A 57,412-nucleotide genomic window follows, 5' to 3' on the forward strand; every position below is an offset into this window, starting at 1 on the left:
TGCAGTTGCGTCGTACCAAAAGGGGAGCGTTGTGAATCGCGTCGGACTGAGCGTGGCGGCACTGGCCGCGATGGGGGTGGCGGTTGCCGGTTGCGGCAGCTCGAGCTCGGGCGGCACTCCGCCGGCGAGCTCGCCATCCGCCGCAGCGAGCGCCTCGCCCTCCGCAGTAGCGGGCGGGATTCCTGGCTGCACACCGAGCACGCTGAAGACCGTCTCGTCGGGAAACATCACGATCGGCGTCGACGAACCGGTCTACCCGCCGTGGTTCAACCACAACAAGACGCCGATCGACGGCAACGGCTTCGAAAGCGCGGTGGACCTCGCGATCGCGAAGAAGCTCGGCTACACGCCCGCCCAGATCAAGATCAAGCGGATCACGTTCACCCAGGCGATCGGCCCGGCCGCACGGGACTTCGACTACGACCTTGACGAGTTCTCGATCACCGCGGCACGCGAGAAGGCGGTCGACTTCTCCGCGCCGTACTACAACGTGGCCGAGGCGATCGTCGCGATGAAGGGCAGCAAGGCCGCGTCGGTGACGACGTTCGCCGGGCTGAAGAGCCTGAAGCTCGGAGCGCAGACCGGTACGACGGACCAGCAGACCATCAGCGACGTCATCAAGCCGTCCTCGCACGCGTTCTACGGCAGCAACTCGCTCGCAATCCAGGCGTTGAAGAACGGGCAGATCGACGGTCTCGTCGTCGACCTGCCGACCGCGTTCTACATCACCTCCGCCCAGGTCAAGGGCAGCGTGATCGTGGGTCAGCTCGCGCCGGGGGCACATCCCGAGCAGTTCGGCGCCCTGCTCGCGAAGGGCAGCCCGCTGACGTCGTGCGTCAGCAAGGCGGTCGACGCGTTGAAGGCGAGCGGTGAGCTGGCGAAGATCCAGAGCAAGTGGCTGGCGAAAGAAGCCAACGCCCCCGTGCTCCACTAGCTCGACCGATCGTGAGCTCCACCGGCGCGGACGTCCTGCTCTCCGACAAGGAGCAGTGGCGTCGCGAGTACCGGCAACAGCGCAAGCGCCGATCGACCGGTGTCGCGGTGGTCAGCACGCTGGTCTTCGCTGTGGCGGTGTGGCTGGGGGTCAGCCATGCACCGGGCTGGACGTCGGCGCGAGAGACCTTCCTGTCCGGTCATTCGTTCCGGCATGACACCCCGGACATCCTCAAAGGCTTGCTCGTCGACTTGAAGATCCTGGTGATCGCCGAGCCGAGCATCCTCGCGATCGCGCTCATCGTCGCGACGATGAGGACGTCGATCAGCCCCGTCTTGGCACCGTTGCGGATCGCCGCTGCGTTGTTCGTCGACCTGTTTCGGGGTTGTCCGACGATCATCCTGCTCTACCTTTTCGGCGTCGGATTCCCGTCGTTGCGGCTGCACCACGTGACGAACTCGGCGGCGGTCTGGGGATCGCTCGCGATCATCCTGTCCTACAGCGCGTTCGTCACGGAGGTGTTCCGGGCCGGCATCCAGTCGGTGCACCCGAGCCAGCGCGCGGCTGCCCGCTCGCTCGGCCTGACTCAGCGGCAGACGTTGCGGCTGGTCGTCCTGCCGCAGGCGATCCGCAACGTCATTCCCGCGCTGCTCAACGACTTCGTCTCGTTGCAGCGGGACGTCGGCCTGATCTCGATCGTGGGCGCGGTCACCGACGCCATCCAGCAGGCCAACATCGACAACCAGCTGACCTTCAACTTCACGCCGTACGTCATTGCTGCGTTGCTGTTCATCTGCATCGCCGCGCCGACCGGCCGGTTCGCAGACTGGTACAACCTGCGGGCGTATCGCCGCCAGCAGGCGGGCGCAGTGGTGTGACCGCCCCGGTTCTCGAGGTGCGCGGTGTTCACAAGCACTACGGCGAAGCGCGCATCCTCAACGGCATCGACCTGACTGTGTACGACGGGCAGGCGGTCGTCCTCATCGGCGGCTCGGGGTCCGGCAAGTCGACGTTGCTTCGCTGCATCAACCTGCTGGAGGTCGTCACCGACGGGGAGATCCTGCTCGACGGCGAGGAGATCACCGACCCCCGCGTCAACGCCGACCTGGTGCGCCGGCGGATCGGCGTCGTCTTCCAAGCGTTCAACCTGTTCCCGCACATGACCGCGTTGCAGAACGTCACGCTCGCGCCTCGGGTGGTGGGGAAGCGGCCGAAGGCCGAGGCCGAGGAGCGCGGACGCGAGCTGCTCGCGCGGGTCGGCCTTGCGGCGTACGTCGACTCCTACCCGGACCGGATGTCCGGCGGGCAGCAGCAACGAACCGCGATCGCGCGTGCCCTTGCCAGCGAGCCGCGGGTGCTGCTCCTCGACGAGGTGACGAGCGCGCTAGACCCCGAGCTGGTCGGTGAGGTGCTCGACCTGATCGGGGAGCTGAAGAACCAAGGGATGACGATCGTGATGGCGACGCACGAGATGGGCTTCGCGCACCGGGTCGCCAACGAGGTCTGCTTCCTCGACTCCGGCGTGGTCGCGGAGGCCGGCCCGCCCGAGCAGGTGCTCGACGCGCCGACCCATCCGCGGCTTCAGCAGTTCCTCTCCCGGGTGTTGCACCACTGACCGCTGGATAGCCGTCCGCGCACGGGTTATTAGATAGAGCCATGAGCCTTCCTACCCGCACGCTCGGCCGCAGTGGCCTCGAGGTCTCGATGCTCGGTCTGGGCTGCATGGGCATGTCCCAGTCCTACGGCGAGGCGGACCCGGTCGAAGCCCGGGCGACGATCGACCGCGCGCTCGAGCTCGGCATCACGTTCTTCGACACCGCCGATGTGTACGGCGACGGGCACAACGAGTCCTTCGTCGGCGAGGCCCTCGTGGGTCGTCGCGACCGTGTCGTGCTCGCGACGAAGTTCTCGCTCTCGCGAGACGACGGCAACGTGATGCGGGTCAACGGCCACCCCGACTATGTCCGGTCGGCGGTCGACGCGAGCCTGCGCCGGCTCGGCACCGACTACATCGACCTCTACTACCAGCACCGGGTTGATCCCGACGTACCCATCGAGGACACCGTCGGTGCGATGGCCGAGTGCGTCGCGGCCGGCAAGGTGCGCTACCTCGGGTTGTCCGAGGCGAGCTCCCAGACGATTGAGCGGGCGATGGCCGTGCATCCGATCGCCGCCCTGCAGAGCGAGTGGTCGCTGTGGACCCGCGAGCTCGAGGACGACGTTGTCGGGACCTGCCGGCGGCTCGGGATCGGCATCGTGCCGTTCAGCCCGCTCGGGCGAGGGTTCCTCACCGGCTCGATCGCCAGCCCGGACGACTTCGGTCCCGATGACTTCCGACGCAACAACCCGCGCTTCATGGGTGAGAACTTCCAGCGCAACCTCGACCTCGTGGCCGAGGTCCGGGAGCTGGCCATGACCCGGGGGTGCACGCCCGGGCAGCTCGCGCTGGCCTGGGTGCTTGCGCAGGGCGATGACGTCGTGCCGATCCCTGGGACGAAGCGCGTGAAGTACCTCGAGGAGAACGTCGCGGCCACCGAGATCACGCTGACCGCGGAAGAGCTCGCTCGGCTGGACGCGCTCGGCCCGCAGACCTCCGGTGACCGTTACCCGTACCAGCACGCCTACGGCGACAGCCCGGAGCGCTGACCGGCGGAGCAGTTGTCGATCTGGCGGCGGTTCGTGCGTCGGGATGATGATCGTTGTTGTCATCGAGGGTGGGGGAGGGAACATGGCGCCGAGTGTCTGGCCGACGATTCACGAGGAGCGCAGCGCGCTCGCCGATGACCTGGCCGGGCTCAGCCCGGAGCAGTGGCGGCTTCCGACCATGTGCAGAGAATGGGACGTTCACGACGTTCTTGCGCATCTGTTGTCCGCCGCGAAGATGACGCCGCCGAAGTTCGTCGCCCGCTTCGCCGGCGCCGGGTTCAACTTCAACAAGTTCACCGCCGGCCAGGTGGCGTTGGAGGGCGCGCAGGGTCCGGAGGCGACGCTTGCGGAGTTTCGCGCGGTCATCGGCCGGACCAGCGCGCCGCCGGGTCCGAAGGACACCTGGCTCGGCGAGGCGTTCTGTCACGGCGAGGACATCCGCCGGCCGCTCGGCATCAAGCGGGACTACCCGCTCGCCGAGGTAGCCCGCACCCTGACCTTCTACTCGAAGAGCAACGCGATCATCGGCGGTCGAGACCGGGTGGGCGGGGTGACCCTTCGCGCGACCGACACCTCGGTTTCGATCGGTAGCGGGCCGCTGGTCGAGGGTCCGGTCATGTCGTTGCTGCTCGCGGCATCCGGCCGAAAAGCGGCGCTCGACGAGCTCAGCGGGCCAGGCGTGGAGGAGCTGCGCAGCCGTTAGTGCGCGGCGAGCTCGAGCGCTCCGGCCAGCACCGCCGCGCCGCTCATGTCGAGTGCCGGCTCGTCGGTCTGCCATGACCGGACGTCGTCGATGTAGCGGCTGCCCCTGCCGTTGAACGCCTGGTACGGCTCCGGACCGGTCGGGCACTTGCGCATCCCGTCCTGACGGGTGCCCAGCCCGCCGGCGAAGATGCCGGCCGAGTTCGGTCCGTTGACGACCGCGCCGAGCACGAGCGGCGGCTTGCCGTCGAGCGAACCGGCCAGGTTCGCGACCTGATGCTGCATGCAGCGCGGGAAGTTCGTTCCCTCGCCCACCATGAAGCTTGCGCCCCACGCGTTCGCACCGAACAGCCAGTCGCGCTGCTCGGTCGCGAAGCTCTGGTACGCCGTCGAGCCGGTCGCGGCGTCGTACATCTCGACCGTCGAGATCAGCCCGAAGGTGTGCGAGTCGACGTCGAAGTTGTCGTAGTCGCCGCCTGCTCGGAACGGGTCGTGGTCGGCATGCGAGATCCCTTCGTGGATCTGCTTGCGCAGGTTGGCCAGCACTGCCGCCCGGCTGATGTCCAAGGTCCCGTGCGCCCGGTCGCGGTGCATGGCGGTGAGCAGGTCGGCTTCCGCCAGCGCGGCCGTGTCGTACAGGTTGAAGGTGTCGGTGCTGCCGCCGGCGATGTAGTCCTTCACCCAGCGAGCGGACGCCTGGACCCAGGTCTTGGCCGGCCGGTGAAGGTCGAGGTCGGCGAGTGCGATCTCCGCTGCGCCGAGCGCCATGTCGTCGTGCCAGGTGGTCTCGGGGTAGTACTCGCGGGGGTCGGTCGTGATCAGTGGGTGCGGTGGGTGCTTGGTCGCGGCCATGGCGTAGAGGGACGTTGCTGCCTGCAGCTCCGACCGCGCCCGCGCGGTATGCGCCCTCGCGTCGGCCTGCGCCGCCATGGCGAACGCCGCGGACACCCGCCCGACGAGGTTCGGGCTGATCGGATGCCCGGGCTGCGCGGCGCGGAACACCGGGCGGTGAGCGGCGGCGTACCGATCGCGCTTCGACGTGTCGTGGTCGTCGACCTGCGGCCGCCGCCACAGGTCGTGGTCGCCGTAGAACGAGCCGGACTCGTTACCGGTGCCGATCCCGACCTGGAGGTAGAGGGTCTTCGACTTCTCGTCCCACACCTTGCGCAACCAGTGCTCACCGTGCTCGGCCTCGCGCAGCAGCGACGGCGGGGCGGCCGACCCGAGCGCACGCCGGCTCGCATAGAGCAGGACATCGGCGTACGCCGTGGTGTGGGTGAACTTCAGATAGTCGCCGGCGTCGAACCAACCACCTTCGACATTGACGACCGCATGGTCGGCGACCCGCTCGAGATGCCTGCCCTTGATCGTGTCGTCGCTGTTCGGGTGCGGGTAGTCGGGCTCGCGGTAAACCAGGGCATGGGCGTCATTGAGGTGGGACGGCTTGCGGTGCAGCGCCTTGTCGACCTGGTCCTTGCCGTCGCGCTGCGCCTGGAAGAACTTGACGCCGTTGGCGATGATCGGGCCGTAGAGCGCCTTTGCGGACTCGACCTGGAAGTTCTGCGAGGTCGCGCTCACCCGCCCGCTCGCGACGATGTGATAACTGCCCGGCGCCGTCAAGGCCGAGAAGTCGAGCGAGTAGACGTCCGGATACGACGCGCTCCACTTGCCGCGGTTGTGCGAGCTGATCGGTCCCGACAGCACGGTTGACCCATGCGAGTCGACGACCGCGAAGTGGACTCCGGACACCGGCACGCCGGTCATCAGGTACGCATGCTTGACGTCGCCGGGCAGGAAGCCGACCGAGTCGACTCGCAGCTCGGCCTTGGCCGGAGCCGATGACGCCGTCGTCGCGGTCCCGACGACGCCGGCGCAGACCAGGATCGGCGAGACAATGACTGCCGTGGCCCGACCGCGGCGGCGCATCGCGGCTCCTCTACGGTTGGTAGGAAACTTTCCTGTTCGTGACGCTAAGGGCGGTGTGCGTGCCCGTCAAGGTGGTCCTTCACGTGTCGCCGCATCCGGATGACGAGGCGATCGCGCCCGGTATGACGCTTCGCGCGCTCGCGGCGCGCGGGTGGTCGGCCGTCAACCTGCTGCTCAGCGCCGGGCGCCCCGGTGACGAGGAACGGCGACTTGCGGAGGCGGTGGACGCGTCGAGGCGTGGCGGATACCGGCTCGAGCGTGCGGTCGACGCGCTGGCAGGCGGCGAAGCAGTGTGCGCTGAAGCCGTCGCTGACGCGATCCGGCGCGAACGTCCGGCGTTGGTCGTCTCGCCGCAGGCACGTGACGGGCACCCGTCGCACGAGGTGGTCGGGCGAGCCGTGGGCGCCGCGTTGCAGGTGGCCGCGACCCCGGCGGCGTGGTGGACCTGGGGACTCTGGGCATCACTCGAGCGGCCGACGCTCTACGTCCCGCACGGTCCGGACGACCTGCAGCGTGCCCTCGACGCGCTGGCGGCGTACCGAGGTGAGAACGAACGCAACGACTACCGCCGCCTGGTCGAAGGCCTTGCGGCCGCGAACGCCGTACTCGGCAGCGAGCGGGTCTTCGGCTTCGGTTCGGCCGCGGCGAGCACCAAGCCGTACGCCGAGCTGTTCACGGAGGCGATCCATCGCGACGGGAACTGGTACGCCGGCCGGTCACGTGTGCTCGACGTGGACGACCCGCTGAGAGGGCAGCCCGTCGGTGACCCGCTCGAACTGCCTTGATCAACGGGGCATGTTCGTGCTCAGCACTTGGTCGAATGGTCGCTGTGACTCATCGTTTCAGTTCGGCGCGGCCGAGACGGTTCAGCTCATGAACACGGTGATGCGCCCACGCTTCTGTGGACGCGGCTTCGCGTTTCAGCGGGGTATAGCAGAAAGAACCCCTCGACCGTAGGTGCCTTCTCGTCGTTGGCTCATGACGGTCGCGATGGTGGTTGTCAAAGGTTGGCGACGATCTGTGGACGGCCGCGTTCTCGTCCACAGCTGTGGACAAGAAATACCTCAACTTCCTTTGTGTACCAACGGTTTTCAGCCCGGAAACTGTCAGACCCTCAATCTACAGTTCTTCTCATGTACACGCCACGGCCCGCGGTCACTCGCATCGCCGAGGACGTGCACGAGCTGCTCGCCGAAGACCCGCACGCGTTGGCGGACATCGAGCTGACCAACTCGACCGAGATCCTGCTGCAGCTGCGCAACCAGCTCGACGCGGTCCTGGTCCGGCAGCTGCAGGTGATCGACGTGCGGGACGCCACTGTCGACGAGGCCGGCCGGGCGACCCGAGGTTGGCTGGTCGAGGACCTGCTGCTCAGCGGTCGCGACGCCAGCCGGTACCTGACCGTCGCAAGGAGCCTGCCCGAACACCGGGAGATCGACACCGCCTTGGGCGCAGGCCGGCTCACGCTTGAGCACGCCCGGGTGATCACGTATGCGGTCGCCAAGGCGCCGGCCGGGTTGCGGGATGTGATCGAAAAGGAGCTCGTGAAAGCCAGCGAGGTGTGTGACCCGGGCCGGCTCGGGCAGTTCACCGCGAGCTGATCACCCGGCTGACCGATGATGACGCTGAGGCCGCCGCGCAGCGGAAGTTCGACGCCCGCTGGGTCCGGTTCGCCGACACTTTCGACGGGATGGTCGCCGTTGACGGGATGCTCGACCCGACCGGCGCCGCCGCCATCAAAGCCGCCTTGGCGCCGCTGCTCGGCAAGGCCGGGCCGGAGGATGACCGGAGCGCCGGGCAGCGGGCCGCGGATGGGCTGGTCATGCTCGCCGAGCACGCGATGGCCGCCGGTGGGCTGCCCGAGACCGGTGGGGAGAAACCCCAGGTGATCGTCACCATCGGCTACGACCAGCTCAAAGCCGAGCTGGCCGCGCACACCGAGCAGCCCGGGAGCGGGCTCATCGGCGAGCCAACCAGCGGGTTGTCTGGCGGGGCGGGCGACCCGGTCACGATGAACGGGACCCCGCTCACCCCGGCCACCGCCCGGCGGATCGCGTGTGACGCCGGGATCATCCCGGCCGTGCTCGGCGGGGACAGCGAAGTGTTGGACCTGGGTCGCAGCACCAGGACCTGGAGCCCGGCGCAACGCCGCGCGTTACGGATCGAGGACAAGGGCTGCCGCTGGCCGAAATGCCAGGCGCCGTTATCCCGCTGCCGGATCCACCACCAGATTTTCTGGGCGCTGCTCGGACGCACCGACAAGACCAACGGGATCCACCTATGTGAACTCCATCATTGGGTCGTCCACCACACTCGATGGCGGATCCGCAAGGACGAACACAACAAGATCCACATCTGGCGCGAATGAACACGGCCCGCCCGGAACCATTTCGTAGCTGGATCGCGGCGTTGGTCGTGTCAGCGGCCGCCGGCGGTGAGTAGCGCCCAGGCTCGGTCCATTCCCTCAGCGAGGCAGCCGTCGACGACCGCGTCGTCGCCGAGGGCGCTGACGCGTACGTCGGGAACGACCGGGCTCATCGCGCGTAGCTGGGTTGCGACGGCGGCCGCGAAGCCCGGCGCCTGCCCGACGCCGCCGCCGAGAACGATCAGCGCCGGGTCGGCGACGGCGACCACCGCGCAGATCGCACGCGCGACGACGTGGGCCTCTTCGGCGACGACCGAGCCCGCCAGCCGGTCACCGGCTGCGGCAGCCGCGAACACGCGGCGAGCCGACAGCGCGCCCGGCATCCCGACCCGCCGGGCGGCCCGGACGATCGCGGCGGCGGAGGCCGCGGCTTCAAGTGGACCTCGCCGTCGGGCGTCCTTCAGGTCGGCGCCGAGGCCATCGCTGATCGGCAGGTATGCGATCTCGCCGGCCGCGCCGTGCGCGCCGCGGTGCAGCTTGCCACCGACCACGAGGCCCATGCCGATGCCGGTGCCGATCGAGAGGAAGGCGAAGCTCTCGACATCGCGACCGTGTCCGTGCTCGCGTTCCGCGATCGCGGCGGCATCGACATCGTTCTCGAAGACCACGGTCTCGCCGAAGGCCTCGCGCAGGCAGTCGAGCACCTCGGGTCGCTCCCAGCCGGGCAGGCTGCGGGCCAGCGTGATTGCATCCCGGTTGGGGTCGAGCACGCCGGGACTGCCGACGACCGTCTGTGTGATGTCGGCCAGCGAGATGCCGACCTCGGCGGCCAGCACTCGGCCGAGCGCGACCGCCTCGGCGGCTCGGGACGGACCGGTTCGGGCGGATGTACGCCGGGTGGCGGCGGCGCGGCGGGTTCCGGACATGTCGGCGATCGCACCCCGGACGAACTCGCGGCCGACGTCCAGCGCGAGGGCGTAACCAGCGTCCGGCTGCACCTCGTGCAGCAACGCGGCCGGACCGGACACCCCGGAGCGGCGGCCGGCGACCCGGATCAGGCCGTCCTGCTGGAGGTTGGCGAGCGCGAGCGTCACCGTCGGCTTCGACAGCCCGGTGACCCGGACGAGATCCGCCCGCGAGGCGGCACCGACACGGCGTACCTCGTCGAGGATCAGCCGTTCATTGAGTTCGCGGATCAGGGCGGGTCGCGCACCGGGGCCGATCGATGTCCCCGCCGCCACGCGGCCACCGTAAACCATTCGAACCGCCCTCTTGCTGACCCCGAACTGGTAGGGTACTTTCCTATCGGTTAGGTCGGCCAGCCGCAAGGAGGCTCGGTGCCCCGATCGGGTGCAGCAGGATGACCGTCACCCCGGTCGTGCTCGGCGTCGACTTCGGTGGCACCAAGATCGCGGTCGGTGCGTGCGACCTCGAGGGCCGGCGGCTCGCGTCGAACACCCTTCCGGCCGCGGGCGGTCAAGGTGCGGACGTCACGCTTCGACGTGGGATCGAGGCGGCGCGGGAGCTGCTCCGTGACCTTCCGGGCGCGGCCCTTTCGGCGGTCGGCGTCGCAACGTTCGGGATCCCCGCGGCCGACCATGTCGGGCTCGCGCCGACCATCGACGGCTGGGAGCGCCTGGCCCTCGAGGACGAGCTGAGCGCGGCGTTCGCCGGCGTACCGGTCAGCGTGATGACGGATGTAAAGGCGGCGGCGCTGGCCGAAGCCCGGTGGGGCTCGCTGCAGGGGTGTGACCCTGGCATCTACCTGAACCTCGGCACCGGCTTGGCAGCGGCGATCGTGGTCGGCGGGACGGTCGTTCGCGGCCGGCACGGCGCTGCCGGCGAGATCGCCTACAACCTGCGCACCCTCGACGATGTCGGCCGGCCGGTCGATCGTCGAGAGCTGCTGGAGGACCACGTGAGCGGTCGCGCGCTGGCCGCGTTGGGTGCGACTCTTCCCGGCCGGCCCGCTGACGCGATCGAGGTGTTCCAGCGCGCGGACTCGGGGGACTTCGCCGCGGTCGCCGTGGTCGACCGGGCACTGACCGAACTGTGCTTCCACGTCGTCAACCTCGCCACCGCGATCGATGCGCAGCGGGTCACTGTCGGGGGCGGGCTGGTGGGCTCGTGGTCCTGGCTGCAGCCGCGGTTGCGCGAGGCGCTGGATGCGGGCGTGCCGTTCCCGCCCGACCTGATGGTCGCGCATTTCCCGTACGACGCCCCGCTGGTCGGCGCGCTTGCCGTCGGCGTCGAGACCCTGATGGGCTCGGCGGACGGGCAGATCTCATCGTTGCGGAACTGGAAACCCTCCGTTCGCCCACCCGAGGAGAGGACAGCACCATGAAGCGGTTGCGGTTGGTGGCGGCCTTGGCCGCTCTGCTCGCGCTCGTCGCGGCTTGCTCGAGCGGCAGTTCCGGCGGTGGGTCGAAAACCTCGGGTGGCACCTCGACGGTGACCATCTCGAACGAGAGCGGCGGGTTGTGGAGCTGTGGGTTCAGCCCCTACAACCCGGACGTCAACTTCCAGTCGATCGGCTTCATCTACGAGCCGCTGCTGTTCATCAATGCGCTGAACAGCACGGCCGCGCCGACGCCGTGGCTCGCGTCGTCGTATGCGTTCAGCAACGGCAGCAAGACCCTCACCTTCACCATCCGCAAGGGGGTCAAGTGGAGCGACGGCCAGCCGCTCACGCCGGCGGACGTCGTGTTCACGTTCCAGCTGATGAAGCAGCACCCGGCGCTCGACATCAACGCACTGTGGGCGGTGCTGAACGGTGTCAAGCAGGTCGGCTCCGACCAGGTGCAGTTCAGCTTCAAGACTGCGGCCGTGCCGTACCTGTTCTACATCGCCGACCAGACCGGGATCGTCCCGGAGCACATCTGGAGCAAGATCTCGAACCCGGTCAACTACACGGACAAGAACCCGGTCGGCACCGGACCATTCGTCATGCAGAAGTGCACCGGGCAGAACGTGCACTACGTCAAGAACAACGACTACTGGCAGAAGGGGCTACCGAAGGTCGACGCGGTCAACTACCCCGCGTTCACCTCGAACGACCCCGCCAACACCTATCTCGCCACCGGGCAGGCACAGTACGGCGGGCAGTTCATCCCGAACATCCAGGCCTTCTACGGTTCGAAGAGCCCGAACCACCACTACTGGTTCCCGCCGGTGACCAGCGTCAGCATCTTCATCAACCAGACGGTCGCGCCGCTCAACGACGTGGCGGTCCGCAAGGCGCTCGCCTACTGCGTCAACCGGCCGCGGGTCTCGCAGATCGGCGAGTACGGCTACGAGCCGCCGGCGAACCAGACCGGCATCACGGTGCCGACCTTCGCCAGCTGGCTGTCGCCTGCGATGAAGGCGAAGGACACCTACGACTACGACCCCACGAAGGCGCAGTCGATCCTGACCGCGGCCGGCTACCACAAGGGTTCCGACGGGATCTTCGTCTCACCGAGCGGCCAGAAGCTGGCGTTCTCGATCATCAACATCAGCGACTACTCGGACTGGGTCGCGTCGCTGCAGGTGGTCCAGCAGGGGATCAAGGCCTGCGGGATGTCGCTCACCGTTGACAACCAGGCCGACAACGACTTCGACAACAACCTGTTCAAGGGCAAGTTCCAGCTCGCCTACTACGACGAGACCGGTGGCCCCGCGCCGTACTACGAGCTGCGGCAGTGGCTCTACGGGCCGAACTCCGCACCGATCGGCCAGCCGGCGGGCTCGAACTACGAGCGCTACCACAACCCGACCGTGGACCGGTTGATCAATCAGTACGCTGAGACCACGAGTCTGGCGACGCAGCACTCGATCGTGGATCGGCTGGAGCAGTTCATGCTCGACGATGTCCCTGTGATCCCGGTGACGGAGCAGGTCGACTTCTATGAGTACGACACGACGTCGTTCACCGGCTGGGACGATCCGTCCGACCCGATCGCGCTTCCGGCGCCGTTCCAGGTGCCGGACGTGGAGGTCGTGCTGCTGCATCTGAACCCGAAGTGAGCCGCCCGTGAAGTACCTTTTGCGGCGAATCGGCTTCTTCGCCTTCACGTTGTGGGCGGCGCTGACCATCAACTTCTTCATCCCGAGGTTGATGCCCGGCAATCCGGCGGAGGCGTTGCTTGGCCGGTTCCATGGCCGGGTCAACCCGGCCGCGCTCAAGGCGCTCGAGGTGGCCTTCGGGGTTGACAACCACCAGAGCCTGCTGACCCAGTACGTGGACTACCTCGGCAACTGCCTGACCGGTCACTTCGGGATCTCGATCTCGTTCTTCCCCGAGACGGTCAGCCACGTGATCCTCCAGGCCCTGCCCTGGACGCTCGGGCTGGTCGGCATCACGACGATCCTCGCGTTCATCGCGGGCACCGCGATCGGCGCGATCAGCGCCTGGCGCCGCGGCGGTGTCATGGACAACCTGCTCCCGCCGATCTTCGTGGTGACCTCGGCGTTCCCGTACTTCTGGGTCGCGATGATGGCGGTGCTCATCTTCGCCGTCGCGCTCGGCTGGTCGCCGGTGGGTTTCGGCTACAGCGCCGGCGCGACGGTGTCGTTCACGCCGTCGTTCGTCGGTGACGTCCTGAGCCATGCGATCCTGCCCGCCGCCACGATCCTCATCACCTCGATCGGCGGCTGGGTGCTGACCATGCGCAACAACATGGTCACGACGCTCGCCGAGGACTACATCCGCATGGCGCGGGCGAAGGGCTTGTCGTCGACGAGGATCATGGTCGACTACGCGTCGCGCAACGCGATCCTGCCGAACCTCACCGGCTTCGCGATGTCGCTCGGGTTCGTGATCAGCGGCGCGATCCTCGTCGAGTACGTCTTTGCCTATCCGGGTGTCGGCTACATGCTGCTGCAAGCCGTGCAGAACGAGGACTACGCGCTGATGCAGGCGCTGTTCCTTCTGATCACCGTCGCGGTCCTCGTGTCGGTGCTGATCGCGGACCTGCTGACCGCGTGGCTCGACCCGCGGACTCGAGCGGCGCAATGACGATCCATCTCGCGGTTGACCGCACGGGCACCGACGACCTGCCGGTCATGGTCGGGCGGCACGGCCACCGGTCGGTGCTGCTCTCGGCGGTGCTCTCCAACCGCAAGGCCACCGTGGGTGCCGTGCTCACCCTGATCTTCACGGTCGTGTCGGTCGTTCCGTCGCTGATCGCACCCGACAACCCGAACGCCGAGGTGTTCCGGCGCTTCGCCGGCATCTCCACGCACCACCTGCTCGGTACGACGGCCTACGGCCAGGACATCTTCTCCCAGGTCGTGTGGGGGACCCGGCAGTCGATGGAGATCGGCTTCCTTGTCGGGTTGCTCTCGACCGTGCTGTCGGTGTTGATCGGGGTGTCGTCGGCGTACCTCGGCGGGCTCGCCGACGACGTGCTGTCGGTCGTCACCGACGTGTTCCTCGTCATCCCGACGTTTCCGCTGGTGATCGTACTTGCGGCGTACGAACGCAACGGCGGACTCTGGCTCATCGTCGCGGTCCTCGTCGTCACCGGGTGGTCCTACGGCGCGCGGCAGCTGCGATCCCAGACGTTGTCGCTGCGCAACCGCGAGTTCCTCGAGTCCGCGCGCGTCCGCGGCGAGCGCTCTCTCTACATCATCATGCGCGAGGTGCTTCCGACGATGACCTCGCTCATCGTCGCGAACTTCCTCGGCGCTGCGCTCTACGCCGTGCTCGCCGCCGCCGGTCTGCAGTTCGTCGGGCTCGGGAACGTCAACACCGTCAGCTGGGGCTCGATGCTCTACTGGGCACAGAACAACGAGGCGCTGCAGACCGGCCAGTACCTCTGGGCGCTCGTTCCCGGCATCTGCATCGCCCTGCTCGGCGCGGCGCTCGCTCTGCTCAACTACGCCTTCGACGAGATCAGCAACCCCGCCCTGCGGCCGCAACGGAGGATCCGTGTCCGACGCCGCACTGCTTGAGGTCGGGGGCCTGACCGTCGACTACCTCACCGGGGGCGGGGTGGTCCGAGCGGTCGATGACGTGAGCTTCTCGGTTTCGCCGGGGGAGTTCGTCGCGGTGGTGGGCGAGTCCGGCTGTGGCAAGTCCACCCTGCTGTTCGCGGTCGCACAGTTGCTCAGCCCGCCGGCCGCGATCACCGCCGGCTCGGTGCAGTTCAAGGGCCACGACATGGTGGCGCTGGCCGGCAAGAAGCTCCGCGCGCTGCGGTGGCGGGACTTCTCGCTGGTGATGCAGAGCGCGATGAACGCGCTCAACCCGGTGCTCGACGTCGGCGCCCAGTTCGCCGACGTCATGCGCGCGCACGGGACGAAGGACCGGGCGGAGATCCGGCGCCGGTCCGAAGAGGTGCTGAAGCTGGTCGGGATCGACCCCGTCCACCTCGGCAGCTATCCGCACCAGCTCAGCGGTGGGATGCGGCAACGGACGATGATCGCGATGGCGATGATCTTCACGCCGGACCTGGTGATCATGGACGAGCCGACATCGGCGCTCGATGTCGTCGCTCAGCGCTCGCTCATGGTGCAGATCAAGGACTTGCAACGCAGGCTCGGCTTCGCCGTTGTCTTCGTGACCCACGACATGTCGCTCGTCAGCCACTTCTCCGACCGGCTGATCGTGATGTACGCCGGCCAGGTTGCCGAGGCCGGCCCGACGCGGCGGATCTTCGACGACCCGCTCCACCCGTACAGTCGCGGGCTGCTCGACGCCTTCCCGTCGGTTCGCGGACCGCGGCGGGAGCTGGCCGGCATCCCGGGCAGCCCGCCGGACCTCGGTACGCCGCCTCCGGGGTGCCGCTTCCAGCCGCGTTGCACGCAGGCGCTCGACATCTGCTCGTCGGTCCGGCCGGCGCTCTACCAACGGGACGTGACCGAGGTCCGGTGCGTGCTCTATGACCCCGATCGGCAGACCGTCGATGTCTGAGCCGACCCTGAACGGCGCCGGGCCGTTGCTGGAGACCAGGCGGTTGACCCGGCACTTCCAGATCGGCGGTGCGCTGTCGCGCCGCACGCTGCATGCGGTTGACGACGTCGACCTGTCGATCGGCCGCCGTGAGATCGTCGCGCTGGTAGGGGAGAGCGGCAGCGGCAAGAGCACGGTCGCGCGGTTGCTCGCGATGGTCTACCGGCCCACCAGTGGCGACATCCTCTTCGAGGGCCGCTCGATCGCGACGCTGAACGGCCGGAGCGATGTGCTCGGATATCGGCGGGCCGTGCCCATGGTCTTCCAGGATCCGTTCAGCTCGCTCAACCCGGCGTACCCCGTCTCGCACGGCCTGCTCCGCACGCTGGCGCTGCACCGTCCCGACCTGCATCGCAGCGACCGGCGCTCGGTCGCGGCCGGCGTACTCGACCAGGTCGGCCTGGTGCCCGGCGAGGCGATGCTCGATCGCTTCCCGCACGAGCTCAGCGGCGGTCAGCGGCAGCGGGTGGGATTCGCCCAGGCGCTCGCGATGCGGCCGAAGCTGATCGTCGCCGACGAGCCGGTGTCGATGCTCGACGTGTCGATCCGGATCGGCCTGCTGAACCTGATGGCGAAGCTCCGCGCCGAGGCGGACGTGTCCTTCCTCTACATCACGCATGACATCGCCAGCGCGCGCTATCTCTCCGACCGGATCGCGGTGATGTACGCCGGGCACATCGTCGAGGTCGGGCCCACCGAGCAGGTGCTGGCCGACCCGCGGCATCCGTACACCCAGCTGTTGCTCGACGCCGTACCGGACCCGCGGGCCCCGCTCGGCATCCACAGCTCGGACATCGGTGAACCGCCGCGCGTCGTCGACCCCGAGCCGGGTTGCCGGTTTCGCTGGCGGTGCCCGCTCGCCATCGACGACTGCGCCCGCATCGACCCCGAGCCGGCCGAGGTGCGGACCGGTCAGCACGTGGCGTGCATCGTCGCCCAGCGCGCGGTCGCCGAGGGAGAGCGGGCCAGCACGTGAGCGCGCCGAGCGAGATCCCGAGCCGGCTGAAGGTGTGCGTCGTCGGCGGCGCGTCGACCTACACGCCCGAGCTGGTCGAAGGCTTCGCCAACCGGTGGCCGGAGCTGCCGGTCGAGGAGCTGGTGCTGTTCGACATCGACGCCGAACGGCTCGCCGTCGTCGGCGGGCTCGCCGATCGGATCCTCACCGACCGCGGGTGGCCCGGCCGGCTCGTGCTGAGCTCCGACCGGACCGCGTCGCTGTCCGATGCGCACTACGTGGTCTGCCAGCTGCGCGTCGGGGGCCAGACCGCGCGGTTCGTCGACGAGACGCTGCCGCACGAGTTCGGCTGCATCGGGCAGGAGACGACCGGACCGGGTGGGTTCGCCAAGGCGCTGCGGACGGTCCCTGTCGTCCTCGATCTCGCCGCCGAGCTGGACCGGGTCGGCGCGCCCGGCGCGTGGTTCGTCAACTTCACGAACCCGGTCGGGATCGTCACCCAGGCACTGCTCGACGCGGGGCACCGCGCGATCGGGTTGTGCAACGTCGCGATCGGCCTGCAGCGGCGGATCGCGGCTGCGCTCGACGTAGCCCCCGATCGGGTCGAGCTCGAGCACGTCGGGCTGAACCACCTCACGTGGGAGCGCGCGGTCCGTATCGATGGCGTCGACCGGCTCGACGAGCTGCTCGGCGCGGGCGGCGAGCACTGGGCCGCGCACCTGGAGCTGTCGCTCGAGCTGATGCGCACGTTGCACACGCTGCCGTCGTACTACCTGCGCTACTACTACCAGCCGGACGAGGTGCTCGCCGAGCAGCTGGCCGGCCCGTCGCGCGCCGAGGAGGTCATCGCGATCGAGCGTGAGCTGCTCGCGATGTACGCCGACCCGGCGCTCCGGCGCAAGCCGGACCTGCTGGCCGAGCGCGGCGGCGCCTTCTACAGCGAGGCGGCGGCGGCGCTGATCGCCTCCCTGCACGCGGGCACCGGCGACGTACAGGTGGTCGACATCCGCAACGACGGCACGTTGGCGGGGCTCGCTGACGACGACGTGGTCGAGGTGCCGGCTCGCATCACTCGGGACGGCGCGGTCGCGCTGAAGCAGTCCGTGCTCGCACCGGAGATCGGCGGCTTGGTCGGTCAGGTCAAGGCCTACGAGCGACTGGCCGCCGCTGCCGCCGTGCGCCGTGACCGTCGCCTGGCCCTCGAGGCGTTGCTCGCGAACCCGCTGGTCCCGAGCTGGGGAGTCGCCGAGCGGCTGTTGCCGCGGCTGCTCGCCGCCAACCGGGCGCACCTGCCGGGCTGGGACCTGTCGGGCGTCGCCACATGAGCCGTGAGTCGGCCAGGTGCGGCGCCGTCCTTGCGGTGGACGGCGGGAACTCGAAGACAGAGGTGGTTCTCCTCGACCGCGCGGGCGGCGTACTCGGCATGGCGCGCGGTCCCGGCAGCAACCATGCGCACAGCGACTTCGAGCAGGCGACGCAGCTGGTCGATGAGCTTGCCCGGCGAGCGGCGCGCGCGCCTTCCGGGCCGGTGGCAGAGCTCGCCGTGCTCTGCCTCGCCGGAGCGGACTATCCGTCGGACGAGCGCCGGATCGCGACCGCGGCGAGGCGATTCGGATGGGCGGAGCGGCTCGTCGTGCGCAACGACGCGCTGGCGATGCTCCGGGCGGGCACTGACAGTGACGCGGCGGTCGCGTTGATCTGCGGCGCGGGGATCAACTGCGCGGGGGTCGCGCCGACCGGGCGGACCTATCGCTTCCCGGCGCTCGGCGACATCTCGGGGGACTGGGGCGGTGGCTACGAGATCGGGATGGCGGCGTTCACTGCCGCGGTCCGCGCCGAGGACGGCCGCGGGCCGCGTACCTCGCTGACCCGGACCGTCCCACGACACTTCGGGGTCGCGCGGCCCGCCGCTGTGGTGTCCGCGATCTACCAGGGCCGGATCCATCAGCAGCGGCTGGCCGAGCTCGCGCCGCTCGTGTTCGAGGCCGCCGACGACGGCGATGCGCCGGCGCTCGCCATCGTGGATCGGTTGGTGGACGAGCTGGTCACGATGGTGCGCGCGGTGCTGAAACGTCTGCGGCTGACCCGGGAGGCGGTTGACGTCGTCCTCGGTGGTGGCGTCCTCACCGCCGGACACGTCCGCCTCAACCGCCCGGTGACGGCCGGGATCCTCGCGGTTGCTCCGAGGGCCGAGATCAGCGTGTTGCGGACTCCGCCGGTTGCCGGGGCTGCGTTGATCGGTTTCGACCAGCTCGACCTGCGGCCCACCGTTGACGTCCGGAAGGCGATTTCGCGGCGACGAAAGGCATGGGCATGACGGGCGAGCAGATGCTCGCAGAGATGGACGAGCAGCCGACGGTCATCGCCGAGCTGGTCGCACGATGGCCCGAGGTCACTGCGGCGACCAGGGCGCTGGTCCCGAAGGATCTGGCCGGTACGACGCTTGTCGCGCGGGGCTCCTCGGACAACGCGGCTGTCTTCGGGCGCTATCTCATCGAGCTCGCGAGCGGCCGGCCGGCCGCGCTTGCGGCCCCGAGCCTCGCGACGCGATACGGCGCTCGGACCGACTACCGCGGCTGGCTCGGTGTCGCGCTCAGCCAGTCCGGTGCCACCCCGGAGGTCGTGACGGTTGCGGCCGCGATGCGCGCGCAGGGCGCGGTGACGATCGGCATCAGCAACGAGCGCGACTGCCCGCTCGCCGAGGCGGTCGACCTGTTGGTGCCCCTGGACGCCGGCCCGGAGCGGGCGGTCCCGGCGACCAAGACCGTGACGTCACAGCTCGTGGCGGTCGCGATGATCGCCGCCGGGCTCGGCCGGACGCCGTACACGTTGCCGGACTTCGAGGCTGCGCACTTCGCAGTGGCCGAGGTGCTCGACGACTGGGGTCCGGTGCAGCGGCTGGCCGCGCGCTGGGCGGGGTCGGAACGGCTGTTCGTGGTCGGGCGCGGGCTGCTGTATGCCGCCGCGCTGGAGATTGCGCTGAAGATCAAGGAGACGACGGGGGTGCTCGCCGAGGCACTGTCGGCGGCCGATCTGCGGCACGGCCCGGTGGCCGCGGTCGGGCCGGGGACGCCGGTGCTGCTGGTCGACGGCGGCGGGCAGGTCGCGGCCGACATCGCCGAGCTTGCGGACGTGCTCGCCGCACGTGGGGCCGATCTGATGACGCTCGGGGCCGGTCCGGCGGCGGACATCTCGGTTCCCGGCTCGCTGCCTGAGGCCGTGCAGGCGGTGCCGGCGACCGTGCGCGGGCAGCAGCTCGCCTATGCCCTGGCGACGGCCCGGGGGATGGATCCCGACCGACCAGCCGGGTTGTCGAAGATCACCGCGACGACCTGACAGTTCGGCGGGGACCGTCGTACCCGGGTCCTACCGTGGCCGGGTGGAGGCAAACGTGTCGTGGCAGCCGTCGTTGCTCGACGGCGGGCCGCCGAGGATCGACGTCTCGTACGCCGACCTGCACCGCATCGAGCTCGACGAGACGTCATGGGTGGACTACTGCCCGGGGTGGCTGTCCGGCTCGGACCGGGTGTTCGAGGAGCTTGCGGCGACCGCCCGCTGGCAGCAGCGGATCGTCACGATGTGGGACAACGTGGTGCCGGAGCCACGGCTCACCGCGGGCTGGTCGACGGACGCGGAGGCGGCTCCCGCGGTGCTGCTCGAGATGTGCCGGCTGCTTTCCGAGCGGTATCCGGTGACCTTCGACCGGGTCTGGGTCAACCTCTATCGCGACGGTCGCGACAGCGTGGCGTGGCACGGAGACCGGAATCGGCACGCGATGACCAGGCCGATGGTCGCGACGGTGTCTCTCGGGGCGCGGCGCAAGTTCCAGCTCCGTCGCCGTGGCACCAGCCGGATCGTGCACACGCTGATGCCCGGTGTCGGAGACCTCGTGGTGATGGGCGGGGAGTGTCAGAACGACTGGGAGCACACGGTTCCGAAGACCGCGCAGGCGGTGGGCGCGCGGATGTCGGTGACCATCCGCCACGCCGAGCCGGCGTACGGCGAACGCTGGCTGCAGGCACCCTCAGGCCCGGCCGACCACGCCCGCCCATGATGGTGGCCGCCTCGCCTGCCTAGAACGTGGTCAAACGGCCAAACTCCGTCCCAACCTGTGGACATCGCTCCCACCATGGCGAGTTAAGGGTCATAGAGGCCCCCCAACTCGCCATCGTGATGCGGCAATCCACAGACGCACCGGGGAACCTGAAGACCGTCGAGCTGCTCGGGGTCCACACTGTTGTCATGGCGGACAGCCCGTATCGCCTTAAGCTCTCCGAGTTGGAGGCCACCGCACAGGTGCCCGCAGATCAGCAGTGCGAGACGCAGCCGGCAACCGAACCTCGAGATCTACTCAGTCCCGAGGAGCTGGACAGCCGTCGCCTCCTGAATCACCCGGGCCCGGCGGGACGGCTACGTCCACGAGGCTGACTCTGTACGAGTTGCGTCGATGCACAGGACAGCCCTCATAGGAGCGGCGTTGACGCCGTAGCCCAACTTCCCGTGGCGTGCGAAGAGGCTGACAGAAGCCGCAGTCACCGGACCCGTACAAGCACTCGGGGTGAACCGTCGGCACGGCCAAGCGCAACCAACGCGTGCCTCGAATGAGTGGTCACGATCACGCTGTGTAGTGCATGCACCGGAGTCACTCGTGCGTACGTTGCTCGCGAACCTTCGATCGCGCCTCCGGGGCCAAGTTGCCAGAGTCGAGGGTCGTGAGCACAACCGATCCAGTAGGCGGTAGAGCCTTGCGTGGTTGGCGCCGGCAGGAAGGCCGCTTGACAGTGTCTCGACGTCGCCGCGATCGAGCCCCCGTCGAGCCGGTAGAGACGTAGCGGCCGGCGAGAACCGGCAGTCCGGCAGGCGACGGTCTGCGCCGTCGGTTGCCCACAGAGGGAGCCACCTGGCCGGCCTGACGCCGAGAGCAAGGTATGGAACTGGTGCGGCGCACCGTAATGTCCCGTGCGGATTCCGCCTGCCTGCTCGACACGTTGGACGTAGGCGACGTAACCGTGAGCCCCTGATGTGACCTGGAAGGTGGCCTGATGCGGGAAGGGACTGCCGAGCTGAGTGACTTGCCCCGCGATGTTTACCTGCGCCAGTCGCTCCGGCCCGGCGGGGAAACTTTGGGCGACTGTGAGATAACCGTGCGGTGCCGCGGCGATCGGATCACTCCCGTACGGCGCCTGCAGGTGTACGGCGCGTGCGCCTGGCAGCGTCCAGATCGCCACTTTGCCGGTGCCCGACTGCTGCACGACCAAGGTGTGACGAACGATGGGGTCCACAGCCATACGACGAGTGATCTGACCCAGGTAGATCTGGCTACCTCGCGAGGTCAGAGCGTAAAGGCGGCCAGGGTTCAGACGTCGCCCGTCTCTCACTCGGTACTTCTCGAAGATCAAGAACTCGCTCGATCCGGTAAGCGCCGTGACGCGATACCCCGGGGCTCCAACCTCGAGGCGCTGCGCTAACCGTGGTTCGTTGGTGACGCTCCTTGCCATGCCGGTGGATGAGGCGAGGCATACGCAGAGCGCTGACAGCAACAGCGCACCGGCGAACGACGCTCGTAGATGCCGACTCATTGGCGCCTCCGATTCACGTCGGCTCCCGGCCCGTCGGTTCTCGCGGTGCCACGACCGGCACCGGTCGTGCGCCGATCGACGTGAGGGTTGCGAGGCTGCGTTCCGACCGAGATGTGACCACGAGGCGACCGAACGCGGAGACGAGCCCGTACCACTCGTAGGTTCTCCGTGACGTCTTGGTCACGCCGGTGCGGGTGAGGATATGGAAGTGCCCGGCTGCACATGCCGGCAGCGGCTTCGGCGTGGTGGGCCTAGCGATCCACGCCACCGAGACGCCGAGCAGTGCTGGTCGGTCGGTCGGGCAGGCCTTTCTGGTGCGGGTGGGTTTGTGGCCGTCGAGCGGGACCAGAGCAACCGCTGTGCTCGTGGCGCGCTGGAGGTAGCACGCGGCGTACCTCGCGGAGATGCTTGGGCAGCTCGCGAGGTCCACGCCTTTGATCAAGGTACGGAACCGGTCCGGCCTGGCCCATGACATTGCGACGATGCGGCCGGTCGAGCTGGCGTCGTGGTTGGTCCACGCGACCAGTCCGCGTGGCCCGGTTGAAAGGTCGAACCCGGCACCGTCGGGAAACGGTACGCCGAGCACGGTGGTCGTGCCCGTTGTCGAGTGTCGTATGAGCTGGGAAGCACCATCGGTTGAGCCTGGTGCGGGCCGGATGCTGACCCAGCCGTTGGGCGCAGCAGCGAGCGGGAACTCGTTGCCGGGAAGGGTAAGCGACCCGTGCTGTCCGTTCGCCAGGTCCCACCAGCGCAACCGAACCGGGTAGCGGGTTGTCCCGGTCGTGATCACCAGCATCGAGCCGTCGATCCAGGTCGGGTTACCTCGAGCTCGGTGTGCGATGCGGCGCGGCTTACCGGCGTTGGTCTTGACGTAGACCGTGCCGGCCGAGGACGGAATCAGCCGCCCTGTACCGCGCAGGTACACCAAGTAGTTGGGCGTGCCGGTGATCGCGAGCACCCGGTCGTGACCATGCACGGTCAGGTGCGGATCGGGTGTCGCGGACGCTTCAGCCACCTGGGACAGAGAGAGCGCAAGCACAGCCGCAGCTGCCATCGCCAGCGGCCTGATCGCCCTCATCGTGACCATCCTCGGTTCCGGGTAGAACTGAGCAATCAACGATCGGCGCCGGTCCCGCGTTGACGCCACTCCGCAAGGTACGTCGGGCTCGACCTGATCGCCCGAAGGCGGCCCGGCAGTCACTAACACAGCTGATCGTTGGTCAGCCCTGATGTTGCACTACGGCTTAACGACTGCCAACCTCGAGCGGCTTCTCCGAGTGCACACGTGGAGCGGTATCCGGTGTTCGCGAACGGGTACGTATCGCGGACTCGAGCCGTGATGGTGGATCTCGGCGGTGGTGCGGTCAGGGCGTGGGGGCAGGTCACAAGGACCCGTCGCTTGGAACGAGAGGTGGGACCTGGGAGTCTCTTGTGTCGTGAGGGTGGGGTGGAAGGGCCGGTCGCTGGTGCTGGCGTGCTCAGGCTTGGCGATTGCCGTGACGGGGTGCACGTCTTCGCACGGTTCGATCTCGAAGTTGCCCGCTGTCGTTACGGGGTACGGCTGGAAGTCATCGGCCTCGTGCGCCCAGGTCGCAGCGTCTCGGACTCAGGCAATGGCACCGCCCGCACAGTCGCGACTCACGATGCTTCTTCACGTCGGCGGGTCGATGACGCTGCTGCCGGCACCGGCTTCCTTCCGGCCTCAGTCCTCGCTCGCAGTTGCCTGGTCCAACGCGCAACTCGTGTTGGAGCGCAAGGCGCGCTATCAGGTGTTTCTCGCGCGGGTCCGATCACCATTGGGTAGGCGTGGGCAATTCAACGGTCAGGTGTTTTGGGTGGTTCTCTCTGAGGGCGAGGCTGGCCGGCAAGACCTCCCCGCACCGGTCGGCACAAGTCCGTCATCACCGGTTGGTGCGAGTCCATCACCGTGCATCTTCTACGACCGGTACGGCTACAGCATTCTGAGCACCACAACTGGCCGAGCCATCCTTGTCGGATGACACCGACCCAGATCCGCACCGTCGAAAGCGCGACGAGGGCTCCCCACCTATTGCTCGCCTCAGGTTGATGAGCTTCTGAGACCGGCGTTCCCGATTGCCTGCTGGTTACGTGTTGAAGAACTGTTGGGAGACATTGCGCGAGAGCGTAGGGGCGGCCTGCCGGCAGAACCGCGACCGCGTCTCCCCAAACAGAATCAGGCGGTGACTTGCCTGGTCGCCGCCTCACAAGAGTTGTCGACCTCCGACTGAACACGGCGCAGCTGGCTGAGATCGGTTGGCATTCTGCGCACCCCACCTGCGCTGTGGTAGTCCACCTCAAGTGTGTAGACCACCCCGAGCTCTGCAGTGAGTTGCCGAGAGAGCCCAGGATCGCGCAGGTCGAACAACGCGACACCGATCGCACCGTGGAGGTTGTCGAGACCTTCCCAGACCTGCGGGCTCTTCTCCCGGAGAGTCTTGATGCTCAGGCGCGAGGTGGACTCCCTGGAGCGGAACTCGAAGTCGCGGCAGGTCTGCGCAACGGCCGCGCGCGCGGTGTCGGCTGCATGATCAGAGGCGGCGCCGGATCCCTTCGGCGTTTGCGCGCAGGCGGACATCGTCAGAGCACAAGCAACTACCCAGCCGACGAACGCGGCTCCTCGGCATGCCTCTCGCACACTCGCTGTATCGGTGCGTCTCCCGGTACGGTTGAATGCTGCCGCTGATTCCGTAGCCGCCGGTATCGAAATCGCGGGCAGAACCTTGAGAGCAGCGTTGAGGCTTCGTTGCGGATTAACGCCTGCTTACATCGTGCGCGTCTACGAGGTCAGCTCTTGTTCGGTGCGATGAGGTACTTCTCGCCGGTGGATGCCGCCGCGTACGCAGTGAGCACGTCCGGCTGAAGGGCTTGGGCGAGTGAAATCTCCGCTGTGTAGTTACTGGCGAAGGTCGTTTCGAGTCCGCGCGCGACGCGTTGGCGGAGTTCGGCGAACCTCTCTGTTCCGACGCTCTGTAGGAATGGTGTGAGCAGCCAGCCGCCGACTCCCCAGGCCATGCCGAAGCTTCGGTTCAGCACCGTGGGTCCTCGGTCGAGCCCTCCGTAGATGCAGACCTGCTTGCGGGTCGCTGATCCGTACCTGCTGTATTCGCTACCAGCAGTGGTTGCGGCGACTTCCATTGCGGTGAGGATCTGGCTGGCGAGTTGGCCGCCGCCGATTGCGTCGAAGGCAAGGGTTGCCGATGTGGCACCTACCGCTTCGATGAGATCGGTCATGAACGACTCCGACGTCGAGTTGCAGACGTGCGCTGCGCCGATCGATCGGAGAAGGTCTTCCTGTTCGGGCTTGCGGACGATGTTGACCAGGCCGATGTTCTCCTCGGTGCAGAGCTTGACCAGCATCTGGCCGAGGTTCGATGCGGCGGCGGTGTGGACGAGTGCGCTGTGGCCTTCTCGGCGCATTGTCTCGACCATGCCGAGGGCGGTCAGCGGGTTGACGAACGATGACGCTCCGACACGTGCCGGCGTGCCTTCGGGGAGCGCAAGGCAGGCAGCAGCGGCGACGGTTCGGTACTGGGCGTACGTGCCGCCGCCGGCGAACGCGACGGTCTTGCCGAGCAACTCCCGAGCCGACGCGGATGTGCCGGCCTCGATCACGGTGCCGGCCCCTTCGTTGCCGACGGGGAGTGACTGTCCGACTCTTGCCGCGAGCGCTCGCATCGCACCTGCTGACAGTTCGGCGGTGATGATCGGGCGGTCAGGCGGTCCGGCGGCGGTCGCCGTGTTGACGTCGATGCCGGCGTAGAGGAGGCCGAGGTCGGAGGGGTTGATCGGCGCTGCCTCGACCCGGATCAAGACCTCGTCGGGCCCGGGTGAGGGCACTGGCACCTCGACTATCGACACCTCAAGCCGAGAGGCTTCGGTCACGGTCGACCGAAGCTCCAGGCTCGTGGAGGGTGTCTCAGCCACGCTTACCCACGGCGGTGCGTGCGGAATGCCACAGGGTGCGGGGGTTGTCGCGGTCGCCGTGCAGCTCAAGCATCGCGGCGACGACCTCTTCGATGGTGCCTCCGTCGTTCACGATGCGGCTGAAGTCGCGCAGGTACTGCTGGCTGTGGCCGATGTGCTCTGGAAGGTCGGGAGCATCGACGCGTTTGTGTCCGGCGACGACAATCTCCGGGCTGAGCGCAGCGATGGCGTCCAGGCTCGCGATCCAGGCGTCGCGTCCTTGCTCGTCGGTCTCGGCGGTCATCATGTGCACCTGGTTGTACACCACGTCTCCACCAACGACAGCTGCCGCGGAGGGAATGTGAAGCACTGTCGAGTGCTCCGTGTCGCCTTGCCCGACCGACACGGCACGCAGGAGATGGCCTTCGAGCTCGAATTCCTCGCCGTCGAGGGCTTCTGGGAGCACGGGGTGCTCCGGCAGCTCGTCGGGGAAGCTGGCCCTCCAGTAGCCGGACAGGCCGGGGTTCGTGCTCTCGAATGTCGCGCGTTCCACCACCTCCGGGGTAGCGATCCCGCGCGCGTGAGGGAAATGGTCCTGGATCCTGGCAAGTCCGATCCAGTGATCGGCGTGCCCGTGCGTGATGTAGACGCCGGTGATCCGCTTGCCGAACCCGCGCACCCAGTGGGCGAGCAGGTCGACCTGATCGACGGTGACGAGGGTGTCGACCAGGATTGCCTCGTTGTCCCCGGCGATCAGGGTGCTGCTCATCGGCGACCACATCGGCTCGTCACCCGGCGCCTGCGCCGGCGCACCCGCGAACGGACGCATCGGAGCAACGTAAACATCCACAGTCAGGGCGGTGCTCATAGGAAGGCCTTTCGGTTGCGCTCAGTCGCCGATGAAGGCGAGGACGTCGGCAGCGAACTCTTCGTGGTGCTGGAACAGGAAGCCATGAGCCGCGTCGGGATACAGCTTCAGTTGCGCATCGGGGAGAAGACCGGCGAGCAGATGGGAGTACCTCGGCAGGATCATCGGGTCGCTGTCACCGTTGGCCACGAAGGTCGGCACACTGATCGCACGCACGCGTTCGAGCAGTGAATGGTTCGGAATGCCCCACGCGCACACTGCGTCGTATTGAGCGAGGCGGGTCTGCCAGGTCGTCGGGATGTCGCGACCCTCAGTGCGGTCACCCATCCGGTGCAGGGAATCCATGCCGGCCTTCCGGCTCGCGTCTGACGCGGCGTAGAACACGCTGAGATATCCCGGTCCGCCGAGCTCGGGCTGGCCGACCGCGTCGATCACATCGGGAGCCCAGCCGTGCATGCCATCGGCTCCTTGCGGCGCGGCGGAGGCGAGCACCAGTCGTGACACGATGTCGGGGCGCTGCAACGCGATCTCCTGCGCGACGAAGCCGCCGATCGAGAAGCCCATGAGGTCCGCGCTGCGGATCTCGAGCGCGTCGAGAAAGGTGAGGGCGTCAGCCGCCATCTGCTGGATCGTGTTCGGCGTGGTGCCCGAGGAGCCCGCGACCCCGGCATTGTCGAAGGTGATCACCCGACGCGACGACGCGACAGCATCGACGAGAGCCGGATCCCAGTTGTCCAAACTGCCCCGGAAGTGCTGCAGAAAGACCAAGCATGCGGTAGGCGTAGTCGATGCCGTTGTTGCCACTGACTCGCATCGTCGGGGCGCCGGAGTAGCCGCCGTTCATTTCTGCACCTCGGACTTCGCAGCAGCGAGTGATGCGATCTCAGCACGCGCCGCATCGACCAGCTCCGCGTTGGTGTGCGCGTGCCCCCACAACCCCCAACCACCATCCGCTGCCTCCGTGAGCAGAACCCAAGTCCGCTTGGCGATGTCCGCAGCCCCGGAGGCGCTCGCCACGAGGCTCGTGAACTGCTCGACGACCGCGAGCTGTTTGGTACGGTCCAGCGCCCCGGCGTTGGTCAGCACCTGGACCCGCACGTGCGCGCTGTCGCCGTCGACGTTCGCGAAGCTGCCGGCACCTAGCTCGTGAACGAACGCGGCGGTGTTCTGCCGAAACATCGGGATGTCCGGGACACCTTCGATCTTCATCAAGGTGCTTGCAAGGTCGACTGCGAGCTGGTGTGGGTCGGCGAAGGTTCCGGCCGCGGCGTAGACGTCGATCATCGGCATGGCGAGCTCCAACTCACTGGCGGGACCGGGTCGCACGACCCGACTAGAGAGATTGCTCCACTATTCCTAGAGCATCCACTCCAGTAAGGTCAAGGGGTGGCAGGGGCAGCCGGCGACACTCGCACCGCCCTGGTGCAGACCATGGCCCGGCTGCTCAGAGAACAGGGATACGCCGCGACCGCACTCGCTCAGGTGCTCGCAGAGAGCGGCGCATCAAACGGGTCGCTGTACCACTACTTTCCCGGCGGAATGGAAGAGCTCGCCGAGGTCGCGCTCCAGACCTCTGGCAAGGTCGTCGCGGGCGCGCTGCGCAAAGCGCTCGATGCCGCACCCGACACCGCGGCCGGGCTCAGCGGCTTCCTGGACATGTCCGAGAGCCTGTTCGCACAGCAACCCTGCGGAGGCTGCCCGATCTCACCGACTGCCCTGGAATCGCCCACCGTCAGCCCGCGCCTCAGGCTCGCGGCAACGAACTGCTTCCAAACCTGGCAGGCCCTCATCGCCGCCAGCCTTCGCTCCGACGGCTGGGCAGAGGACACGGTCCACAGCGCTGCGTCCGCCGCACTCGCCCTGGTCGAAGGAGCGCTGTTGCTCGCACGTGTGAGCGGACAACTCGACCACCTCGAGAACGCCCGTCGCGGCCTTCAGTCGCTCCTCGCCCGCCCACAACGCTGAGCTCAACCGACGGACGGGCCGCTCGATAGGGGTCGACCTGGTGTGGCCGGTGGGCTTGGCGAGCCCGGGAGTGTGGCCATGCAGCGCCGCGCTCGCACCTGACCAGCGGCAAACGCGGGGTCTGGCGCGGCCAGGATGGTGGTCGGCTTACTTCTTGACGGCTTGCTCGACTGCTTGGGCGAGGACCGCTGCACCGGCGACGCTGGGGTGTACGCCGCAGGTGCCCTTGTCCGCCCCCGACAGCGCAGTCAGCAGCCCCGCTGCGCACGGGTCGCCGTGACCCTGCGCGCTTGCGAGCCGGAACTGCTTGTAGCCGTTCGCGATCCGGACGTGGAAGTTCTTGCCCGCCTTTTCGACCGCGCTGTTCAGCCCTTGCGACTCGTAATTGTCGGTTGTGTTGTGGTAGTTCAACGACCAGTACGTCACCAGCACGAGCTGGCCCTGATAGTGGGCCTTGTCGCGGATGCCCTTGAGGATCCTCGTGACGTTCTTCGTGATCTTCTGCTGCAGTGCCGCGAACTCGCTGAAGCAGCTGTCACTCGTCCGCTCCAGGCAGATGAAGCCGTCGTTCGCGCCGATCATCAGGGTGACGAGCGCGGTGTGCGGGTGCTTCTTCAGGAACTTCTCGGCGTAGGTCAGCTGCGACTCACCGAGCCCGGTGTAGTGCACGTGCAGCGGGTAGATCCGCCGGTAGCCGATCGGCGTCGGGTGCTTCGCGCCCTTGGTGAAACTGTTCTCGCAGCCGTTGCTCTGCGCTGAAGTGTTGATGAAGCTCGCCGTCGTCTCGCCCGGGCAGGCCGCGTTCGTGACCCTGAGATCGAGGTTGCTCGCGACGTCCTCCGGGAACCCGACGAAGTTCGACGCGTGGTGGTAGTTCGGCGGCGGGATCGCGTTGTCCTCCCGGTAGCCGAAGGGCACCGAGTCACCCAGCGCGAGATAACGCGAACCCGGGGTCACTGCCGGCTGAGCCTTGTGCGCCGCGGCGGTCGCCGCGGTCACGGCCGGGCGGATCGCGGCCGCGCCGGCGGCCGGCGCCAACAGCATCGCGGCAAGAACCGCGCCGGTGGCGCCGATGGACGCCGTCCCGATGCGGGCGGCGCGGCGGGAAGCTGGGTTCATGGCGGGCCTTCCTGGCGCAGTTGCGGTGAGCCCCGTCAACGTAGCGTGGAGCGCGTGAGTTCTGCGCCAAACGACGAAACGGTCGAATACCGCCAGTACCGCTTCAGCCCGCCGGAAGGCTCGACCGTCCTGGTGCTCGTTCGCCACGGCGAGTCCGCGCCGGGACGCGAGGGCGCGCCGGCGGATCTGACCGATGGGCACTCCGACCCGGATCTGGACCCGGTCGGGGTCGCTGAGGCGGACCTGCTGGCTGATCGGCTGGCCGGCCAGCAGGTCGACGCGATCTACGTCACTCCGCTACGACGAACCGCCCAGACCGCTGCGCCGCTGGCCGCACGTCTCAACCTGAAGCCCACCGTCGTACCGGAGCTGCGCGAGGTGCATCTCGGGGAGTGGGAGGGTTTCGCCTTCCGCAAGTACGTCCGCGAGATGCACCCGGTCGCGCTGCAAATGTTCGCCGAGCAGCGCTGGGACGTGATCCCGGGCGCCGAGTCGACCGAGGAATTCACCCGCCGGGTTCGTGCTTGAATCGACCTGATTGTCCGGGCTCATCCCAACCAACGGGTGGTCGTCGTCGTCCATGGAGGTGTGATCGGGGCGATCATGGCAATGGCGACCGGTGCGGAGAACTTCGCGTTCATCGGAGCTGACAACGCCTCGATCTCCGAGCTCGTGGTGCTCGGCGACCGCTGGTTGGTCCGGCGGTTCAACGACACCGCCCATCTCGACCCGGACTAGACGGAGGACCCAGTGACCCTCGGGCGATGGCTGGCGTGGGGCCGAACCGGCCGGCCCAGCCGCCCGAGCCGGGTCGCGCTCGTGACCGTCGCCGGGTTGACCTCCGCACTGGCGGCCGGGCCGGCCAGCGCGCGCCTGCTCCAGGACGTGAAGCCGAGTCCGGCGCAGCAGGCCCAGACGACGTACGACGAGCTGACGCCGGCGCAACGGGTCGGGCAGCTGTTCATGGCCGCCCTTCCGAGCTCCGGCGCCACGGCGGCACAGCTGACCGCCCTGCGGGCGAAACGGATCGACAACGTGATCCTCGTCAATGCCTCCTCGAGCGGTCGTACGGCGGTGGGCGCCGCGACCGACGTCATGGTCGGAAACCTGACCGAAAGCGGGGTCAGCCCGTTCATCAGCACCGACCAGGAAGGCGGCGAGGTCCAGCGCCTGACCGGTCCGGGCTTCGAGAAGATGCCGACCGCGCTGGCACAGGGCCGGATGACCTCATCCGCGCTGCGTTCGGCGGCGACGACCTGGGGCAAGGAGCTCGCCGGCGCCGGGGTCACTCTCGACCTCGCACCCGTCGCCGACACCGTGCCGAAGAAGGACGCGAAGACCAACCAGCCGATCGGCATCTATCACCGCGAGTACGGCCACACCCCGGCCGTCGTCGGGCCGCACGTGGTCGCCTTCATCAAAGGCATGACGGCCGCCGACGTCGACACCACGGTCAAGCACTTCCCGGGCCTGGGTCGGGCGACCGGCAACACCGACACGACTGCCGGGGTGACCGATCCGACCGGACCGCACTCCACGTTCCTTGAGCCGTTCCAGGACGCCATCACCGCCGGAGCGCAGTTCGTGATGGTGTCGTCGGCCACCTACCCGAAGATCGACCCGAACCATCTGGCCTGCTTCTCGAAGACGATCATCGGCGGGATGCTGCGCGGCACGATGAAGTTCACCGGCGTCGTGATATCCGACGACCTGGGGACGGTCGCGCTGCGGAAGTTCCCGGTCGGGACGCGAGCGGTGGACTTCTTCAAGGCCGGCGGCACGATGCTGCTCGACACCACGCTGGGTCAGATCCGGCCGATGGTCAAAGCGGTCGTGGCGGAACAGGCCGCGAGCCCGGCGTTCGCGAAGCAGATCAAGACCGACGTGCTCGACGTTCTCACTGCCAAGGCGGCGGCGCACCTGATCGCGTCCTGAACCGACGCGGCGACCGGCCGGGCCGGACCGCGTCAGATGTCCGCGTCGACGACCACGGGCGCGTGGTCGCTCGGACCCTTTCCCTTTCGCGCGTCGCGGTCGACGTACGCGTCCTTGACCGCGCTCGACACGGCCTCGGTCGCGTAGACCAGGTCGATCCGCATCCCCTGGTTCTTGTGGAACATCCCCGCCCGGTAGTCCCAGTAGGTATACGGCGTGTCGTACTTCAGCGCCCGCGGGATCACGTCGTGCAGGCCGAGCGCGCGCAGGTCGGCGAGGGCTTTGCGCTCGGGCTCGGTGACATGTGTCGAACCGACGAACTGCGACCGGTCCCAGACGTCCTCGTCGGTCGGGATGACGTTGAAGTCGCCGGTCACGACGAAGGGGTCCGCCCCGACCTCGGTCGCGAGCGCGTCCCGCAGCGCCTCGAGCCACTCGAGCTTGTACGTGTAGTGCGGGCTGTCGAGCGTGCGTCCGTTGGGCACGTAGACCGACCAGATCCGAAGCGGTCCGCAGGTCGCGCCGATCGCGCGCGCCTCCACCCGGGGCGGAGCGCCAATCAGGGCGGGGTCGTCCTCGTCGGCCGGTGGGTCGTACGCCGGCTGGCCGGTGAAGCCGAGCTCGACCTGGTCCAACCCGACCCTGGACAGGATGGCGACGCCGTTCCAGCGCCCCTCGCCGTTGACGGCCACCTCGTAGCCGAGCTGCTCGGCGTGTTCGCTCGGGAAGGCGTCCGGCGCGCACTTGATCTCCTGCAGGCACAGCACATCCGGCTCGACCAGCTCGAGCCACTCGTTCAGACGAGGCAGACGGGCGCCCACGGAGTTGACGTTCCACGTCGCGAATCGCATGGCCCCACCCTAGAAGTGAGCGGCGACAGCGCGTCGTGACCTCTATCCTCAGAGAGGATGGGGAGGCAGAGTTCGGTCACGGACGCCGACCTCCTCGCCTTGCCGAAGGCGCACCTGCATCTGCATCTCACCGGCGGCATGCGCCACCGGACCCTCATCGACCTGGCCGCACGAGGTGCCGTCACGCTGCCCGAGCGCCTGGTCGAGCCCGAGCCGGAGGGCATGGTGCTCGGGTGGCCGCGCTTCCAGCGGCTGTACGACGTCGCGCGGAGCGTCCTTCGCACCCCGGAGGACTTCGACCGGCTGCTGCTCGAGGTGGCGGTCGACGAGCACGCCGCGGGATCGCGCTGGCTCGAGCTGCAGATCACCCCGACCGGGTACGCCGTGCGGCTGGGCGACGTCGTCACCGCCGTCGAGGTCTTCTGCTCGGCCGCGGCCAAGGCCGAGGCGGCGACCGGAGTCGGGGTGCGCCTGATCATCGCGGCGAACCGAACCCGGCCGGCCTGGGAAGCCGAGCTGCTCGCTCGGCTCGCCGTGCGCTACGCCGGCGAGGGCGTCGTGGGCTTCGGGCTGTCGAACGACGAACGCCGTGGCCTGCCCGAGGAGTTCGCGAAGGCCTTCCGGATCGCCCGCGAGGGCGGCCTGGTCGCGATGCCCCACGCCGGAGAGCTGCTCGGGCCGGAGTCGGTGTCGCGCACGGTTGCTGCCCTGTCGCCGGTGCGGATCGGGCACGGCGTCCGCGCGACCGAGGATCCCGACGTACTCAGGATGCTGGCCGACCGGGGGATCGCCTGCGAGGTGTGCCCGACCTCGAACCTCGCGATGGGCGTCTACCGCGACTTGGCCGCCGTGCCGTTGCCGCAGCTGGAGGCGGCCGGCGTGCCGGTGGTGCTCGCCACCGACGACCCGCTGCTGTTCGGAGGCAGCCTGGTCGGGCAGTACGCAAGCGCCCGCGACGACCACGGCTACGACCGGGCGGACCTTGCCCGCCTCGCCCGCACGTCGGTGACGCACTCGCTGATGCCGGCCGACCTGGCCGCGCGGCTGCACGCCGACATCGACGCCTGGGAACGCGGCTCCGCGGGCACGTAGCCTGGACGCTCGTGGCCAGCCGCTCGGACCTGCGTAACGTCGCGATCATCGCGCACGTCGACCATGGCAAGACGACGCTGGTCGACGCCATGCTGTGGCAGTCCGGCGCCTTCTCCGAGCACCAGGCCGACGAGGGCTCGGTCAACGAGCGGGTGCTCGACTCGATGGACCTCGAGCGCGAGAAGGGCATCACCATCCTCGCGAAGAACACCTCGGTCCACCACGGCGGGCTGACCATCAACATCGTCGACACGCCCGGGCACGCGGACTTCGGCGGCGAGGTCGAGCGCGGGCTGTCGATGGTCGACGGCGTCGCGCTGCTGGTGGACGCGAGCGAAGGACCTCTGCCGCAGACCCGGTTCGTCCTGCGCAAGGCGCTTGCGCTGAACCTCCCCGTCATCCTGATCATCAACAAGGTCGACCGGTCCGACGCGCGGATCGCCGAGGTCGTCGACGAGACCTACGAGCTGTTCCTCGACCTCGACGCCGACGAGCACCAGATCGAGTTCCCGATCGTCTACTGCCAGGCCAAGACCGGGCAGGCGTCGCTGAACCGGCCGGCCGACGGCACCAGCCCGGACAGCCCGAACCTCGAGCCCTTGTTCACTGTCATCCGCGAGACGATCCCGGCACCGACGTACGACGAGACCGCGCCGTTGCAGGCGCACGTCACGAACCTCGACGCCTCTCCGTACCTGGGCCGGCTCGCGCTGTGCCGGATCCACAACGGCGAGCTGAAGAAGGGTCAGACGGTTGCGTGGTGCCGCCAGGACGGCAGCATCGAGCGGGTCCGGCTGACCGAGCTGCTGGGCACCGAGGCGCTGGAACGGGTGCCGATCGAGTCGGCCGGCCCGGGCGACATCGTGGCGATCGCCGGCATCCCGGACATCACGATCGGAGAGACGCTCGCGGATCCCGACGACCCTCGCCCGCTGCCGGTCATCACGATCGACGAGCCGAACATCTCGATGACGATCGGGGTCAACACCTCACCGCTGGCCGGGCAGAGCGGCAACAAGCTCACTGCGCGGCTGGTGAAGAACCGGCTCGACGCGGAGCTGGTCGGCAATGTCTCGATCCGGGTGCTGCCGACCGAGCGTCCCGACACCTGGGAGGTGCAAGGGCGGGGCGAGCTCCAGCTGGCGATCCTCGTCGAGATCATGCGCCGTGAAGGCTTCGAGCTGACCGTCGGCAAGCCGCAGGTGGTCACCCGCGTGATCGACGGGCGGTTGCACGAGCCCATGGAGCGGCTCACGATCGACGTACCGAGCGACTACCAAGGTGTGCTGATCCAGCTGCTCGCGCTGCGCAAGGGGCGGCTCGAGCAGATGGTCGACCACGGCACCGGCTGGTTGCGGATGGAGTACGTCGTCCCTGCCCGCGGCCTGATCGGCTTCCGCACCGAGTTCCTCACCGAGACGCGAGGCACCGGTCTGCTGCACCACATCCACGAGGGCTACGAGCCGTGGTTGGGGGAGCTGCGCACGCGCCCGAGCGGATCGCTGGTCGCCGACCGCGCCGGGAGCACGACCGGCTTCGCGCTCGCGAACCTGCAGGAGCGCGGCACGCTATTCGTCGGTCCCGGCACCGAGGTCTACGAGGGCATGATCGTCGGGGAGAACTCGCGCTCGGACGACATCGACGTCAATCCGACCAAGGAGAAGAAGCTCACCAACATGCGGGCGTCGGCCGGCGACCTGCTGGTGCCGCTGATCCCGCACCGGGTGCTGAGCCTCGAGCAGGCACTGGAGTTCTGCCGCGAGGACGAGTGCGTTGAGGTCACGCCGAGCACCGTGCGCATGCGCAAGGTCGAGCTCGCCGCGGCTACGCGATACCGCGCCGCCAAGCGCCGCCCTGGCGGCTAGCGCCCAACCCCACGCATGGCCCATGCGTGGGGTGATAGCCCCACCCGTGGCCCATGCGTGTCGCGGTCGGGGCACGTGTGCCCATGCGTGTCGCGGTCGGGGGCAGCTGTGGCCCATGCGTGTCGCTATAGCGACATCGATGGGCCATGCGTGGGGTGATAGCCCCACCGGTGGGCCATGCGTGTCGCCCACCGCGACACCGATGGGCCATGCGTGCCCAACAGGCGGGGGATACCGTTACCGCGATGACGCAATGGGACGGCCAAGGGCTGCCGCCGGCCGCGCAGGCGCGGATCGACCGCGCCGGCACGGACCGGGTCTGGTCCTCACTGCTCTCGATCCGGGGCCAGGCCGGCGTACACAGCGTCGGGCTCGACCCGGTCGGCGAGGTGATGGGCTCGATGGTCGAGCACATCGGCTTCGCCGGGTACGGCGGCTGCGGCATGTGGGTGCCGATGACGCGTGGGTTCGGCATTCCGGCTGCCGGCGGCCCGACGGTCACCTCCGGTGCCGGCGGCTTCTCCGGATTCGCGCCGTACGTCGATGCGTTGTACCGCGGCTACGACACCGCGATGTACCGGATGTTGCTCGAAGCGCAGGCGCTGGGCGCGGACGGCATCGTCGGGGTCACCTGCGTCCGCGAGCGCCTGCTCGACACCAATGGCGCCAACGAGTTCGTCGCCCGCGGTACGGCGGTGCGAGCCCGGGGTCCGGTGCGCCCGTCGACGTTGTTCGCGACCGACCTGTCCGGCGGGGACGTTGCGAAAGCACTGCACGCCGGCTGGGTGCCGACCGGGCTGGTCTGGGGGATCTCCGTCGCGATCCGGCACGACGACTACATGACCAGGATGGCCGCCGCACCGTGGAGCGGTCAGAACATCGAGGTGCCCGGCTACACCGAGCTGGTCACGTACGCCCGCCACGACGCCCGCGTGCAGTTCCACAACCGGGCCGGCGGGATGGGCGCGGACGCGGCCACGGTCAGTGACATGTCGCTGCGGATCTGGGCGATCGAACCGAACGAAGGACACCGGGACCACGTTGCGGAAGCCGTCGTGGTCGGCAACTCGCTGGTCCGCTTCCACCAGGGCGAGCAGGCACCCACTGACAGCCGGCTCGTCATGCCGCTGAAAGGACGTCAGCTGTGACCGTTGATCCGCAACAGCTCGGGCTGCCCGAGGACGCGATGCGCCGGCTGGCCGAGATGGCGCCCGGTCAGGCGACGTCGCTGTTCACCTCGGACCTCTCTGTCAACGAGTTCCTGCTCGTCCGCGAGGCCGGCTTCCGGCCACTGGGACTGGTTCTCGGCTCGTCGATCTACCACGTCGGCTTCCAGCGCGGCCGCTGGAGCCAGAACCAGGAGCTCACGACGCTGACCCAGGCGATGTACGGCGCACGAGAGCTCGCGATGGCGCGGATGGAGGCCGAAGCCGACGTGCTCGGCGCAGACGGCATTGTCGGCGTACGCCTCGACATCGAGTTCAAGGAGTTCGGCGAGGACCTCGCCGAGTTCATCGCGGTCGGTACGGCGGTGAAGGCCGATGCGCCGCCGCCGACGGGAGACGGCTGGCGCAACAACCAGAACAAGCCGTTCACCTCCGACCTGTCGGGGCAGGACTTCTGGACCCTGCTGCAGGCCGGCTACGCGCCGCTCGGCATGGTCATGGGCTCGTGCGTCTACCACATCGCGCACCAGGGGATGTTCAAGTCGATCGGCAACATCGGGCAGAACGTCGAGATCCCGCAGTTCACCGAGGCGTTGTACGACGCCCGCGAGCTCGCGATGTCGCGGATGCAGGCGGAGGCGGAGGCGCTGTCGGCCGAGGGCATCGTCGGCGTGCAGCTGCTTTCGCTGCCGCATCGGTGGGGCGGTCACACGACCGAGTTCTTCGCGATCGGCACCGGCGTGCGGCCGCTGCGCGACGACCACGAGATCGACCGTCCCCAGCTGGTGCTTCCGCTGACCGACCGGTGAGCGAGCTGACCCCGGGGGGATCGCCGGACGACGTCGACGCCCTGGCGGCGGCCCTGCGCGCCGACAGCGCGGACCTCGATGTCTACGCGCGCGTGCTGACGAGCTCGCTCGCCGACGCGTTGCCGGCGGGCATGGTCCAGCTCGAGCACGACCAGTCGATGCGCGACCGGCTCGCCGGACGCCCCGGTGTGGTCCGCACGCTGCGGATCTCGCTCGGCGACGTGGCGCTGGAGCTCGGCCGGGGGCGGTCCGGCGCTCCGGTCGCCCGGGTTGCGCGCGAGGTACGCGGCGTCGTGATCTCCACCCGCGAGGTCGGGATGGACGAGTGGACCGGGGTGCTCGCCGACCGGCTGGCCGCCCTCGCCCGCGAGTCCGCGACCGCCCGGGCGGCGCTCAGCCGCCTGCTCGGGGCGGGCTGAGGGCCGATTGAGCCCGAAGGGTCAGTTTCTCCCCGGACCTGCCGAGAATCACCACATGGGCAACGAACTCGGCCCCGAGGAGGACTCGGAGCTGCGCCGGCTGCACGTGCTGAAGAGCTTCGGCATGGTGGCCGGATCGGTGACGTCGCGCTACGAGGCCCTGCGCCATCGCGACCGCAGACGGCAGATCCGCGACCCCGAGGAGAACACGGTCGCGGCCCCGGTCGACAAGCCGGACTGGCCGGCTCACCGTACGGCGAAGCCGGCCACTGCGCCGGCGACGCCCCCGTCGAACTCGTCAGCCCCGCAACGCGTCGTATCGGACACCCGTGAGATCTTCGGAAGTGCTCCACAGTCGCGCCGCGGTCGCGGCCTGTTTCGACGCTGAGCTCGAGTCGACCCGCTTCGGGTAGCCGCGGTTCTCGCCCGGCCCGTTCGGCCCGAAGAACTCCCCGCCGCGCACCTCCGGGGCAGTCGCGGCGTACAGCTGAGGCAGTGCACCCTTCGCGTCGGACTGGCCGACGATCCGGATCCCGACCGTCATGACGGCTGTCTTGAGCGGGTTGCCCGCGGCGCCCGGCCGGACCAGGTTCGTGGCCGCGGTGCCGGGATGCGCAGCGACACTGATCAGCCGGGCATCGATCGCAGCCAGCCGCCGCTGGAGCTCGAAGGCGAACAGCAGGTTCGCCAGCTTGGTGTCGGAGTAGACCCGCCATCGGTGGTAGCTGCGTTCGTGCATCAGGTCGTCGAAGTCGATCTTGCCGGGCCGGTGGGCGGTGCTGCTCACGGTGACTACCCGGGCGTCCGGGGTGTTGATCAGCTGGGCCAGCAGGAGGCCGGTCAGGGCGAAGTGGCCGAGGTGGTTCGTGCCGAACTGCAGCTCGAAGCCGTCCGCCGTCTCGCGGCGGGGGATCGCCATCACGCCGGCGTTGTTGATCAGGAGGTCGAGGGACGGGTACGCCGCGTGGATCCCGTCCGCGAAGCATCGGATGTCGTCGAGGCTGGCGAGGTCGAGCAGGCGCAGCTCGACATCGGCGGACGGCACCTGCGCGATGACCCGCGCCACGGCCTCCCGGCCGCGGACCTCGTCGCGGCAGGCGAGCACGACGCGGGCTCCCTTGCGGGCGAGCTCGCGAGCGGTCACGTAGCCGAGCCCGCTGTTCGCGCCGGTCACAACGGCCACTCGCCCCGACTGGTCGGGGATGTCGGCTGCCGTCCATCGGGCCATCCGCGTCGACCCCTCGCCTCGCTCGCGCCCCGTTGCGCGTGCTGAGCGTAACCGCAGCCGGCACTCGCCGACGCGCCCGCTCTAAGCGCCGCCGGAGTAGCCGCTCGACCGATCCGGCGCCGAGTACGTCTCGCCGGGACCAGTGTCGGACGACGACCGGTCGAGAAGCCCTGACTCGCGAGCGAATGCAGGAAGCAGCTCTCGCAGGGCGTAGTTGCCGTAGAGCGCTACTGGCAACCCGATCCGGTCTTCCACCCGCGTCCCTTGTTCCGGGGGGACGAGCGGCCAGGGACAGGCCTGCATCGCCAGCGTGATCCGCTTGCGTCCCCGGTGCGTCCTTGCGGGGAGCCACGATCTCGTGGGCACGAGTCTTCGCAGCGCACCGTCGTGGACGAGTTGGTGTCGAACCGTGGTCAGGGCTGTGTCCACCGGCCCTCGAGCAGCCAGGGCGCCGGGTGCGACGTGGCCGTGGACGGCCTGCCAGATCACCCGCTCCAACCCGTCGGGTGGCGCGGTTGCCGCATCCTCGGGGCGTCGTACGGTGCCCTGTCCGCCCGCGTCGAGGTGTCCCGAGGCATGCAAGACCGCGAGGGCCGCGGCTACACATCGGAAGCGACCGTCGCGCAGAAAGGCGAGGAACAGATAGTCCGGGACCGTCGGTGGCTCACCTGACGACCGCGAACTCATGCGCGCACCATAACCGCGAGGACTCCGCGCCGGCGGCTTGACGGGCCATCCGGCAGATTCCGCGGTGGTGCGGACGGCGGATGGAATGTCCCGGCGGTGCGCTACGTTGAACCGCAGAACGTCGAGAGACGTTCGCCGGCTCGATCCATGGCCCCCGGTCCCAACCTTTGTCGCTTTGAGCGAATCTGTGCCGAGAGGCAGACCTGGCGGGTCGGCGCGCGAGGCCCCGGACGTGAAGCGTCCGGGGTTTTCGTGTGTCCGGACCGCACTCGGACCGAACCCGGGCCGAACCCGGGCCGGCGCGGCGTAGCGGTCAGGAGCCGGCCACGGTCTTGCGGAAGTACACCCGGCGGAAACCGGCGTCCTCGCCCCGATGGGTCTCGACGTACCCGTGTCGCGGGTAGTAGTCGAGGTTCTCGGTCATGAGCTCGTTCGTGTACAGCCGGATCTCCGCGCGTCCCAGCCGGGCCGCCTCGGCGTCGGCGAAGCGCAGCAGGCAGGCACCCACTCCGCCATGCTGCGCGGCCGGCCGGACGGCGACGTTGTCGAGAAGGAGATGGTCGCCCGCGTCCTGCAGGACGACGACACCGACCAGCTCGCCGTCCCGGGTCGCGAGCCATACCTCACCGGCTTCGGCCAGTGCCTCGTAGTCGGCGGTCATCGGCGCCGGCTCGCGGCCGATCCGCGCGACATACGGTTCGTATGCCGTCCGGACGAGATCGCTCACCCGACCCGCATCCGCAGCAGTCGCCGCCACGATGTCGATGCCCTCCACGACGCCAACCTGTCACGCGGCCGGGGCGGAGGGAAAGCTAGCGCTGGCGCGGTCGCCGGCCGGTGTTCGCACAGCAGGTTTCGGCGTACCGGCGGAGCGCGGCGCTCGCCGGCGAGGCGTGGCCGTCGTCGATCAGCCAGAACTGGTCATCCGCGGCGGGTCGCGCACCGGTGTTCGTCGTGATCCACAGCCACTGACCGCGTGGGCGGATGAAGACCGCGCGGGGAACCGCGACGACCAGGTTGCCGGCCTGGTCGGTCGAGCCCGCCGCGGCCCGATCCGCAGCCGCCGGACGTCCGGGCGCGAACGCTCGCACCGGAAGCACGCAGGTGCCGGCCGGCGGCCGCGAGGCCCCCCCGAAAGCCTCGCGCAACCCGCCGGGCAGACCGTGGGTCGGCGCGGCCAACGCAGCGCTCACGCCGCCGACGGCGAGGGCGAGAGCGCCCGCGAGGGGGAGCAGCGAGCGCCGGCCGAGAAATCCCACGATGAACATGTCGGCCGCGGAGCGGACATACCGAAGCCAATCGCGCAGAACAGATGCATCCGCACTATCCGGCTAAGTGTTGTCGTAAGTGTTGCAGACGCCCCAGCCGGTGGGATCAGGCCGGCGGTGTGGCGCTGCCCCGCCGGCGTTCGAGCCGGCCGAAGAAGGCCGGCTCATCCAGGTCGAGGTCCGCCAGCGCGCCGCGCAGCAGCTGCAGCGCGTTGCGGGTGATGAGGTCCGCGTCCTCGGGGTCGACCCCGAGCTCCATCGCCGCTCCCACGGGTCCTTCGCCCAGCCCGATCGCCACGACGGCCGCGGCTCGTTCGGCCGGCGGAAGCGTGCCGAGCGCCTCGTAGAGCCGGGCGACCAATTCCGAGTCGGTGACGCCTTCCGGGGCCTTCACGTTGTCGGCGATCGTTCCCGGCGAGATCGGTCGGAGCCGAGGTGGGCGTTCGCTGGGCACACCCCACCGTACGTCGGTCAGGCCGGGACCGGCGCAAACGTCTCGAGCACGCGATGCGCGTGTTGCATCGAGCGGATCGGATCCGCGTCCGGCGAGCCGATCTCCTCGTCGAAGTTCAGATCGAGAAACACCTCGGAGACACCGGCGGCCGCGTAGTCGTCGAGATCCGCGCGGATCTTCTCCGGCGTACCGGTCATCGCCGGGTCATCGGGCCGATCGACGTCGCGCACCCGCATCGAGGCGCGGATGATGATCTTGATCGCGTCGGGGTCGCGGCCGGCGTCCTCGGCAGCGGCACGGATGGTCGCAACCGCCGCCGGCACCTGTTCACTCGGGAACCGGCTGGCCGAGATCCAGCCGTCGGCAAGCCGCCCGGCCCGGCGCAGGGCCGGCTCGGCGGTGCCGCCCAGCAGCACCGGCGGGTGCGGTCGCTGCACCGGCTTCGGCGCCACGAACCCGCGCGGCACGGTGTAGAACTCGCCGGCGAACTCCACCGGCTCCTCGGTCCAGATCGCCCGCAGGCAGGCGACGTACTCCTCCGCCCGCGCGCCACGTCGCTCGATCGACACGCCGGCGGCGGTGAACTCCTCCGGCTCCCAGCCCAACCCCAGTCCGGCATCCAACCGGCCCGCCGACACGACATCGATGCTCGTCAACGCCTTGGCGAGGACCAGCGGCGCGTAGAAGGGCAGGTTCACGACCGCGAGGCCGAGGCGGATCGTGCTCGTCACACCGGCGAGGAAGCCCGCGACGATGAGCGGGTCGTGCACGCTGCGGTACGGCGACGTGAGCTGCCGGGCCTCGGGTGCTTCGGGAAACAGCAGCCTGGAGAACGTCCACAACGAGTGGTAGCCGAGCGTCTCTGCTCGCTGCGCGATCTCGATCTGGTTCGCCGGGGTCGCCCACGACCCGGAGACGGGAGCGCCGAAGCCGATCTGCATCGCCCCATCAAACCGCCCCACTACCGGTCTCGGCACACCGCCCACGGGGGAGACTGGTCGGTGTGGCCCCCTACCGGATCTGTTTCGTCTGCATGGGCAACATCTGCCGCTCGCCGATGGCGGCGACGGTGATGCGTGAGCTGCTGGCCGCCGCCGGATGGTCCGATCGCGTGTTGGTCGAGAGCGCCGGCACCGGCGGCTGGCATGCGGGGGACGGCGCCGACGAGCGGGCGCTCGCCACGTTGCGCCGGCACGGGTACGACGGCACCGATCACGTGGCGCGGCAGTTCGACCCGGAATGGTTCGAGGCGGTCGACCTTGTGGTCGCCATGGACCACGAGAACCTGCGGGCACTGCGGCGCGCCGCGCCCGCCGACGCCAAGGATGCCGTCGTGCTGCTGCGCTCCTTCGACCCCGCCGCCGGGCCGGACGACCTCGACGTACCGGATCCGTACTACGAGGGCAGTGCCGGGTTCGAGCAGGTCTTCGCGATGGTCGAGGCGAGCTGCAAGGGCTTGCTGGAATCCCGCCGCGACCGGATCGAATGAGGGTTGCCGGAATCGATCTCGCCGGGGCGACGCCGATCGGCGGCGGTGACATCTGCCGCGCCTTCGATGCCCGGACGACCTCCGGCGTGCGCGTCTTCGCGAAGACGCTCGCGGACGCCCCGGAGGGGTTCTTCGAGGCCGAGGCGGCCGGGCTGGACCGGCTTCGCGTGGACGGTGGTCCGCGGATTCCCGAAGTGGTCGCGGCGGGCGTCGACGGTCTGGTGCTGGAGTGGATCGAGCCCGGCCCGGCCGACGCCGGCCGCGCCGCCGAGTTCGGCCGCGCGCTCGCACGCATGCACCGCGCGGGCGGCGAGACCTTCGGTGTCGACGTCGACGGCTTCGTGGCAACCGTCCCGCTCGACAACTCACCGACCGATGACTGGGCGGCTTTTCACGGCGAGCGGCGCCTGCGTCCGGCGCTGCGGCTCGCGGTGGAGCGGCACGCGATCGTGCCCGACGACGCAGCCGCAGTGAGCGACGTCGTTGATCGGCTCGGGGCGCTCGCCGGGCCGCGGGTGCGCCCCGCGTGCCTGCACGGCGACTTGTGGGCCGGCAACCTGGTGTGGTCGGCCGACGAGTCGGTGTGGCTGGTCGATGCCGCCGCGGCGCACTTCGGCAACCGCGAGACCGACCTCGCCATGCTCATGCTGTTCGGTGCGCCGTACCTCGAGGAGATCTTCGCCGGGTACGACGAGGTCTACGCGCGCGACACCGGGTGGGCGGGCCGGGTAGCGCTTCACCAGGTTCATCCGCTGCTGATCCACGCCTCCCTGTTCGGCGGCGGCTACGGCGCCCGCGCGGGCAAGGCAGCGCGCTCCGCGCTGGCCGGCGCCGCATGAGTGCCGCGCTGCGGATCCCACCATTGCTTCGTGCCGCGGCGGAGGACGACGAGCGCGACGACTGGCTGGCCGCCTTGCCGGGCGTTGTGAAGCAGGCCGCCGACCATTGGGGCCTCGAGATCGCGGCGCCGTACGAGCCGGGGGGCGAGTGCGCCTGGGTAGCCCCGGCACGTACGCCTGACGGTGCAGACGTCGTGGTCAAGGTCGGCTGGCCACATCCGGAGAGTGAGCATGAGTCGGCCGGGCTGGCGCTGTGGGCGGGTGAGGGTGTCGTGCGGCTGCTCGATGACATCGCTGCCGACTCCGTCCAGGTCCTGTTGCTGGAACGATGCCTGCCTGGGGCTGCCCTGAGCCATGCGGCCGACCCTGCGAAGTGCGACGACGTCATCGCCGGGTTGTTGCTCCGCCTTCGCCGCCGGCCGCCGGCCGCGCATCCGTTCCGGCCACTCGCGGTCATGTGCGCGGAGTGGGCCGACGCCGCCGGACGGCGCCTCATCACGTCGGTGCTGCCGGATCGCGAACTGATCCGCACCGGGATCGCGCTTTTTCGGACGTTGCCGCAAACGGCGACCGAGCAGGTCGTGCTGTTCACCGACCTTCATTCCGACAACGTCCTCGCCGCGCAGCGTGAGCCGTGGCTCGCGATCGACCCGAAGCCGTACGTTGGAGATCCCTGCTACGACGTTCTGCAGCACCTGCTGAACACGCGGCTCGCGCAGGATCCGCGCGGCGCGGCCGAGCGGATGGCCGGCCTCGCCGAGCTGGATGCACCGCGCGTTCGCGAGTGGCTGTTCGCGCGCTGCGCGATCGAGGCGGTCGACGAGCCGAGCTGGTTCGAGGTGGTACGAGCGCTCGCTCCGTGAGTCAGGGCTGTGGACAGTCGTCGGATGCCCACAGATCGGCTTCCGGGCGCGCGCTGACCGGTCCCGGTCCGGCAAGGTTCGGCGATGCCCAAGCCGTTTGCTCCTGCCAAGCTCCGCCTTCGCTCGCCCGCCGACCTGCTCGCGACGGTGCCGCACATGCTCGGCTTCGTCCCGGCGGACAGCGTCGTCGCGGTGTGCCTGCACGGTGCCCGGTCCCGGGCCGGTTTGGTGCTGCGTTTCGACCTGCCGAACCCGGAGTACGCCGCGCTGATCGCGGGCGAGATCTGCCAACGGGTGGAGATCGCCGAAGCCGACGGCGTGTTCATCGCGGTGTTCAGCCCGGAGACCAAGGGTGACGACGGGCGACCGGCACACGCCGCGCTGGTCGACGAGATTCGCGCCGGGCTGACGGTCCGGCTGCATGAGGCGGTGATCACCGACGGGCGGCGATGGTGGTCCTACTCCTGCCCCGAGCCCTGCTGCGGCGGAGTGGACGGCTTGGTCATCGACCTCGGTACGTCGGGTGCGATGTCGGTGGCAGCCGCGTACGCGCTCAACGGGCGGACCGTCCTTCCCGACCGCGAGAGCCTGGTCAGCAGTGTCGGGCTCGAGCTCAGCGCGGAAGAGGTGCTCGCTGCCGAGGCCCGGATCGCGGCCGCGATCGCAGAGGTCTCCGACCTCGACCGGGCATGCCGACGGACGCGGGTCCGCCACCTCGCACTACGGCTCATGGAGCAGTGCGACGACCCTCGCGAGTTGCCGTCAGATCCTGACCTCGCGCAGCTCGCCGCGCTGTGCACTGACGTCGTCGTGCGCGACGAGGTGCTGGCGCTCGGTCCGGATGCCGGGCGGCGCGAGCGGCTGATGCCGGTATTGCATGCGGCCGTGCGCCGGGTGCCGCCGCCGTACGACGCCGCGGTCTGCACGATGTTCGGCATGCTCGCTTACGCCGACGGCAGTGGCGTCACGGCGGGCGTTGCGCTCGACCGCGCGCTGCACACCGATCCGGACTACTCGCTGGCCGGGCTGATCTCCGACGCGCTGTCCCGGCAGGTGCCGCCCAGCATGGTCGAGGAGGTGATTCGGGCAGCCGCTGGTGACCTGCGGCACCGCGATACGGCAGGCTAGGCGGCACATCGCACCGCATTCGCCGAGTCCGGGAGCGCCGAACCATGCCGGAGGCCGTTGTCGTCGGTGCCGGTCCAGCCGGGCTGGCCGCTGCGGCGATGCTGCAGCGCGGCGGGGTCGAGACGGTCGTCGTCGACCGGGCGGACGGCGTGGGCGCGGCCTGGCGCGGTCACTACGACCGGTTGCACCTGCACACCGTGCGCTGGCTTTCGGGCCTTCCCGGGATGCGGATCCCGCGCCGGTACGGAAAATGGGTCGCACGCGACGACGTGGTGCGCTACCTCGAGGCCTACGCCGCCCACCACAACCTGGAGGTCCATCTGGGCACCGAGGTCGACCGGATCGACCGCAACGGCGAGCGGTGGGCGCTCCACACCAACGAGGGCGACCTCGACGCGACCTACGTCGTGGTTGCGACCGGACACAACCACATCGCGGCGATGCCGGAATGGCCGGGTGCCGACACCTATAAGGGTGAGCTGCTGCACGCCCGCGACTATCGCAACGCAACGCCGTACGTCGGCAAGGACGTGCTCGTGGTGGGCATCGGCAACACCGGGGCGGAGATCGCCCTCGACCTGATCGAAAGCGGAGCCGCGCAGGTGCGGGTGGCGGTGCGTACGCCGCCGCACATCGTCTTTCGCCAGCAGAACGGAATTGCCAACCCGATCCTCGGCATTCTCTTCCGGCACCTGCCGGTGCCGGTGTTCGACCGGATCGCCCGGCAGCTGCGCAGGATCACGGTCGGCGACCTCAGCGAGTACGGGCTGGAGACCCCGACCGAGGGCTTGTACCTGCGGGTCAAGCGCGACGACTCGATTCCCCTGGTGGACATCGGATTTCTCGCTGCGCTGAAGGCAGGCCGCACCTCGATCATGCCGGCAGTGGTCGGGTTCGACGGCGAGGACGTGCTGCTCGCTGACGGGCAACGGATCACCGTGGACGCCGTGATCGCGGCGACCGGCTACCGGCGGGGACTCGAACCGCTGGTCGGCGAGCTCGGCATTCTCGATGACCGGGGTCGCCCGCGCAGGGTGGGCGGGCGAGCCGATCCCGCCGCGCCGAACCTGTACTTCACCGGCTTCACCAACCCGGTCAGCGGTGCGTTCAGGGAGTCCGGTATCGACGCCCGGCGGATCGCCCGTGCAGTTCTGCGCAGCCGGCACGCAGGGGTGATGGATGCGCTGCGCGTCTCTGTGCCGCGGATCACGTTGGGGAAACAACCCGTTCGTCAATGACCGGCTACCCGGACGGCGCCGTGCGATCGGGCCACCGCGCCACGACCGAGGTCAACGGTGTGCTCTGAGCCATCGACCAGTGCTGCTCGCGACCGACCACGATGAGGTCGAGCGGATGGGTCGGCTGGCCGGCGAGCCGCATGGAAAGCTCGCGCCAGAGCAGGCGGTCGATGCGGATCGGACGCCCGTCCGCGCGCAGCACCGCGAACACCACGGTCGCGACTGACAGATCGCTGACCGTGGCCACGACATGGCGCAGGTAGAGCTCGTCGACCGCACGAGTGCCCTCGTCGAAGCCGACGGTCAGCAACACCCGGCTGCGCCGATCGAGGAACACCGCGCGAAGGGCGCCTTCCGACCAGCCGGCCGGATGGGCAATGACGGCCGCGAGGATCGGGTCGAGGAGCGCGGCGCTGGTCGGCATGGGTCGAGCCTGCGCCGGGATCGGCCGGTCCGACCGATTCCCGGACCCGCTGTGGATGCGCCGCGCGACCCGCCGTGTCGTGGACAACCGCAGCCGGATGCGAGGCTTCACGCGTGGATCGCTCCGACCTCGTGCCGGCCCCGGTCCTCGTCGTCGGTGCCATCGCGAGCGTGCAGAGCGGAGCCGCGATCGCGACGAAGCTGTTCCCCGAGGTCGGCGTCGGCGGATCCGTGCTGTTGCGCCTGGTCGTATCCGCCCTGCTCCTGCTCGGGTTCACCCGGCCCGCGTTAGGCGGTCACCCGCGCCAGGACATCGGGCTCGTGGTGGCCTTCGGACTGGTTCTCGCCGTGATGAACTGCATGTTCTACCTCGCGATCGACCGTGTCCCGCTCGGCGTCGGTGTCACGGTCGAGTTCCTCGGGCCGCTCGGCGTCGCCATCGCCGGCTCGCGCCGGCCGCTCGACTTCGTGTGGGCCGCGCTCGCGGCGCTCGGGGTCGCGATGCTCGCCGGGGTGCCCGGCCACCTCGACATCGTCGGGTTGATCTTCGCGGCCGCGGCGGGAGTGTGCTGGGCCGCCTACATCCTGCTCGCGCAGCGCGTAGGTCGAGCCTTCCCGGGTCTTTCCGGGCTAGCGATCGCGCTCGGCGTGGGGATGATCGCGATGATTCCTTACGGCGTCGCCTCGGGCGGCCGTCATCTTCTGCGCGGTGGGGTGATCGCGAAAGGGGTCGGTATCGGCGTGCTGTCCTCGGCGGTGCCCTACTCGCTCGAGCTGGCGGCGCTGCGCCGGCTGCGGGCAGCGGTCTTCGGCGTACTGATGTCGCTCGAGCCGGCGATGGCCGCCCTTTCCGGCCTGGTGTTCCTGAGCCAGCGGCTGCACTGGCAGGAATGGGCGAGCATCGTCGCCGTCGTGATCGCGTCGGTGGGCGCAACCGCGAAGAGCGAGATCGCCGAGCCGGCAGCGGAGGTGCTCGGATGAAGGTCGAGCTGATCCGCGACGCGACCCGCGACTCCGGCTGGTGGTTGCTGGTGGATCGCTCGGAGCAGTCGTTCGTCGACACCGAGGATCCGCTCCACCTGGAGTTCGAGTACGTGCAGATGATCGGCCACCTGCTCGAAGTCGCGCTGCCGGGAAGTGCACCGATCGTCGCGTTACATCTGGGTGGGGGACTGTGCACGGTGCCGCGCTGGCTCGTCGTGCGTCACCCGGGTTCGCGCCAGCGGGTCATCGAGCACTCCGCCGAAATCGCCCGGCTCGCAGCGTCGCTCGGACGGATTGCCGGCACGACGGTGAAGCTCGACGATGCGGCCGTCGCGCTGTCCCGGACCCGGCCATCGCGCTTCGATCTCGTCGTCTCCGACGTCTACGAAGGCCCTGAGACCGTGACTGGGATGTTCACCGGCGAGGCGTTGAGATCGGCACACCGGGCACTGCGTCCGGGTGGGCTCTACGTCTGCAACCTCTCGGACGCGGTGCCGTTCGCCCTGGCCAAGGTCGTCGCGGCGACCATGCGTGAGATCTTCAGCGACGTCGTGATGCTGGCCGAGCCTGGAGTGCTTCGAGGTCGGCGGTCGGGCAACATCGTTCTTGCCGGCGCCGACCGTGCCTTACCCAGTGCCGAGCTGCGCAGGCGCGGCGCTGCCAACTCGGTGCGCTTCCGTGTGCTTGCCGATACGGACCTCACGGAGTTCATCGGGACGACCAGGTCCGTGCGCGACGGCCAGCAGCTGCCGCGATCGGGAGAGTCGACCGGCCGGCGACTCGGTTGAGTCAGGCCGCCGTCATGACGTGCGCCAGCGTGTCGACGCTGTCGACCAACGGGTCGAGGTGCGCCGCGAGCAGAGCCTGTCGACGTGCACGCAAGCTCGTCGGGTCGACGTTCGCTGCCGCGTCCAGCTCCTGCTGACGCTCGCGCAGCTCGCCGAGTGCGCTCCCATCGTGTTGCGCGAGGCCGCGCAAGGACGACACGACTGCGTCGCGGATCGGTGCGACCTCCGGGATTGCGACGTGTTCCGACGTGTCGTCGAGAGTCGCGCGCAACGCATGCAGCGCGATCACGATCCGGCGGCAGGCCGCGAGGACACCGCCGGCGCGGTCGGTGTCCGCGCCCGCGCGTGGCGGCTCGGCGACCGCTCGGCTGAGCGATGCCTGCGCGGCGATTCGAGCGCGCCGCGCCGCCAGCGCTGCTGCAGCGACGGTCGAACGGTCGACGGCATCCGGATCCTCATAGGCCGCAAGCAGCACATCGGCGTAGTCTGCCAGCGCTCGCACGAGGCCGTCGGTGGCGGACTCCAGCGTCGCGCGCTCCCAGGTCGGCCAGACTGCGTAGGCGACCAGGGCGAGCGTGCCGCCGACGAGGGTGTCGAGACCGCGATCCGCAACCGTCGAGAGCTGGTTTCCGCCGACCGCGGTGAGCAACAACACGACGATTGCCGTGACCGCGAACGAGTACAGCGCATAGGACGCGGCAAAGGTTGCGTACGCCCCCCACGTCACCACGGCGAGCGCGACGGAGAGCGCAGCGCCGGAAGGATGAATCGCCACGACCAGCAGGCCGGCAAGGACGGCGCCGAGCCCGGTGCCGCCGACGCGGGCGAAACCCCGCTGCACGGTCGCGCCGTAGTCCGGCTTCAGGACGACGAGTGCCGTGAGGGTCACCCAGTAGCCGCGCTGCCAGGGCAAGACATGACTGAGCGCCTCGGCGACCGGCAGGACGACCGCCAGCCGTACGGCGTGACGGAACGCCGAGGAATGCGGGTCGCGCACGGTCGCGGCGACGCGGCGGGCGGAGTCCGCCGCGCGGTGCGGCAGCATCAGGACGGCCGGTGCGCCGACGATGCGGGGCAGGGCCAGCCGCCGGACGCCGGTGAGCGCATCCACCAACCGGTCGACGGCGCGCAGCTGCCCGAGCAGCGCGGACGCGCGCGCGGCGATGTAGCGCTCCGGCGTTCCTGCTCGCCCTGGGCTCGCCTGCTCCCGGCGGTCCCGAAGTGCATCGACGCAGTCGGCGAGCGTGGGGTCTTCCGGACCGGCGCGCCCGCCCTGCCGGATCGCGGTCGCGCTGCGGTCGAGCCAGTCCGCCGCGGCGGCCCGGACCGATCGGCCGAGCTCGACCTCGGGGAAGGTCGCGAGGGACTGCAGCTCGAGCCGGATCCGGTTGGCCTCGTCGGACAGGCCACGCAACAGCTCGACGTCCTCGCTCGGCGTACGGCGGCTCAGCAGGGTGGGGGCCATCGCCATTTCGCTGATCGTGGTCGCGGCAGTGCGCCCGGGGTCGCGGGCAACCGCGGCAAGGTCCGAGTAAGCCTCGGCCAGGGTGCGGCGTTCCGAAACGAACCGCTCCGGCGGGCGGATGACGAGTGCGAGCAGCGCCTGCAGTGCGGCGCCGGCCAGCACCCAGCCGGCATGGACCGCGGACTGAGCCAGGGTTGACGGGAAACGACCGAAGACCACCAGGCCGATGACCGCCTGGGTGCCGACGATGCTCGCTTCGCGACCGAGCACCACCGAAATGCCGGCCGCGAAGCCCCAGCCCGCGAGCGCAATCAGGGTTGCCGCGAGGTGACCGGCCACCAGGCCGCCGACGAACGTGCTCAGGGCCATGCCCGTCCCCGTGACGAGCATCGTGGTCGCGCGCGACCTGAAGCCCTCGCCGAAGGCGGCGACGCCGGCCGGCAGCGCGCCCGCCGCGGCGATCGCTCCCTCAGCCGGATGCCCCGAGCCGACGCCGATCGCGAACGGTACGACGACACCCGCTGCAGCGCGAATCGCGATGATCGGCGCGAACCCCGATCGATCGACGGCGACCGCGCTCTGCACAGCGGCCCGAAGGCCGCCGCCCGGGCTCACCCGGTCAGCAGCCTCGGCTCGAGCACCGTCTCGCGGACCTCGCCCGGGGCGACGCGCTCGATCCGGTAGCCGTTCGCGCCCTCGATCTCGCTGACGACCTCGTGCAGCGTCGTACCGATGTAGTGCAGGCCGACGCCGTTGTCGGTGGCGTAGCCGTCGGGCAGCGTGCCCTCGCCCACCAGCTTGTGCATCAGCGGGCGGCGCTGCTCTTCCCCGTCGTAGTGCACGCCGTTGGAGTACGGCAGCAGGCCGAGACCGGCCGGCGCGGGCCGCAGGTCGCGACCGAAGGAGTCGGTGGTTCCACCGACGTGCCAGCACAACGAGCCCGCGGACACCCCGCCGAGGACGATGCCGCGCTCCCAGGCCGCCCGGAAGGCGGCGTCGAGACCGTGCGTGCGCCAGATCGCGAGCAGGTTCGCGACCGAGCCGCCGCCGACCCAGATCGCGTCCTGTGCGAGCAGGTGCGCGGCCGGGTCCGGAACGTTAGGCATCAGGAACAGCTCGAGGTGGCTGACCACGGCATCCTCGGCGCCGGCGAAGGCGTTGTAGTAACCGGCGATCTCCTCGTCGTTGTCGCCGCCGGCAGTGGCGAGGAAGCACACCTTCGGCAGGCTCTTTCCGGTCAGGCGGAGCAGGTGGTTGACCAGCGCTCCGCGTTGCGGGCGGAAGCGACCGGCGGGCGAGCCCGTCCAGCCGCCGGACGTTGCGAGGATCTGCGGCTGCTCGGCTGGCATTCGGTCAGTCTGCCCACATGGTGCCGCCGACCAACCAGCCGTAGAGCTTCTCCAGCTCGGTGTCCGGGTCGGCCATGTGCCCGCCGGTGCTCACCCGGGTGATCGCACCCGGAACGTTGTCAGCGAGCCACTCGCCGTGCGCAGGTGGGACGAGCACGTCCTCCGCGCCCCACCAGATCGCGGTCGGCACGGAGATCGTCGACGGGTCGAAACCCCAGGGTCGCGTGAACGCCAGGTCGTCGTCCGCCCAGCCCCAGATCCCGTTGCGCACGCACTCGGTCACCGACTCGCGGATCACGGCGGCCATGTCTGACCGGGCGAGGATCGCCCGGTCGGCCTCCGGCAGGTCGAACTCCGCCAGCAGGTTCGCCGGATCGTCCGCGACCCGTTCGAGCATCTCGCGGGCTGCCTGCTCGAGCTCGGCGGCGACCCGGCTCTCGCCCTCGAGCGCCCAGCCGAACTCCTTCACGTTCGCGGGATCCATCCCGTCGAGCCACGCCTCGCCGAGGACGTCGTACGGCGCGATTCCCACCACGCACACCGCTCGGGTGACCCGCTCGGGGAGCCCGGCCGCGACCGCAAGGCTGTGCGGGCCGCCGCCCGAGCCGCCGACCACCGCAAAGCGATCGAAGCCCAGCGCATCGGCGAGCGCGGCGACGTCGGCGACGCAGTCGTTGACCACGCGGCCTCGGTCCCGGTCGGATGCGCCGTAGCCGGGCCGGTCGTAGGTGACGATCCGGGCGCCGGTTGCTCTCAGCTTCGCGTCGTCGGGGTGCCGGTTGAGTCGGCAGCCCGGAGTGCCGTGCAGGTTGAACACCGCGGTGCCGTCGGGATCACCCCACTCGGCGTAGCCGAGCGTCCGCCCGTCGGGCACCGTGATGGTCGCGAGGTTCTCGGTCACGTCGCGATCGTACGAGGCTGAACCAAGGCTCAGGATCCGGCGCGCCAGGTTTCCAGCAACCGCAGCCAGATCTCGGAAGCGGTCGGGTACGACGGGACCGCGTGCCAGAGCACCTCGATCGGCACCTTGCCGACGATCGCGACGGTCGCCGAGTGCACGACCTCTCCGATCTCGGGCCCGACGAAGGTTGCACCGAGCAGGGTCTCGGCGTCGGCGTCGACGACGAGCTTCGCCCGGCCGGTGTAGCCGTCCTGGAGCAGCGAGGTGCCGGCCAGGTTGCCGAGGTCGTACTCGACGCAGCGCACGTTGGCCCCGGCCGCTCGTGCCTCCGCCTCGGTCAGGCCGACGCAGGCGACCTGAGGGTCGGTGAACGTCACCTGAGGGATCACGCCGTGGTCGCTGCTGGCGCGGTAACGCAGCCCGTCGAGCGGCTTGCCGGCAGCGCGGGCGGCGATCACGTCACCGCACACCCTGGCCTGGTACTTGCCCATGTGGGTGAGCAAAGCGCGGCCGTTCACGTCCCCGACGGCATACAGCCAGTCGCCGTCGACGCCGCGCACGGTCATCGTGTCATCGGTCTCGATGTAACCGCCGGGGCTCAACCCGACCGACGGCAGGCCGACGTCGTCGCTGCGCGGCACCCGGCCCACCGCTGCCAGCACCTCGTCCGCGACATGCTCCTCGCCGTCCGCGACGACCGTGACCTCCGCACCGCGGATCTTCCCGATGGCCACGTTGGTGACCGCGCCGCGGCGCACTTCCTCGATGTTGACGCCGAGGCGCACATCGATGCCCGACTCGCGCATGGCATCCGCGACGAGGTTGCCGGCGAACGGCTCGGTCCGGATCAGCAGCCGGTCTTCGCGGACGAGCAGGGTGACCTCGGCGCCGAGCGCGCGCAGCCAGGTGCTCGCTTCGCAGCCGACGACACCACCGCCGATGACCACGATCCGTCCCGGCACCTCGACCAGGTTGGTCGCGTCACGGGAGATCCACGGCTGTGCTTCCCGCAGCCCCGGAACGGGCGGAACCGCGGCTGTGGTGCCGGTGACGAGGACGACGGCATGTCGCGCCGTCAAGGTTCGCTTCGATCCGTCCGCCGACTCGACCTCCACGACGCGCTCGCCGGCCAGCCGGCCGTGACCGCGCACGACGTCGAGCCCTGCGTTGGTCGCCCACTCGACCTGGCTCGAGTCATCGCGATGGTGGTTGAACTCGTCGCGACGCGCGAACACCTTGTCGGTGTCGAGCCGGTCGCCGATCGGTACGCCGGGAACGGCGTGTGCGGCATGCAGCAGCTCGACCGGCCGCAGCAGGGCCTTGCTCGGCATGCAGGCCCAGAACGAGCATTCGCCGCCGAGGAGCTCGCTTTCCACGAGGACCGCCGACAGCCCGCCCTTGTGCGCATAGTCAGCGGCGTTCTCACCTGGCGGCCCGCCACCGATGACGATCACGTCATAGGTGTCGGCGCTGGACTCAGTCATCGGAGCCGGACGCCGGGCATCATGAGCGGTCCTCCACTCGGGAGGCCGAGCCAGTTCGCGATCGACGCGAACTCACCCCAGCCGCTGGTCATCGACATCGAAGCGGCGCGCGGGTCGTCGCTGGACCGCGGTGCCCGCAGCCGCCGCTGCGGTGGAACCTTGATCGCAGGGCGAAGCGGCGCATCCGCAGCGAGTCCCGCCCGCTCGCGCGCGATCGCCGTTGCCTCGCGCATCCCGCCGAGCACGTCGACCAGCCCGTTGTTCGAGGCGTCGGCGCCGGTCCACACCCGTCCTCTGGCCACCTCGTGAACGGCTTCCCGGCTCATGCCGCGGCTCTCGGCGACCTTGCCGGTGAAGTCGGAGTAGACCTCGTCGAGCCACTCGGCGAGCCGCGCCCGCTCGTCATCGGTGAAGCCGACGCGGTTCGAGAACAGCCGGGCCCGCGCGCCCCGGGAGACCGCGCCGGTGTGCAGTCCGACCTTGTCGAGAAGTCCTTCGATCACGGCCTTGCCACCGAAGACTCCGATCGACCCGGTGAGGGTGCCGGGCTGCGCGACGATGACGTCGGCAGGGATTGAGACGTAGTAACCGCCGGACCCCGCGACCGCACCCATGGAGACCACGACCGGCTTACCCGCCGTCGAGGTGAGGCCCACCTCGCGCCAGATCGTGTCGGAGGCGACGTACGAACCGCCCGGCGAGTCGACCCGGAACACCACTCCGCGGACCTTGTCATCCTTGCGCGCCGCGCGGAAGGCCGAGGTCACGCTGTCGCAGCCCATCATCCTTCCGTCCACTGGTGAGTTCCGGTTGCGGCCGGTGACGATCGCGCCGTGCCCTTCGATCAACGCGAGCACGCCGCGGTCGCGCCCGGGCAACAGGGCGGCGGCGCGTTCGGGCAACGGCTTCCTTGGTGACCAGCGATGCGCGAAGAGCAGGCGGACGTCGCCACCGAGGCGGCGGCGGACGTCGGCGTACACCTCATCGCGGTAGCCGCGCTGGTCGATCAGCTTGCGCTCGACCGCCTGGTTGATCGTGAGTGGAGCGGCGTCGACGATTGCGCGCAGCTCCTCGACGCTCATGCCGCGAGCCTGCGCGATCTGCGCGCAGATGCCGTCCCAGGCCGACTCGGTCAGCCGGTCGATTGCTTCGCGGTGCTCAGGAGTGAAGTCCTTGCGCATGATGCGGTCGGCGGCGTTCTTGTACTCGTAGCGCTTGTCCAGCTGCGGCTCGACGCCGATCTTGTCGAGAGTGCCGCGCAGGAAGTTGACCTCGGCCGACAGACCGATGAGATCGAGTTCGCCCGAGTGCTGCATCCAGATCTCGTCGAAGCCGGTGGCGAGGTAGTAGGGAATCGTGCCGGTGCTGAACTCACCGAAGGTCTCCGCCCAGGCGACCGCCGGCTTCCCGCTTTTGGCGAACGCGCGCACCCCGTCGCGGAGCTCCTGGGCGATCGCGAGCGGGAACACCGACGTGCCGAGCTTCGCCACCAGCCCGACGACTCTGTCGTCGTCACCTGCTTCGTGCAGCGTGCGGAGCACCGCCTTCAGCCGCGGCTTGCCGCGGCTGCGCAGCTTCGCGATCGGGTCGTCCGGCTCGGCGTCGATCGGCGCCGAGGTGAGGTCGATCTCGAGCAGGATCGGGGGGCTCTGACGCGACAGGTTCACCATCCGCCCACCTTACGAGGGCGGCAAGTGCCCGCAACCGGCCGCAAGTTCCGCCGAGCGCGGAACCCGTTTCACGGGCGCTAGCCGCGTAGCCCGGTCACGAAGGTCTCGAACTGCGGTCGGCCCTCGTTGGCCCACCAGTCGGCAACCGGAGGAGGCATGACTGCCTGCATGTGCGCGATCTGCTCAGGCGTCATCTGCTCCTGGATCAAGCCCAGCACCAGCCAGATCTTGTCGCCGTCGAAGTGCTGCATCCCGTGCCGGGGCAGCTCGGCCCACTCCGGCTGGCTGAGGTAGCGCGCCGCGATCGGCAGCACGCTCCGTTCCTCGTCATCGAGGTGCTCGCCGAGGGTTGTGCCGAGAGCGGTGAGCGCCGAGGCAGCCGTGGCGCTCGTCTCGTCGGTGGGGTCGGCTCGCCATTGCGCCACGGCCTGCTCGGCCCGCTCGATCGCGTCCTGGGCGTCCGGGTGTTGACCGGCCACCCGCCTGACCTCGGCCACCTCGTCGACGTCGCCCCTCTCCACGAGCCGCGGCGTCATGAGCTCGTCCTCGCCCTCGTGGTGCACGTGGAGCAGGCGAAGGACGTTGTCGAAGTAGCTTCCGACGTCGTCGACGCGCCCGGCATCCGCAGCGGCTGCGTCGTGCAGCCAGCCGACCGACTCCGTGAACGCGTTCCGGAAGACGCGGTGCAGGTTGACCATGTCAGTGGTGTCGATCTGCGGCTGTTCGGCGGTCGTCATGTGCTGGCTCCGATCTCTTCGTTGCGCCTGGTCAGGGTCGCTACGTCGCGGGACGCTACCGTGAACGGCCGTGCCGGATGAGCAGATCGACATATCCGCGTTGTTCACCTTCCAGGCCGGGCAGGCCGAGGGCCGTTCACCCCAGTACGCCGAGCTGTGCCGGCGGCTCGCCGACGACCCACGGGTCGGTGCCCTCTTCGAGACACCGCCGCGCTGGGACGCGCCGCTTCGCTTGCTCAGCGGGCTGCACTTCCTGGTGCTTCGCGGAGACATCGGCTGGGATGGCGCGGTCGACGCGATCGGCACGCATTACGGCTTTCTGCGCGAGTTCGTCGCGACCCGCAGCGTCCAGACCAACGAGGT

Annotated in this window: 57 protein-coding genes and 1 pseudogene (1 of these 58 cut by a window edge); 35 read left to right on the top strand and 23 right to left on the bottom strand. The window is 69.3% G+C overall.

Features of this window, described 5'->3' with window-relative positions:
• The 5 genes from VME70_03170 to VME70_03190 all read left to right on the top strand — a co-directional run.
• Positions 1–934 (top strand): ABC transporter substrate-binding protein (locus VME70_03170; protein HTW19197.1); only part of this gene is annotated, 934 nt, incomplete at its 5' end.
• An 11-nt stretch (positions 935–945) separates the two neighbouring features.
• A complete protein-coding gene (locus VME70_03175; GenBank protein HTW19198.1) occupies positions 946–1,812 on the top strand; it encodes an amino acid ABC transporter permease in 867 nt (288 codons plus the stop codon).
• Complete coding sequence (locus VME70_03180; GenBank protein HTW19199.1) at positions 1,809–2,549, top strand: amino acid ABC transporter ATP-binding protein; 741 nt, start codon at positions 1,809–1,811, stop codon at positions 2,547–2,549. The genes VME70_03175 and VME70_03180 overlap by 4 nt, the downstream gene beginning before the upstream one ends.
• A 41-nt stretch (positions 2,550–2,590) precedes the next feature.
• On the top strand, positions 2,591–3,580 hold the full coding sequence (locus VME70_03185) for an aldo/keto reductase (protein HTW19200.1): 990 nt from the start codon (positions 2,591–2,593) through the stop codon (positions 3,578–3,580).
• An 82-nt stretch (positions 3,581–3,662) separates the two neighbouring features.
• Positions 3,663–4,283: a maleylpyruvate isomerase family mycothiol-dependent enzyme gene (locus VME70_03190; GenBank protein ID HTW19201.1), complete on the top strand. Its 621-nt coding sequence runs from the start codon at positions 3,663–3,665 to the stop codon at positions 4,281–4,283.
• On the opposite strand, the gene VME70_03195 is transcribed toward VME70_03190, so the two are convergent.
• Complete coding sequence (locus VME70_03195) at positions 4,280–6,208, bottom strand: glycoside hydrolase family 9 protein (GenBank protein ID HTW19202.1); 1,929 nt, start codon at positions 6,206–6,208, stop codon at positions 4,280–4,282. The two genes, VME70_03190 and VME70_03195, sit on opposite strands and share 4 nt — an antisense overlap.
• A 59-nt stretch (positions 6,209–6,267) precedes the next feature.
• On the opposite strand from VME70_03195, the gene VME70_03200 reads away from it, so the two are divergent.
• The 3 genes from VME70_03200 to VME70_03210 all read left to right on the top strand — a co-directional run bounded on the left by VME70_03200 (position 6,268) and on the right by VME70_03210 (position 8,576).
• Positions 6,268–6,993 carry a PIG-L family deacetylase gene (locus VME70_03200; protein ID HTW19203.1) on the top strand — a complete coding sequence of 242 codons (726 nt, stop codon included), beginning with the start codon at positions 6,268–6,270 and terminating at the stop codon, positions 6,991–6,993.
• A gap of 348 nt (positions 6,994–7,341) precedes the next feature.
• Positions 7,342–7,809 (top strand): DUF222 domain-containing protein, encoded by a 468-nt coding sequence (locus tag VME70_03205; protein ID HTW19204.1) that lies wholly within the window; start codon positions 7,342–7,344, stop codon positions 7,807–7,809.
• Positions 7,810–7,817: 8 nt separating this feature from the next.
• Positions 7,818–8,576 (top strand): DUF222 domain-containing protein, encoded by a 759-nt coding sequence (locus tag VME70_03210; protein ID HTW19205.1) that lies wholly within the window; start codon positions 7,818–7,820, stop codon positions 8,574–8,576.
• 50 nt (positions 8,577–8,626) lie between these two features.
• Here VME70_03210 and VME70_03215 read toward each other — a convergent pair whose 3' ends face one another.
• Entirely contained in the window at positions 8,627–9,814 is a 1,188-nt protein-coding gene (locus VME70_03215) for an ROK family protein (GenBank protein HTW19206.1), read from the bottom strand.
• Positions 9,815–9,933: 119 nt separating this feature from the next.
• On the opposite strand from VME70_03215, the gene VME70_03220 reads away from it, so the two are divergent.
• Genes VME70_03220 through VME70_03265 form a run of 10 tightly spaced genes read left to right on the top strand, consistent with a single transcriptional unit; the run spans position 9,934 to position 20,516 of the window.
• Positions 9,934–10,917 (top strand): ROK family protein, encoded by a 984-nt coding sequence (locus VME70_03220; protein HTW19207.1) that lies wholly within the window; start codon positions 9,934–9,936, stop codon positions 10,915–10,917.
• Positions 10,914–12,578, top strand: a complete 1,665-nt coding sequence (locus tag VME70_03225) for an ABC transporter substrate-binding protein (protein HTW19208.1) — start codon at positions 10,914–10,916, stop codon at positions 12,576–12,578. The genes VME70_03220 and VME70_03225 overlap by 4 nt, the downstream gene beginning before the upstream one ends.
• 7 nt (positions 12,579–12,585) lie before the next feature.
• The gene (locus tag VME70_03230; protein HTW19209.1) at positions 12,586–13,569 is read left to right on the top strand and encodes an ABC transporter permease; all 984 of its coding nucleotides are present in this window, start codon (positions 12,586–12,588) and stop codon (positions 13,567–13,569) included.
• On the top strand, positions 13,566–14,507 hold the full coding sequence (locus tag VME70_03235) for an ABC transporter permease (GenBank protein ID HTW19210.1): 942 nt from the start codon (positions 13,566–13,568) through the stop codon (positions 14,505–14,507). Before VME70_03230 ends, VME70_03235 begins: the two co-directional genes overlap by 4 nt.
• Entirely contained in the window at positions 14,485–15,468 is a 984-nt protein-coding gene (locus VME70_03240; protein ID HTW19211.1) for an ABC transporter ATP-binding protein, read from the top strand. The genes VME70_03235 and VME70_03240 overlap by 23 nt, the downstream gene beginning before the upstream one ends.
• Positions 15,461–16,483, top strand: coding sequence for an ABC transporter ATP-binding protein (locus VME70_03245; protein HTW19212.1), 1,023 nt, complete (start codon positions 15,461–15,463; stop codon positions 16,481–16,483). Before VME70_03240 ends, VME70_03245 begins: the two co-directional genes overlap by 8 nt.
• Positions 16,480–17,787, top strand: a complete 1,308-nt coding sequence (locus VME70_03250; protein HTW19213.1) for a 6-phospho-beta-glucosidase — start codon at positions 16,480–16,482, stop codon at positions 17,785–17,787. Before VME70_03245 ends, VME70_03250 begins: the two co-directional genes overlap by 4 nt.
• A complete protein-coding gene (locus VME70_03255; protein HTW19214.1) occupies positions 17,784–18,779 on the top strand; it encodes a BadF/BadG/BcrA/BcrD ATPase family protein in 996 nt (331 codons plus the stop codon). Before VME70_03250 ends, VME70_03255 begins: the two co-directional genes overlap by 4 nt.
• Positions 18,776–19,798 carry an SIS domain-containing protein gene (locus VME70_03260; protein ID HTW19215.1) on the top strand — a complete coding sequence of 341 codons (1,023 nt, stop codon included), beginning with the start codon at positions 18,776–18,778 and terminating at the stop codon, positions 19,796–19,798. The genes VME70_03255 and VME70_03260 overlap by 4 nt, the downstream gene beginning before the upstream one ends.
• Positions 19,799–19,841: 43 nt before the next feature.
• On the top strand, positions 19,842–20,516 hold the full coding sequence (locus VME70_03265) for an alpha-ketoglutarate-dependent dioxygenase AlkB (GenBank protein HTW19216.1): 675 nt from the start codon (positions 19,842–19,844) through the stop codon (positions 20,514–20,516).
• A 1,538-nt stretch (positions 20,517–22,054) separates the two neighbouring features.
• Here VME70_03265 and VME70_03270 read toward each other — a convergent pair.
• From VME70_03270 to VME70_03295, 6 genes are all read right to left on the bottom strand, one after another.
• Positions 22,055–23,119: a hypothetical protein gene (locus tag VME70_03270; protein ID HTW19217.1), complete on the bottom strand. Its 1,065-nt coding sequence runs from the start codon at positions 23,117–23,119 to the stop codon at positions 22,055–22,057.
• 1,116 nt (positions 23,120–24,235) lie between these two features.
• Entirely contained in the window at positions 24,236–24,637 is a 402-nt protein-coding gene (locus VME70_03275; protein ID HTW19218.1) for a hypothetical protein, read from the bottom strand.
• A 209-nt stretch (positions 24,638–24,846) separates the two neighbouring features.
• A complete protein-coding gene (locus tag VME70_03280; protein ID HTW19219.1) occupies positions 24,847–25,986 on the bottom strand; it encodes a zinc-binding dehydrogenase in 1,140 nt (379 codons plus the stop codon).
• A complete protein-coding gene (locus VME70_03285; protein HTW19220.1) occupies positions 25,979–26,794 on the bottom strand; it encodes an MBL fold metallo-hydrolase in 816 nt (271 codons plus the stop codon). Before VME70_03285 ends, VME70_03280 begins: the two co-directional genes overlap by 8 nt.
• 60 nt (positions 26,795–26,854) lie before the next feature.
• The gene (locus VME70_03290) at positions 26,855–27,637 is read right to left on the bottom strand and encodes an alpha/beta hydrolase (protein HTW19221.1); all 783 of its coding nucleotides are present in this window, start codon (positions 27,635–27,637) and stop codon (positions 26,855–26,857) included.
• Positions 27,638–27,673: 36 nt separating this feature from the next.
• Complete coding sequence (locus VME70_03295) at positions 27,674–28,123, bottom strand: hypothetical protein (protein ID HTW19222.1); 450 nt, start codon at positions 28,121–28,123, stop codon at positions 27,674–27,676.
• A gap of 96 nt (positions 28,124–28,219) precedes the next feature.
• On the opposite strand from VME70_03295, the gene VME70_03300 reads away from it, so the two are divergent.
• Complete coding sequence (locus VME70_03300) at positions 28,220–28,798, top strand: TetR/AcrR family transcriptional regulator (GenBank protein ID HTW19223.1); 579 nt, start codon at positions 28,220–28,222, stop codon at positions 28,796–28,798.
• Between the two features lie 147 nt (positions 28,799–28,945).
• Here the strand turns inward: VME70_03300 and VME70_03305 are convergent, their stop codons facing one another.
• Positions 28,946–29,917 carry an SGNH/GDSL hydrolase family protein gene (locus VME70_03305; protein ID HTW19224.1) on the bottom strand — a complete coding sequence of 324 codons (972 nt, stop codon included), beginning with the start codon at positions 29,915–29,917 and terminating at the stop codon, positions 28,946–28,948.
• Between the two features lie 132 nt (positions 29,918–30,049).
• Here VME70_03305 and VME70_03310 point away from each other — a divergent pair.
• Together VME70_03310 and VME70_03315 are read left to right on the top strand one after the other, a co-directional pair.
• A pseudogene (locus VME70_03310) lies at positions 30,050–30,655 on the top strand (histidine phosphatase family protein).
• 12 nt (positions 30,656–30,667) lie between these two features.
• A complete protein-coding gene (locus VME70_03315) occupies positions 30,668–31,852 on the top strand; it encodes a glycoside hydrolase family 3 N-terminal domain-containing protein (protein HTW19225.1) in 1,185 nt (394 codons plus the stop codon).
• Positions 31,853–31,884: 32 nt separating this feature from the next.
• On the opposite strand, the gene VME70_03320 is transcribed toward VME70_03315, so the two are convergent.
• Positions 31,885–32,703 carry an exodeoxyribonuclease III gene (locus VME70_03320; protein ID HTW19226.1) on the bottom strand — a complete coding sequence of 273 codons (819 nt, stop codon included), beginning with the start codon at positions 32,701–32,703 and terminating at the stop codon, positions 31,885–31,887.
• A 57-nt stretch (positions 32,704–32,760) separates the two neighbouring features.
• On the opposite strand from VME70_03320, the gene add reads away from it, so the two are divergent.
• The 6 genes from add to VME70_03350 all read left to right on the top strand — a co-directional run bounded on the left by add (position 32,761) and on the right by VME70_03350 (position 38,442).
• Complete coding sequence (gene add, locus VME70_03325) at positions 32,761–33,795, top strand: adenosine deaminase (GenBank protein HTW19227.1); 1,035 nt, start codon at positions 32,761–32,763, stop codon at positions 33,793–33,795.
• Positions 33,796–33,806: 11 nt separating this feature from the next.
• Positions 33,807–35,660, top strand: a complete 1,854-nt coding sequence (gene typA / locus VME70_03330; protein ID HTW19228.1) for a translational GTPase TypA — start codon at positions 33,807–33,809, stop codon at positions 35,658–35,660.
• Between the two features lie 245 nt (positions 35,661–35,905).
• Entirely contained in the window at positions 35,906–36,808 is a 903-nt protein-coding gene (locus VME70_03335) for a heavy metal-binding domain-containing protein (GenBank protein ID HTW19229.1), read from the top strand.
• 38 nt (positions 36,809–36,846) lie between these two features.
• Entirely contained in the window at positions 36,847–37,635 is a 789-nt protein-coding gene (locus VME70_03340) for a heavy metal-binding domain-containing protein (protein ID HTW19230.1), read from the top strand.
• Positions 37,632–38,054, top strand: a complete 423-nt coding sequence (locus VME70_03345) for a hypothetical protein (protein HTW19231.1) — start codon at positions 37,632–37,634, stop codon at positions 38,052–38,054. Before VME70_03340 ends, VME70_03345 begins: the two co-directional genes overlap by 4 nt.
• 55 nt (positions 38,055–38,109) lie before the next feature.
• A complete protein-coding gene (locus VME70_03350; protein ID HTW19232.1) occupies positions 38,110–38,442 on the top strand; it encodes a hypothetical protein in 333 nt (110 codons plus the stop codon).
• Here VME70_03350 and VME70_03355 read toward each other — a convergent pair.
• From VME70_03355 to VME70_03380, 6 genes are all read right to left on the bottom strand, one after another.
• Complete coding sequence (locus tag VME70_03355) at positions 38,353–39,282, bottom strand: oxidoreductase (protein HTW19233.1); 930 nt, start codon at positions 39,280–39,282, stop codon at positions 38,353–38,355. The two genes, VME70_03350 and VME70_03355, sit on opposite strands and share 90 nt — an antisense overlap.
• A gap of 81 nt (positions 39,283–39,363) precedes the next feature.
• Entirely contained in the window at positions 39,364–39,969 is a 606-nt protein-coding gene (locus VME70_03360) for a hypothetical protein (GenBank protein ID HTW19234.1), read from the bottom strand.
• Positions 39,970–40,282: 313 nt separating this feature from the next.
• On the bottom strand, positions 40,283–40,744 hold the full coding sequence (locus VME70_03365; GenBank protein ID HTW19235.1) for a GNAT family N-acetyltransferase: 462 nt from the start codon (positions 40,742–40,744) through the stop codon (positions 40,283–40,285).
• A 37-nt stretch (positions 40,745–40,781) separates the two neighbouring features.
• On the bottom strand, positions 40,782–41,237 hold the full coding sequence (locus VME70_03370) for a hypothetical protein (GenBank protein HTW19236.1): 456 nt from the start codon (positions 41,235–41,237) through the stop codon (positions 40,782–40,784).
• Positions 41,238–41,343: 106 nt separating this feature from the next.
• Positions 41,344–41,691, bottom strand: a complete 348-nt coding sequence (locus tag VME70_03375; protein ID HTW19237.1) for a hypothetical protein — start codon at positions 41,689–41,691, stop codon at positions 41,344–41,346.
• Positions 41,692–41,708: 17 nt separating this feature from the next.
• Positions 41,709–42,632 (bottom strand): TIGR03619 family F420-dependent LLM class oxidoreductase, encoded by a 924-nt coding sequence (locus tag VME70_03380; protein HTW19238.1) that lies wholly within the window; start codon positions 42,630–42,632, stop codon positions 41,709–41,711.
• A gap of 62 nt (positions 42,633–42,694) precedes the next feature.
• On the opposite strand from VME70_03380, the gene VME70_03385 reads away from it, so the two are divergent.
• From VME70_03385 to VME70_03405, 5 genes are all read left to right on the top strand, one after another.
• On the top strand, positions 42,695–43,180 hold the full coding sequence (locus tag VME70_03385) for a low molecular weight protein-tyrosine-phosphatase (GenBank protein ID HTW19239.1): 486 nt from the start codon (positions 42,695–42,697) through the stop codon (positions 43,178–43,180).
• The gene (locus VME70_03390) at positions 43,177–44,019 is read left to right on the top strand and encodes a fructosamine kinase family protein (protein ID HTW19240.1); all 843 of its coding nucleotides are present in this window, start codon (positions 43,177–43,179) and stop codon (positions 44,017–44,019) included. Before VME70_03385 ends, VME70_03390 begins: the two co-directional genes overlap by 4 nt.
• The gene (locus VME70_03395; GenBank protein ID HTW19241.1) at positions 44,016–44,882 is read left to right on the top strand and encodes an aminoglycoside phosphotransferase family protein; all 867 of its coding nucleotides are present in this window, start codon (positions 44,016–44,018) and stop codon (positions 44,880–44,882) included. The genes VME70_03390 and VME70_03395 overlap by 4 nt, the downstream gene beginning before the upstream one ends.
• A gap of 84 nt (positions 44,883–44,966) precedes the next feature.
• Positions 44,967–46,010, top strand: a complete 1,044-nt coding sequence (locus VME70_03400) for a DUF4192 domain-containing protein (protein HTW19242.1) — start codon at positions 44,967–44,969, stop codon at positions 46,008–46,010.
• A gap of 44 nt (positions 46,011–46,054) precedes the next feature.
• The gene (locus VME70_03405; GenBank protein HTW19243.1) at positions 46,055–47,248 is read left to right on the top strand and encodes an NAD(P)/FAD-dependent oxidoreductase; all 1,194 of its coding nucleotides are present in this window, start codon (positions 46,055–46,057) and stop codon (positions 47,246–47,248) included.
• 4 nt (positions 47,249–47,252) lie between these two features.
• On the opposite strand, the gene VME70_03410 is transcribed toward VME70_03405, so the two are convergent.
• Positions 47,253–47,672: a hypothetical protein gene (locus VME70_03410; protein HTW19244.1), complete on the bottom strand. Its 420-nt coding sequence runs from the start codon at positions 47,670–47,672 to the stop codon at positions 47,253–47,255.
• Between the two features lie 113 nt (positions 47,673–47,785).
• On the opposite strand from VME70_03410, the gene VME70_03415 reads away from it, so the two are divergent.
• Both VME70_03415 and VME70_03420 read left to right on the top strand, forming a co-directional pair.
• Positions 47,786–48,652, top strand: a complete 867-nt coding sequence (locus VME70_03415; protein HTW19245.1) for an EamA family transporter — start codon at positions 47,786–47,788, stop codon at positions 48,650–48,652.
• Positions 48,649–49,443 carry a fused MFS/spermidine synthase gene (locus tag VME70_03420; protein ID HTW19246.1) on the top strand — a complete coding sequence of 265 codons (795 nt, stop codon included), beginning with the start codon at positions 48,649–48,651 and terminating at the stop codon, positions 49,441–49,443. Before VME70_03415 ends, VME70_03420 begins: the two co-directional genes overlap by 4 nt.
• A gap of 1 nt (position 49,444) precedes the next feature.
• Here the strand turns inward: VME70_03420 and VME70_03425 are convergent, their stop codons facing one another.
• From VME70_03425 to VME70_03450, 6 genes are all read right to left on the bottom strand, one after another.
• Positions 49,445–51,523 (bottom strand): FUSC family protein, encoded by a 2,079-nt coding sequence (locus VME70_03425; GenBank protein HTW19247.1) that lies wholly within the window; start codon positions 51,521–51,523, stop codon positions 49,445–49,447.
• Positions 51,520–52,257 carry a peptidase E gene (locus VME70_03430; protein HTW19248.1) on the bottom strand — a complete coding sequence of 246 codons (738 nt, stop codon included), beginning with the start codon at positions 52,255–52,257 and terminating at the stop codon, positions 51,520–51,522. Before VME70_03430 ends, VME70_03425 begins: the two co-directional genes overlap by 4 nt.
• Before the next feature lie 4 nt (positions 52,258–52,261).
• The gene (locus tag VME70_03435) at positions 52,262–53,158 is read right to left on the bottom strand and encodes an alpha/beta hydrolase (protein ID HTW19249.1); all 897 of its coding nucleotides are present in this window, start codon (positions 53,156–53,158) and stop codon (positions 52,262–52,264) included.
• Between the two features lie 29 nt (positions 53,159–53,187).
• Positions 53,188–54,642: an NAD(P)/FAD-dependent oxidoreductase gene (locus VME70_03440; protein HTW19250.1), complete on the bottom strand. Its 1,455-nt coding sequence runs from the start codon at positions 54,640–54,642 to the stop codon at positions 53,188–53,190.
• A complete protein-coding gene (gene sppA, locus VME70_03445) occupies positions 54,639–56,312 on the bottom strand; it encodes a signal peptide peptidase SppA (GenBank protein ID HTW19251.1) in 1,674 nt (557 codons plus the stop codon). Before sppA ends, VME70_03440 begins: the two co-directional genes overlap by 4 nt.
• Positions 56,313–56,389: 77 nt before the next feature.
• On the bottom strand, positions 56,390–57,049 hold the full coding sequence (locus VME70_03450; GenBank protein ID HTW19252.1) for a hemerythrin domain-containing protein: 660 nt from the start codon (positions 57,047–57,049) through the stop codon (positions 56,390–56,392).
• Positions 57,050–57,119: 70 nt separating this feature from the next.
• Between VME70_03450 and VME70_03455 the strand changes: the two genes are divergently transcribed.
• Positions 57,120–57,412: the beginning of a DUF2332 domain-containing protein gene (locus VME70_03455; protein HTW19253.1), read on the top strand. The gene runs 688 nt beyond the window's last position; the window shows 293 of its 981 coding nt (coding positions 1–293); it begins with the start codon at positions 57,120–57,122; its stop codon lies off the right edge, out of view.

Source organism: Mycobacteriales bacterium (genome assembly GCA_035504215.1).
Taxonomy (GTDB): Bacteria; Actinomycetota; Actinomycetes; order JAFAQI01; family JAFAQI01; genus DATAUK01.

Bases quoted from the DNA above. Each gene is read 5' to 3' on its own strand.
- VME70_03185 (HTW19200.1), top strand. From the start codon at position 2,591: ATGAGCCTTCCTACCCGCACGCTCGGCCGCAGTGGCCTCGAGGTCTCG.
- VME70_03190 (HTW19201.1), top strand. From the start codon at position 3,663: ATGGCGCCGAGTGTCTGGCCGACGATTCACGAGGAGCGCAGCGCGCTC.
- VME70_03195 (HTW19202.1), bottom strand. From the start codon at position 6,208: ATGCGCCGCCGCGGTCGGGCCACGGCAGTCATTGTCTCGCCGATCCTG.
- VME70_03205 (HTW19204.1), top strand. From the start codon at position 7,342: ATGTACACGCCACGGCCCGCGGTCACTCGCATCGCCGAGGACGTGCAC.
- VME70_03220 (HTW19207.1), top strand. From the start codon at position 9,934: ATGACCGTCACCCCGGTCGTGCTCGGCGTCGACTTCGGTGGCACCAAG.
- VME70_03225 (HTW19208.1), top strand. From the start codon at position 10,914: ATGAAGCGGTTGCGGTTGGTGGCGGCCTTGGCCGCTCTGCTCGCGCTC.
- VME70_03235 (HTW19210.1), top strand. From the start codon at position 13,566: ATGACGATCCATCTCGCGGTTGACCGCACGGGCACCGACGACCTGCCG.
- VME70_03245 (HTW19212.1), top strand. From the start codon at position 15,461: ATGTCTGAGCCGACCCTGAACGGCGCCGGGCCGTTGCTGGAGACCAGG.
- VME70_03255 (HTW19214.1), top strand. From the start codon at position 17,784: ATGAGCCGTGAGTCGGCCAGGTGCGGCGCCGTCCTTGCGGTGGACGGC.
- VME70_03260 (HTW19215.1), top strand. From the start codon at position 18,776: ATGACGGGCGAGCAGATGCTCGCAGAGATGGACGAGCAGCCGACGGTC.
- VME70_03270 (HTW19217.1), bottom strand. From the start codon at position 23,119: ATGAGGGCGATCAGGCCGCTGGCGATGGCAGCTGCGGCTGTGCTTGCG.
- VME70_03275 (HTW19218.1), bottom strand. From the start codon at position 24,637: ATGTCCGCCTGCGCGCAAACGCCGAAGGGATCCGGCGCCGCCTCTGAT.
- VME70_03285 (HTW19220.1), bottom strand. From the start codon at position 26,794: ATGCGTCCGTTCGCGGGTGCGCCGGCGCAGGCGCCGGGTGACGAGCCG.
- VME70_03295 (HTW19222.1), bottom strand. From the start codon at position 28,123: ATGCCGATGATCGACGTCTACGCCGCGGCCGGAACCTTCGCCGACCCA.
- VME70_03305 (HTW19224.1), bottom strand. From the start codon at position 29,917: ATGAACCCAGCTTCCCGCCGCGCCGCCCGCATCGGGACGGCGTCCATC.
- VME70_03320 (HTW19226.1), bottom strand. From the start codon at position 32,703: ATGCGATTCGCGACGTGGAACGTCAACTCCGTGGGCGCCCGTCTGCCT.
- add (HTW19227.1), top strand. From the start codon at position 32,761: ATGGGGAGGCAGAGTTCGGTCACGGACGCCGACCTCCTCGCCTTGCCG.
- VME70_03335 (HTW19229.1), top strand. From the start codon at position 35,906: ATGACGCAATGGGACGGCCAAGGGCTGCCGCCGGCCGCGCAGGCGCGG.
- VME70_03340 (HTW19230.1), top strand. From the start codon at position 36,847: ATGCGCCGGCTGGCCGAGATGGCGCCCGGTCAGGCGACGTCGCTGTTC.
- VME70_03350 (HTW19232.1), top strand. From the start codon at position 38,110: ATGGGCAACGAACTCGGCCCCGAGGAGGACTCGGAGCTGCGCCGGCTG.
- VME70_03355 (HTW19233.1), bottom strand. From the start codon at position 39,282: ATGGCCCGATGGACGGCAGCCGACATCCCCGACCAGTCGGGGCGAGTG.
- VME70_03360 (HTW19234.1), bottom strand. From the start codon at position 39,969: ATGAGTTCGCGGTCGTCAGGTGAGCCACCGACGGTCCCGGACTATCTG.
- VME70_03370 (HTW19236.1), bottom strand. From the start codon at position 41,237: ATGTTCATCGTGGGATTTCTCGGCCGGCGCTCGCTGCTCCCCCTCGCG.
- VME70_03380 (HTW19238.1), bottom strand. From the start codon at position 42,632: ATGCAGATCGGCTTCGGCGCTCCCGTCTCCGGGTCGTGGGCGACCCCG.
- VME70_03390 (HTW19240.1), top strand. From the start codon at position 43,177: ATGAGGGTTGCCGGAATCGATCTCGCCGGGGCGACGCCGATCGGCGGC.
- VME70_03395 (HTW19241.1), top strand. From the start codon at position 44,016: ATGAGTGCCGCGCTGCGGATCCCACCATTGCTTCGTGCCGCGGCGGAG.
- VME70_03400 (HTW19242.1), top strand. From the start codon at position 44,967: ATGCCCAAGCCGTTTGCTCCTGCCAAGCTCCGCCTTCGCTCGCCCGCC.
- VME70_03405 (HTW19243.1), top strand. From the start codon at position 46,055: ATGCCGGAGGCCGTTGTCGTCGGTGCCGGTCCAGCCGGGCTGGCCGCT.
- VME70_03410 (HTW19244.1), bottom strand. From the start codon at position 47,672: ATGCCGACCAGCGCCGCGCTCCTCGACCCGATCCTCGCGGCCGTCATT.
- VME70_03420 (HTW19246.1), top strand. From the start codon at position 48,649: ATGAAGGTCGAGCTGATCCGCGACGCGACCCGCGACTCCGGCTGGTGG.
- VME70_03430 (HTW19248.1), bottom strand. From the start codon at position 52,257: ATGCCAGCCGAGCAGCCGCAGATCCTCGCAACGTCCGGCGGCTGGACG.
- VME70_03440 (HTW19250.1), bottom strand. From the start codon at position 54,642: ATGACTGAGTCCAGCGCCGACACCTATGACGTGATCGTCATCGGTGGC.
- sppA (HTW19251.1), bottom strand. From the start codon at position 56,312: ATGGTGAACCTGTCGCGTCAGAGCCCCCCGATCCTGCTCGAGATCGAC.
- VME70_03450 (HTW19252.1), bottom strand. From the start codon at position 57,049: ATGACGACCGCCGAACAGCCGCAGATCGACACCACTGACATGGTCAAC.